Genomic DNA, 57,671 nt, shown 5'->3' on the forward strand with positions numbered 1-57,671 from the left:
TCCGAGGCGGCGCTCCAGACGCCGCCGAGCACGAGCTCGCCGGCCCGGTCCGGCACCAGCAGCAGCGCCCCGCCCCAGAGCAGCGCGGCGACGGCCTGCCCGCCGCCCAGCACGAGGCAGAACGCGCCGACGCGGTGCGGGGCCTGCCGCAGCACCCGGGCCGCCTCCGCGACCGTGACCAGGGACAGCCCCATCAGCACGGCCAGGAACGGGCCGAGCAGGAGCTCGGCGCCCCGGATCACCCCCACCGCGCCGACCCCGACGATCACGCCGAGCCCGTACGCCCGCAGCTGGCTCGCGCCGCTGTTGCTGACGTTCTCGACCAGGTACCGGTAGCCGAGGTCGCGGTGCTCGCGCACCCACGCGCGCGCTCCGGTCAGCCGGGGCCGGATGCCGGACTGGAGCCAGCCGTACACCGCGGCCACCGCGGCGGACCCGCCCCAGGCCAGCACGAAGGCGGCCACGCTGCCCACGCGGGCCGCCAGCACCAGGGCCGGGACGAGCGCGACGCCCCACACGAGGTCGTTGACGAACGCCTTCCGCCCGGCGCCGGCGGCGAAGAACGCGAACCGCCACGCGTCCTGGAGCAGCAGTCCCGGCAGGACGACACCGAGGCAGACGAACGCGGGCCCCACACGGCCGCCGAGGGCGAGCCCCGCCAGCACGGACGCCGCGCCGAGGACGGTGCCGACGCCGAGCGCGGCACCCGACGACCGGGCCACCGCCCCGCGCCAGGACGCGTCCGGCACGCCGCTGAAACGCACCACGAGCGGGTCGGTGGCCAGTCCGCGGGAGACGTTGAGCACCACGCCGTAGGTCACCCAGGCGAGGCTGAACACGCCGAACGCGGTGACCCCCAGCGAGCGGGCCACGTAGACGCCCACCGCGAAGTTGCTGATGCTGGAGGCCGCCTGGTCGGCCAGCCCCCAGGACAGCCGCCCGACGACGGCCCGCCCGGCGGTGGCCGCCCTCGTCCTCGTCCTCTCCCCCTCGGTGGTCATCGGCGTCATGCCTTGATCAGCCCGGCACCGCGCAGGGCGTCGGCCGCGGCGGCGACGGTGTCGAACGGCAGCCCGGACCGTTCGGCGACGTCCAGCAGACCGTGCTCGCCGTCGGAGAGGCTGAGCACCCAGAGCATGGCCATCTGGGCCTCCTTGGTGTCGCTGCGGCCGCCGAGCGCGTCGTACAGTCCGCGCCGGCCCAACTGCGGCTCGCCGTAGGGGCTGAGGTTGAGGTAGCGCCGGTTGCGGTCCAGTACGGCGAACGCCTCGCGGCAGACCGCGAGGGTGTCCGCCATCGCCTCCGGGGAGACGAGGTCCAGGTCGTCCGCCGAGGTGTGGTACTCGGGATAGCCGGCGTACGGCGTCCGGCTGAGCGAGCCCACGCCGAGGTCGAACCCGGGCGAGCAGTACTGCCGCTCGTCGTAGCCGTACGGAGTGAACTCCCTGATCTCGTGCGGGCGGCCGGAGGCGGCCAGCACGTACCGCAGCACCCGGTCGATCTCCGCGTCACCGCGCCTGCTCCGCTTGTACGTCAGCTGCCCCGGGTCGCCGGCGCAGGCCAGCACCAGACCGTGCTTGACCCGCTCCACCCGTTCCCTGTTGCGGGCCAGCCAGGTGATCGCCCCGATGGTGCCGGGCGCGAAGACGAACCGGTAGGTGTAGTACGGCGTCCGCTCCGCCAGCGCCCGGGCCAGGAAGACCGCCACCGCGATGCCGGCCAGGTTGTCGTTGGCCAGCGACGGGTGGCAGACGTGACAGGAGACGATCACCTCGTCGGGGACCTGCCCGGGGACCACGTGCTCGGCGTAGGTGAGGTGGCCGTCCGCGAGCGTGGAGTCGATGCGCACCTCGTACTCGCCGTCCGGCATCGCGTCCAGGGTCTCCTGGGCCAGGCAGAACCCCCACTCCGGCCTGTAGTAACTGGTGCGGTACGGCACCCAGGACGGGTGCTCCGGCAGGGTGTGCAGGTGTCCGCGCAGCTCGGCTAGCGGCATGGTCGCCGACACGGGCACGCTGTAGCCCAGCACGTGCAGGCTGGACGCGGCGAAGTCGACGACCCGCCGGCCGGAGGCGTCGGCGATGTACGCGTCCCGGATGTTCCACTCCTGCGGCACCGTCCAGTCGAGCACCCGCGTCCCGGTCGGCACCTCGTGCACCCGTAGCGGGACGTACTCGCCGACGATCTCCAGGGTGGCGCGCACCCCGTCGCCGGTGATGCTCCGGCACAGCGGGTACAGCCGCTCCACCAGCGCGTACATCTCCTCGCCGGAGCCGGAGCCGGAGCCGGAGCCGGAGCCGGAGCCGGAGCCGGTCGCGGTCACCGGCGCCACCGCAGGGTGTCGTCGACGGCCCCGGCGTCGGACGCCGAGCGCAGCACGGCGAGGCGGGTGAAGCGCCGCTCGAAGTCCTCCCGGGTCAGCCCGTGCTCCCGGTAGGCGTCGGCGAGTTCGAGCGCGCCCCGCTTCACCGTCCACTCGCAGTCGAAGCCGGGTATCGCGGCGCGGAACCGCGAGAAGTCCACCCGGTACGACCGCGGGTCGGCACCGGTCTCCCCGGTGATCACCACCTTCGAGCCGGACACCGCCTCGGCGACCTCCTCGGCGATCTCGGCGACCGTGACGTTGTTGGTCTCGCTGCCGATGTTGAACGCCCGGTCGTGCACCGCCTCGCGCGGCGCCACCAGCGCGGCCGCGAAGGCCCGCGCGATGTCGGCGGCGTGCACCAGCGGACGCCAGGGGGTGCCGTCGGAGAGCACCAGGACCTCGCCGGACAGCAGCGCGTGGCCCACCAGGTTGTTCAGCACGATGTCGGCGCGCAGCCGGGGGGAATACCCGAACGCGGTGGCGTTGCGCATGTACACCGGACTGAAGTCGCCGTCGGACAGGGCGTGCAGGTCGTCCTCCACGCGCACCTTGGACTCGGCGTACGGCGTCACCGGGCGCAGCGGGGCGTCCTCGGTCACCAGCTCGTCGCCGCCGGCGGCCCCGTAGACCGAGCAGGTCGACGCGTACAGGAAGCGCTGGACCCCGGCGTCGCGCGCCAGCCGGGCCAGGCGTACGGACGCGTGGTGGTTGATGTCGTAGGTGAGCTCCGGCGCCAGCGATCCCAGCGGGTCGTTGGAGAGCGCGGCCAGGTGGATCACGGCGTCGGCCCCGGCCACGTGGTCGGCCGTGACGTCGCGCAGGTCCACCCGGTGCCCCGCCGGGTCGGCGGGCGCCGGACCCAGCACGCAGTCGGCGAACAGGCCGGAGTCGAGCCCGACGACCTCGTGCCCCGCGGCGGCGAGGACCGGGGCCATCACGGTGCCCAGGTAGCCCTGGTGTCCGGTCAGCAGTACGCGCACGTTCATTCCCCCAGGTCGAGAGTGAGTTTGGTGACGGCGAACGCCTCGGCGTAGCGCTCGTGGCATTCGATTCCACGGATCCGGGCGAGACCGAGGAACGCCTCCCGGTCGTACCAGGGCCGGTGCCGCTGCGAGGGGTAGTGCTCCTGCAGCAGCCGTACCTTCCGTTCGGCGGTCTCCGGCGACAGCGGCTGGTACGCCACCGGACGGCCGAGGTCGGCGTCCCACTTGACGATCTCGTAGCCGAGCACGAGGTGGTCGCGGAACGCGGTGGGGATCAGCCGCGCCAGGCCACGGTGGTCCTGGTGCGCGTCCTCGGTGCGCGGCGCCAGCACGAGGTCCGGCTCGGTCCGCGTCCGCAGCTCCTCGACCGCGGCCTTGGCCTCCTCCCAGTGCGCGGGCAGCCGGCCGTCCGGCAGCTTGAGCACGGTCAGCCGCAGATCGGCGCCCGGGCAGAAGGCGGCGAGCGCGGCCCGCTCCTCCTGCTCCCGCTCGCCGCCACCGCCGGAGAGCACCAGCGCGTCGACGCGGACACCCGGTCGCGCGCGGCACAGCGTCAGCAGGGTGCCGCCGGCGCCGATGGCGATGTCGTCGCAGTGCGCGCCCACCGCGACGATCCGGTCCGGGCGCCCGGTGCCGAGCCTGATCACACGCTCACCCCCGCGCCGTCCCGCTCCCACACGGCCCACGGGCGGTCGCCCCGGGCGTAGGCGGCGTCGAGCGCGGCGCGCTCCTTCACGGTGTCGGTCGGCTTCCAGAAGCCGCGGTGCTGGTGCGCCACCAGCCTTCCCCGCTTGGCCAGCTGGGCGCAGCCGTCGGCGACCAGGTCCCCGTTCTCCGGTATGTGGTCGAAGACCTCCTGGCGGAGCACGAAGTAGCCGCCGTTCTCCCACAGCGGCAGTTCGCTCACCGCGGTGATGCCCCCCACCAGGCCGTCCTCGCCCAGGTCCACGCAGTGGAACGAGGACTGCGGCGGCACCACCATCATCGAGGCGCCGGCGTCGCGCCGGGCGAAGTTCTCGATCATCTGCGGCAGCGGGGCGTCGGTGAGCACGTCGGCGTAGTTGGCGAGGAACATCTCGTCGCCGTCCAGGTGGTGCCGCACCCGGCGCAGCCGCTCCCCGATCGGTGACTCGATGCCGGTCTGCGCGAACGTGATCGTCCAGTCCGAGATGTCGGTGGACAGCAGCTCGGTCCGCCCGCCCCGCAGCACGAAGTCGTTGGACGTCGTCTCCTCGTAGTGGAGGAAGAAGTCCTTGATGTGGTGCGCCCCGTACCCGAGGCACAGGATGAACTCCGTGTGCCCGAAGTGCGCGTAGTAGCGCATGACGTGCCAGATCAGCGGCCGGGGACCGACCATCGCCATCGGCTTGGGCACGTCGTCCGCGGCGCCGCTGCGCATCCGCATCCCGTAACCGCCGCAGAACAGTACGACCTTCATCGCTCGACCTCGACAATGCTCAGTTCCGGTATGGGGAAGACCAGCCGGCCGCCCCACTCGTGCACGAACGACAACTGCTCGGTCAGCTCGGCCCGCAGGTTCCACGGGAGGACGAGCACGTAGTCCGGCTTGTCGGCGGCTATCCGCTCGGGCGGCAGGATCGGGATGCGGGTGCCCGGGGTGAACCTGCCGTGCTTGTAGGGGTTGCGGTCGACCGTGTACGGGAGCAGGTCGGGCCGGATGCCGCAGTGGTTGAGCAGGGTGTTGCCCTTGCCCGGGGCGCCGTAGCCGACGACCGTCTCGCCGCGCTCGGCCGCCTCGATCAGGAACCGCAGCAGGTCCCGGCGCACCTTGGCCACCCGGGCGGAGAACTCGGCGTACCCGGACAGCTCCTGCAGCCCGGCGGCCTTCTCCCTGGCCAGCACGTCGGCCACGCGTCCGCTCGGCTCACCGGCCGCCTCGGCCGGCCGGGCCCACAGCCGGACGGAGCCGCCGTGCGTGGGCAGCAGTTCGACGTCCACGAGCGTGAGTCCGCCGCTCGCCAGGGCCCGGATCGCGGAGGCGACCGTGTAGTACTGGAAGTGCTCGTGGTAGATCGTGTCGTACTGGTTCTCCTCGATCAGGGTCAGCAGGTGCTGCACCTCGACGGAGACCCAGCCGTCGTCGGCGACCAGGGCGCGCAGCCCCCGGGTGAACCCGACCACGTCGGGGATGTGCGCGTACACGTTGTTGGCCACGACCAGGTCCGCAGGGCCGTGCTCGGCGCGGACGGCCGCGCCGGTCTCCGGGCTCAGGAACTCCGTGAGCGTGGGCACCCCCGCGTCCCGGGCCGCGGCGCCGACGTTCACCGACGGCTCGATGCCGAGGCAGCGGATGCCCCGGTCCACCACGTGCCGCAGCAGGTACCCGTCGTTGCTCGCCACCTCGACCACGAAGGCGTCGGTGCCGAGACCCAGCCGCGCCGCGGCGTCGGCGACGAACGTGCGCGCGTGCTCCACCCAGGAGGTCGAGTACGAGGAGAAGTACGCGTACTCCTCGAACGTCTCCTCGGGCGTGATCAGCGGCGGGATCTGTGCCAGCCAGCAGTCGGTGCAGACCCGCAGGTGCAGCGGGTAGGCCGGCTCCGGCCGGTCCAGTCGGTCCGCGGCGAGAAAGCTCTCACACGGCGGGGTCGCCCCCAGGTCGACGACGCTCGCCAGCGCCGTCGAGCCGCAGAGTCGGCATCGTGTCATCTGCTGTTCCCATCCCCCCTGCTCGCGCGGACGCCCCGCCGCGAGCCAGTGCTTCCGTTGTCTGACGGCGGCGCGCTGTCCCCGCCGCCGGACCGGCCCGCGATCGCGGACCGGTACTCCTCCAGCAGGCGCCTCAGCCCGACGTCCGGGCTGAAGTCCTGTTCGTAACGGCGCCGGGCCGCCCGGCCCATCTCCCGGTTGCGGACCGGATCGGCCGTGATCCGGCGGATGCCGGACACCAGCGAGGCGGTGTCGCCCGGCCGGTGCAGCAGCCCGGTCACCCCGTCCTCGACGAGTTCGGCGAAGGCGCCGTGACCGGCGGCGACGGCCGGGACCCCCGCCGCCATCGCCTCCGCGACCACCAGGCCGAACGTCTCCATGGCCATCGAGGGGGCCACCATGGCGACCGACCGCGCGACGGCCCGCCGGCACTGGGCCGGGTCGTACAGGCCGGCGTACCGCACGTCGTCCCGGCCGGCCGCCCAGGCGGTCACCTCCCGCTCCAGCGGTCCCGCGCCGGCGAGCACGAGCGGCACGCCCACACCGCCGTCCGCGGCGATCTCGTCCCACGCGGCCATGAGCAGCCGTACGCCCTTGGCCTCCGCGAGCCGGCCGAGGAAGAGCAGGTGCTCGCCGGCGCCCGCCCGCCCGGCGCCCGGGTCGGGCACGAAGTTGTGCTTCACCACCAGCCGCCCGGCCGGCATGCCGGACCGCACCAGGACGGCGCGCTGCGCCGCGGAGATGCAGAAGAACCGCTCCACGCCGGACCACCACCGCCGCCGGTTGACCGACAGGCCGACCGCGAGCGGCACCGTCGCCGGCCGGGAGTTCCGGTAGCAGCCGTGCCGGACGGCGGGCAGCGGCACCGCCGTACCGACGCACTCGGTGCACAGCCGGCCGTCCCGGTGCAGGGTGCCGGGCGGGCAGACCTGGGTGTAGTTGTGCAGCGTGGCGACGACGGGCACGCCGGCGTCGGCGCAGGCGGCCAGGACCGCGGGCGACAGGAGCGGGAAGACGTTGTGGACGTGCACCACGTCCGGCCGTTCGGCGCGGAGCCGGGCGGCGAGCTCCTTGCGGACCGCCGGGTTCCAGGGCACGAGCAGCGGCACCGCGGCCTTGCGCGGCAGGGACATGGCGGCGATGTCGTCGCTGCGCCGCTCGAACACCCCGACCCGGTGGCCGGCCGCGCGCAGCAGCCCCACCTCCTGGTCGACGACCCTGTTCTCCCCGCTCGGCTGCGCCGAGGAATAGCGGTTGTGCACCACGAGGACGTGCATGCGTGAGGTCACCTCCGGTCCCGGGCCCAGCGCGGGACACGTCGTCGGGGAACTGCGGGCGTCGTGAGGGGCGCGGCCGCGGCGGGCGCCGCCAGCAGCGAGGCCGCCAGGGCCAGGTGCAGCAGGTACGGCGAGGCGTCACCCAGCCCGGCCTCGGTGTACGACGAGATCGCCACGTAACTGATCAGGAAGATCGCGCAGGCCCTCGGCAGCGACGGTGGCCGCAGCAGCGCGACACCGCCCAGCACGGCGATGAACGCCGCCACGACGGTGATGCCGGTCAGACCCTGCTCGTGGTAAACGGCCAGCCAGCTGTTGTCGATGGGCAGCCCGTCGAACGACTTGTCGCCCAGGCCCGTGCCGAACAGCTTCTCCGCGGTCGTCCGGGGTGCCGCCAGCAGGGCGTCCCAGACCTTGGCCCGGCCGGTGAGGCTGGTGAAGTTCTCCTCGGTCTGTCCGCGCAGGAACCACGCCCGCAGCGCGGAGGCGAACCCCACCGCGGCCACCGCGGCGACGAGCACCGCCCAGGCGAAGAACCGGCGGGCGGCGGCGCTGGTCAGGACGAGCGAACCGATCGCCAGTGTCAGCCCGACGAGCAGGCCCACCGTGGCCGTCCGGGTGTGGGTCAGCGCGAGCACGGCGAGGGAGGGCACGATGACCACCGCCGCACCGGCCCGGTCGGTCCGGCGGCCCAGGACGAGCAGCACGGTGAGCCCGATGATCACCGCCGAGTACTGGCCGATCTGCGGCGGGGTGAGCGGCCACAACGCGCCGACCAGCCGCCCGCCGTAGAGCTCGGGCATGGCCGTGCCCGGCGAGACGGCCAGGCCGGCCACCGCCGACCCGAGCACCGCGAAGTACATCCGGATGTGGTACCGGACGAACGTCAGGCCGCCGTCCCACCACCGGGTGAGCAGCCACAGCGTGCCGACGAAGACGGCCAGCCGGGCGCAGCGGAACAGCGCGCCGGCCCCGGACTCCGGGTCCGCGCTGGAGATCACGCTCGGCACCAGCAGCAGGGTGAGCAGGAACACGAAGGCGCTGGCCCTGACGCGCAGCGGGCGGTTGAGCACGAGCGCCAGCGCGAACGCGGCGACCAGCGCGCCCATGGTGACCAGCTGGATGAGGGAACGGGGCAGCGGGACGATGGTCTGCGCCCCGGTGGAGCCGAGCGTGTTGAGGCCCAGCAGCGCCCAGACGATCCCGACGGTCCTCGGCGGGCCGGCGGGGAGCGGGCCGGCGCCGGGCCGCGTGCCCGCCGTGTCCGGTGCGCCCGGCGGCCCACCGCGCATCGGGGTCCCGGTCATCTCAATCACCGGCCCGTGGGCGGAAGGTGCTGCCCTCGTCCTGCCGGTACGGCGCGGCCTGCCACTGCCCGGGGTCGATCACCCGGCTCGGGTCGTGGACGACGAAGTTCCACGGCCCGGCGTAGACGTTGTCGTGCCAGCGGTTGTGCTGCTCGAGGGTGATCGCCTCGGCCACCCGGTCGCCCTTGTACGGCGACCAGTCGGGGTAGGTGCCGTAGTTGGCCAGCACCGCCATGCGGTCGCACCGCACCGTGCACCCGACGACGGACTTGTCCAGCACGAAGCGGTTGTCGTGGATGTCCACCCGCTGGGTCCTCCACCGGCAGTCGGCGTGGAGCGGTGCGGTGGCGATCGCCGGCTGTGCGCAGCGGTCGGTGTCCTCCACCAGCAGCGTGCAGTCACCGGAGGAGGTGTTGGCCGGGCTGTTGCAGAACCGGTCGGCGTTCTCCCACAGGGTGATCCCGTTCCAGTTGTTCTCCAGCACGTTCCGGTGGACGTCGATCTTGTCGGTGCGGGCCCGGACCCGTGGTTCGCCGCCGGCCTCCGACAGGTAGACGGTCGCGTACGGGAAGGTGTCGCCGCGCTCGGCGGACCTGCGGCCCTCGACCCAGTTGTTCCGCCGGATCATGTTGTTCCGGATGACCGCGTTGTAGCTGATCTCGTAGATCAGCGCGGCGCCGTCGTTGGCCTCGAGCACGTTGTCCTCGATGCGGAAGTCGTTGTTGTTGGTGTCCGCCCACAACCCGGGTCCGCGGTTGTCGTGCACCCAGTTGCCGCGTACGTCCGCGCCGTCGACGGCCCAGAACTTGGCGCCTCCCGTGCAGCCGCAGCCCGGCTTGCGCCTCTCCCAGTCGTCGCGGTTGTTGTCCGTGATCTCGTTGCCCTCGACCACCAGGCCTTCGATGCCGGTGGACTTGTACGCGTTCAGGCCGTACTGGCCGTTGCCGCGCAGGCAGTTGCCGCGGATCCGCTGGCGGTTGCCGGCCATCATCCCGGCGCCGGAGTTGTACTGGATCCTCGTGTGCTCGATCACCCACCCGTCGGCCGAGCCGGAGTTGACCACGCCCTCGTCGTGCGGGGCGACGAAGTGCTGCACGGTCAGGTGGCGGACGGTGACGTCGCGGGCATCGCCGCCGAACGCGTACTGGCTGGTCCTCCGGCCGTCGAGCACCGCGCCCGGCGCGCCGAGGTAGCGGTTGCCCTCCTTGGGGACGACCTGGGCGTAGCGTTCCGGCGCGAGCCGGTGCGTGCCCGGCCGGAGCCAGAACGTGGTGTGCGCGGGGCTGCTCTCGGTCTTCGCGGCCAGGTCGCCGACGACCGAGGGGTCGACCGTCACCGCGCCCGCCGGCGCCTTCGCCGGACCGGCCGCGGGCTTCGCGCACACCCGGGCCCCGGCCGTGGCCGGCGCACCGGACGCGGACGGCGCACCGGTCGGCTCGGGGCGGGCGTCGTCCGGCGCGCCCGTGCAGCCGGCCGCCGCCGGCAGGACCAGCGCCAGCGACGCGGCCGGTAACGCCCAGTGCCGCCACTTGATCCCCACGCGCCCCCCTAGCCGCGGAATCCGAGGACGGTGGTGAACTTCTCCGCGCCGCCGCTGGAGCCGGTGCCCACCAGCGTGGTGGCGGGTTCCCTGCGCCCGAAGCCGGCGGAGTACCAGCCCAGCGGCGGGTCGCTCTCGCCCCGGTGCGCCCGCCAGGACAGCTGCCCGGGCAGGTCGAGCACCGCGGAGCGGTCCTCGCCGTCCCGGGTCCAGATGAGCCGTGCCCGGTTCCCCGTCAGGTCCGCGGTGACCGCCGGGCCGAGGTGGAACGCCAGGCGCACGGCCCGGCGCGGGCCGCGCACCTCGTCGACCACCCTCAACTCCCGCGTCACGGAGATCAGTTCCACCCGGCGGCGGTGCACGGTGGGCCGGTAACCGTCGTGCTCGGCGCACCAGCGGGACACCTCCCCGCCGGACGTGTCCACGGCCAGGACGCGGCTGCGGGCGTGCCGGGTCCACAGGAACGGGCCGCCGGAGACGGACTGGTCGCCGCCGTCCAGCTGCAGGGTGTTGTGGCCGAGGGTCGACCGGAAGTACCGCCGCCACTCGGGCTGCCCGTGGTAGCAGTACGTCCCCGGGTCGGCGAGCACGTCGACCCCGTCGTGCCGGACCTCCACGGACAGCGCGTCCGCGTGGGCGTGCGCGGCGATGGACAGGAATCCGTGCGGGCCGCCGTCGCAGCGGCACCAGATCTCCCCCGGACCGCGCAGGATGGTGAGCCCCGCGTCGGCGAAGTGGGCCGGCCGGCTCGCCGGACGGGTCACGGACGGTCCGGCGGGCTCGACGAGCGCGGCCAGCAGCGGGGTGCGCACATCGGTGCCGGTCACCTCCGGCCACCAGGCGAGCCGGCCGAACACGGGGTCCCCGGTGGCCAGCAGCGAGGCCCAGCGGTCGGTGCCGGCGCCGTCCACGACCAGACCGTGCCCGTCGTCCGCGTCCCCCTGGCGCGGCGGCCGCAGCCGGCCGTCCACGACGGCCGCGAGCGCGTCGGTCATCCGCAGCAGCACCAGCCGGACGGTCGCGGGGACCGGCACACCGGCGGCGTCCGCCTCGGCCAGCGCGGCCAGACCGAGCTCCAGCACCAGGCCGTGGTACTCGGTGGCCAGCTCGCGGTTGAGGCCGGAGCCGAAGGTGTTGGCCCGCAGCTGCCGCTCCAGCGACCGCAGCGCGTCGGTCCGCCAGCGCTCCGATTCGGGGAACCACCCGAACGCGCAGGCCGCGGCGAACTGCCCGGCGGCCTCGGCGATGACGTGGTTGTTCGCCGAGGACCCCCGGCTGGGGAAGGCGGCCAGCCAGCGCTGGTGGTGCCAGATCTGGCGCACCGCCACCGGGTCGCCCTCGAACAGGGCGGCCGCGCCCGGCCAGCCGTCGAGCAGCCGGCGGATCCACACCCAGGACAGCAGCCGGATCCCCAGCTCGATGCCGCTGGTCCAGTGCACCCCGCGCAGCGGCGCGTTGGCCGCCCACCACGACCGCAGATGCGCCGCCACCCGCTCGGCGTACCGCTCGTCCCCGGTGACCGCGTAGGCGGCGGCGAGTACGGTGAGGTACTGGTGCCGGGACGGCTCCCAGATCTGCTTGATGTCCCCGACCGCGTCCTCGTCCCGGTACGGCACGTCGAACGCGTAGCCCTCCGGGGCCCGGCGCCCGGTCTTCGGGTCGTACCACCAGTCCGGGTCGGCCAGGTCGTCGCGGACCACCCCGAAGTACTCGGCGCGCCCGGCCATCAGCCGGTCCGCCTCGGCGACGAGACGTTTCGCGGCGTCCGGCGGTATCGCGGCGATCGTTCCCGCGGGCAGGACCGCGGTGAACCGGGCGCCGGTCACGGTCGGGCAGTCCGGCGGCGCCGACCGCCACCGCCGTCTGCGCACCGCGTCGCCCGCCCGGCCGCCGACCTCCCGCGGCCCCATCCGGGACAGCCGCCGCAGGTACCAGCCCGCGCCCATGCTCATCGCGCCCCCGCCAGCGTCACCGGCGCGCCCGCGGCCAGGGAGGCCTGCACGGCGAGGGTGGCCGCCGTGGTGGCGGCCAGCGACTGAAGCGGCACCGGCATCGGCCCGCCGGTCCGCACGGCCTTGACGAACGCGGCCAGTTCGGCGTTCTGGCCCTTGTCCCGGGCCTTGGGCAGCCGCGAACTGACCCACCGCTTGCGGCCGACCCCTCTGTCCACGAACACCGACGCCCGGACGAAGTCGTCGAGCCGCAGCACCCTGCCGTCCGCGAGGAGGTCCAGCGTCTCCTTGGGGAACCCGGACGATCCGGTGGTGACGTAGCTGATCGTGGCGGTGGACCCGTCCGGGTAGCGCAGGACGACCTGGAGGTCCTCGTTGCCGGACGGGGCGACCGCGTACACCGAGACCGGGTCGGCCTCCAGCAGCCAGCTCGCCGTGTCGACGAAGTGCCCGCCCTCACCGGCGAACCGCGAACCCTCGGTGCCCTGCCGGAGGTACCAGCTGCCCTGGTCGAGGCGGCCCGCGTTGACGAGGTAGCGCAGGCTCGCCGGACCGCTCCGGGCACCGAACCGCTTCCTGGCCTCCTGCAGCAGCGGCGCGAACCGGCGGTTGAAGCCCACCTGCAGCCGGTCGTTGCCGGACTCCTCCACCGCCGCGAGCACCCCGGCCAGTTCGTCCCCCGTGAGCGCCAGCGGCTTCTCCACGAACACCGCCTTGCCGGCCAGCAGCGCCTTCCGGGTCAGTTCGGCGTGCGAGCTGTGCCGGGTGACCACGAACACCGCGTCGATCGACTCGTCGCCGAGCACGGCGTCGAGATCGGTGGTCGCCCCGGCGAAGCCGAACTTCCGCTGGGCGTTGGCCGCGGACAGCGCCGTCGTGGTGACGACCGTCGACAGCTCGACGCCGTCGCGCCGCGCCAGGTGCGGCAGCAGCATCGACGACGCGTAGTTGCCCGCGCCGACGAACGCCAGGCGCACCGGCGTCCCGGCGGCCCTCGCCGGACTCCGCTTCACGTGCACGGCGGGCACGGCCACCACCGGGGCCTCCGCCTCGCCCTCCTGCCCGGGGTACCGGAACAGCACGGCCACGGCCTTCAGTTCGCCGTCCTGCAGGCTCCGGTACGTCTCGACGGCGTCGTCGAAGTCGGCGACGCGGGAGACCAGGGGCTCCACGTCGACGCTGCCGCGGGCCATGAGGTCGAGGAAGCACGCCAGGTTGCGGCGCTCGGTCCAGCGCACGTAGCCGATCGGGTAGTCCCGCCCCTCGAGCTCGTACTCCGGGTCGTAGCGCCCGGGACCGTACGAACGGGAGAACCGGACGTCGAGCTCCTTCTCGTAGTACGCGTTCCACGGCAGGTCCAGGCGGCACTTGCCGATGTCGACGACCCGGCCGCGGTCCCGGCTCAGCCTGGCGGCCAGCTCGACGGGCTGGTTGCTGCCGCCGCCGGCGGCCAGGTACACCTGGTCCACGCCGTGCCCGCCGGTGAGCTCGGCGACGGCGCTCTCCACGGCCGCGGACGCGGGATCGCCGCAGGCCGCCGCGCCCAGACGCGCGGCGAGCTCGCAGCGCACCGGGTCGGGGTCGGCCCCGACGACGCGGACCCCGGAGGCGGTGAGCAGCTGCACCACCAGCTGCCCGATCAGCCCGAGGCCGACGACCAGCGCCACCTCGCCGAGCTGCGGCTCGCCCTGGCGGACGCCCTGCAGCGCGATCGACCCGACGGTGCCGAAGGCGGCGTGCCGCGGCGCGAGGCCGTCCGGCACCGGGACGTAGAGGTTCTTCGGCACCCAGTTCAGCTCGGCGTGCAGCGCGTGCTCGTTGCCGGCGCAGGCCACCAGGTCGCCGGCCTTCACGTCGTCGATCCCGGCGCCGACCTGCTCGACCACCCCGCACAGCGAGTAGCCCAGCGGCGTGTAGGAGTCCAGCTTGCCCATCACCTTGCGGTAGGTGGCGGGCACCCCGTTGACGGCCACGCTCTGCACCACCTTGGCCACCTGGTCCGGCCGGGAACGGGCCTTGCCCAGCATCGACATGCCGGCCTCGGACACCTTCATGAGCTCGGTCCCGGTGGAGATCAGCGAGTAGGCGGTGCGGACCAGCACACCGCCCGGCTTGCACCCCGGCACCGGCACGTCGAGCACCGCCAGCTCGCCGCTCTTGTAGTTCTGTACGACCTGCTTCACGCGAACTCCCCTGATTCCTAAGCCGTCAACCGAGTGCTCTGGCCGGACCCGGAGGTCGCGTCGCGATACCAGTACTCGAGGGTCAGCACATGCCACAGATGCTTGGAGAAGTCCCGGTGCCCGGCGGCGTCCTCGGCGACCATCCGCGCCAGCGCGTCGCGGCGCAGGAACCCGGAACCGACGAGCAGACCGTCGTGCACCACCTCGCGCACCAGCGGTGCCAGGTCCCGGCTCATCCAGGCGCGCAGCGGGGCGCTGAACAGCCCCTTGGGCCGGTACACGATCTCCCGGGGCAGGACCGAGACGGCCGCCTCCTTGAGGACGGCCTTGCCCTGCCGTCCGACGATCTTGCGGTCACCGGGGAAGGCGAACGCCGCCTTCACCACCTCGACGTCCACGTACGGCACCCGCACCTCGGTCGACGCGGCCATGCTCGAGCGGTCCGTGTAGGCAAGGTTCAGGCCCGGCAGGAACATCCGGGCGTCGCCCAGGCACATGCGGTTGACGAAGTCGTCGAGGTCGTTGTCCTGATAGGTGTCCGCGTGCTCGGTCAGCACGTCGTCGACCGCCCCGGCCAGGTCCGGGTCGACCAGGGCGAGCAGCTCGTCCCGGTCGTACATGGTGTAGCTGCGCCGGAACGCGGTCTCCTCCGGCAGGTCGGCGAAGGAGAGGAACCGCTTCGCGAAGCGCACCGACCGGTACCCCCGGCGGGACGTGGCGACCGGCAGCCGGTCCACGACCCCCGACACTCCGCGCCGCAGGGGACGCGGGACGCGCTGGTAGCGCAGCGCGAGCAGGTTGGCCAGGTGCTTGCGGTACCCGGCGAACAGCTCGTCGGCGCCCATCCCCGAGAGCATCACCTTGACCCCGGCCTCCCGCGCGGCCGAGCAGATCAGGAACGTGTTGATCGCGGCGGGGTCGCCGATCGGCTCGTCCAGGTGGTACGTCATCCGCGGCAGCAGGTCGAGCACGTCCGGGGCGATCTCGATCTCGTGGAGGTCGACGCCGAACCGCCCGGCCACCTGCCGGGCGTACCGCAGGTCGTCCGGCATCGCCTCGAACCTGGCGTCCTCGGCGCGGAACCCGATCGTGTAGGCGGAGATCCCGGGCCGGTCGCGGGCCGCCAGCGCGGTCAGATAGCTGGAGTCGAGACCGCCGGAGAGGAAGGTCGCCACGGGCACGTCGGAGAGCAGGTGCCGTCGGGTCGACTCCTCGACGACGGCGGCCAGGTCCGGCCGCTCACCCACCCGGGCCCGCTCCCGGCCCTCGGCGGCGACGTCCCGCAGGTTCCAGAACCGGCCGCGCTCCACCCGGCCGTCGGGCCGGCACCGCAGCCAGCTCCCCGGCGGCAGCTTCTCCGCCTCGCGGAACGCGCACCGCGAGTCCGGCACCCAGTAGTACAGCAGCGAGGCCACCAGCGCCGCACGGTCCACCTCCAGCGACCCGCCGGTCGCGGCGGCGAGCGCCTTCAGCTCGGAGGCGAACACCAGGCCCCCGCCGCGCCGGAGCAGGAACAGCGGCTTGATGCCGAGCTGGTCGCGGGCGAGCACCAGCTCGCCGGTCCGCTCGTCGAAGACCCCGAACGCGAACATGCCGCGCAGCCGGGGCAGGCAGTCCGTGCCCCAGCGCCGCCAGGCCTCGAGCAGCACCTCGGTGTCGGAGGTGCCGCGGAAGCGCACCCCGGCGGCGGCCAGCTCCGCGCGCAGCTCGGGCGCGTTGTACAGCTCGCCGTTGTACGTCAGGACGAGGCCGTCCGAGACCATCGGCTGGGCGCCGGTGCCGGACAGGTCGATGACGGCCAGCCGGCGGTGCCCCAGGTGCACCTCGCCGTCACCGGCGGGATGGCTGTACCGGCCCGCCCCGTCCGGTCCGCGGTGGGCGAGGGTGTCGGTGAGCCGGTCGGTCACGGCCTTCCCGTCCGGCCACCGGTACGTGCCTGCGATGCCACACATGTCCTACCGCGCCTCCTGGTCGCTGTCCGGGACCCGGGCCGCCGGCGTCGGCAGCCGCTCCGTCCGTGGCCGGCCCTCTCCCACGGCCCGGACGGCATGGGAGGGACCCCCGCCGTTCCGCCGGGCCGGCCGCTCGCCGCGGCCGCGCTGCACGGTGTACGCCCCGTCCCACAGCGTGCCGTCGGTCCGGTCCCGCGGGTCGGGGTCGATCAGCACCACGCCGGTCACCGCGATGTGCTGGTCCGCGAGCTGCCGCGCCACGGTGTGCAGCCATGCGGCGCTGCCGTGCCCGGCCCGCACGACGAGCACGGTCCGGGTGCCGAGGTACTGGAGGTCGGTCCACGCCGTGCCGGGCGCCACCGAGCCGACGCCGAGCCGGCGCTCCTGCGGCGGCACGGCCGCGGCACGCTCTCCGCCGACCACGGCCGGGTCGCCCGGCTGCGGGCGGCGGCCGGAGAGCTGCGGTCCGGGCAGACCGTCGACGACGGTCACCGGCCCGTCCGCCGCCAGTTCCCGGGCGACGTCCAGGGCGATCACGCTCGCGTCGCGCGCACAGCCCAGCTCCAGCAGCGACACCGGTTCCGCGGAGCCGCGCACGGTGCGGGCCAGGGACACGGTGAGCCGTGTCCGTGCCGCCCGGATCCGCCGGCGCCGCCACATCCCGGCCGGCCGGCGGCGCGCGCGGGGCAGCTCCGCGATCACCGAGGCGCCGAGGTTCGCCGCGATCTCCCGCCGCAGCACGGGGCGGTCCGCCACCACCGCGCCGACCGCGGCCACCGCGAGCCCGAGGGCGAGCCCGAGGACGAGCCCGATCGCGGCGTCGGTGGCGGCGGTCCTGGGCAGGGAGTGCCGCACCGCGCGCGGTGCGTCCACGATCTGCGTGCCGGCGACGAGCCGGGGCGTGCCCATGCGCGCCTCCGCGGCCCGCTGGTCGAAGTCGGCGATCCGCGAGGTGAGTTCGGCCCGGCGGGCGAAGAGCGACTCGAGGTCCGCCGACGCCGTCGGGTCGGTCTCCGGCGGCCCGTCCCCGATCGCCTCGTTGACCTCGGCGAGCTCCTTCCGCATGCGGTCACGCTGGTCGAGCAGGCTCTTGGCCTCGGCGTTCGCGGCTTCCCGTATCCGCCGTACGTGGTCCGCGACGAACGCGTCGGCCAGCGCCCCGGCGCGGGCCACCGCCTCCGCCTCGCTGTCGCCCGTCACGTCGATCTGCAGCAGGTTGTTGGTCAGGCCGGTGCCCCGGTAGTCCCGCATGAAGTCCTCCGGGCTCTCCTGGGAGCCGAGGGACCGCAGGGCCGCGCCGGCGATCCGCGTGGTCCCCAGCAGCGCGACGTCGGTGCGGATCAGCGTTCCGGTGTCGTTCGGCTGGTCCTCCTGATGCGCGACCAGCACCTTGGTCACCGCGCTCGGCGGCGGCGGCAGCAGGACCGCCACCGCCGCGCCGGCCAGCAGCCCCAGCAGCGCCAGGGAGCACCAGAGGCGGCGGCGCCTGCGCACCGCGACCACCAGCGCCTGCAGATCCAGCAGCGGAGCGGCGGCCGACGGCTCCGAAGTCCTGTTCGTCGTCACACCGAACCTCCCGTCGCGGGACCGTGGACCGCGAGCGCCGAAGCGGCCTCGTCGTCGGGGGGAGGGGCGGCGGACCGTACCGGACGGGCCAGGACCGTGCCGGCGACGACGACGCCGACGACCTCGTGCCCCGCGTCCGCACACGCCTCCGCGACGCCGGCGAGCTCCCCCGCGGTCCAGCTGCCCGAGCTGAGCACGACCAGGGCGCCGGACTCGTCGGCGTGGTCCGGCACCATCGGCCGGGAGACCGAGATCCCCACCGTCCGCAGCAGCGGATCACCCCCGGCCTCGGCGACGAGCCGCCCGGCGGCCCGGTGGGCGATCTCGTCGCCGTCCGGGACGACGACCAGCAGCCGCCGGGGGGCCGGCAGCCGGTCCCGGAGGCGGGCGCACACCCGCCGGTAGCGGATCCGTCGGCTGGCCTCGTCGCCGGACGCCTGCGGGGCCGGCAGGTCCCACCGGACGTCGGCGCCCAGCAGCCGGCGGATCCGGGCCCACGGGCCGCTGCCTCCCGGCCGGCGGGCGGGCCGTTCACCGGGTACGTCGACGGCACCCAGCAGCGCCGAGCCCAGCGCCGCGGCGATCTCCGGTTCGGTGCGCAGCCGGCGGCTCATCCGTGCGGCGGCGAGATGGCCGATGACCGCGAGCAGGAAGGACAGCAGCGCCCCGGCGACGACGAGCTGCGTCCTCGTCGGCGGTGTCTCACCGGCCGGCCGGGCCGCCGGCCCCATGACGACCATGCCGGCCCGGTCGGTCGCCGGATCGGCCTCGTCCAGCTTCTTCATGGCCTCCAGCAGCGCGGTCCGCAGCTTCTCGAGCTCGGTGCGGGCCTGCACGCTCTCGACGGTCCGCCCCGGATCGGCCGCCTCGGCCAGGTCGGTGATGCGGCGGTTGGTCTCCTCCACCTTCTTCCGCAGCGCCTCCGGCCCGGCCGCCGATTCGGGGTCGTCGCCGGTGAGCCGCGCGGCGAAGGCGACGAACTGCCCGGCCACCTCGTCGGAGAGCCGCTGCGCCCGCTCCGGGGTGTCGGCCGTGCCCGAGAGCTTGATGATGTTCCCGTCGGCGACCTCGGCGCTCACCCGGTCCCGCAGCTCTCCGCCGCCCGCCCCGCTCCGGCCGAGCGCGGCGGCCGTGCGGTCGATCACCACCGAACTGGTCGCGATCTCCGCCTGGGTCAGCAGCTCGCGCTCCTCCCACGCCCCCGGCAGCAGTACCGACGCCGACGTCGTGTACCGCGGCGGGAACAGCAGCGAGGCGCCGTAGCCGACGAGCGCGCCCACCACGGCGAGGACGGTGAGGAGCCGCCAACGCCGACGGATAATCCGCCCGATCGTGACCAGGCGTATCGTGTCATCGCTCAACGGCGCGGCCTTCTCCCTGCCCGGTACGGGGCACCCGCCGACACCGGAGCGCGGTCACGGCAGGCGGCGGCGTAGGCGGCGAGCAGCGACGCCTGCGAGTTCCGCCAGGAGAGCGGCCCGTTGATCCGCTCCTGGCCGGTCTTGCCCATCCGCGCCCGCTTCTCCGGATCGTCCAGCAGCAGCGCGATGAGCCGGGCGAACTCGCCCTCGTCGTCGTCGGGCGCGTAGACGGCGGCGTCACCGGCGGAGACCCGTGCCTCCTTCAGCTCGAACGAGACGACCGGCCGGCCCATCACCATGTACTCCAGGACCTTGTTCATGGTCGACACGTCGTTGAGCGGATTGCGCGGGTCGGGGGAGAGGCACACGTCCGCGGTGGACAGGTAGCGCACCAGGTCGGCGTCCGGGACGCGTCCGGTGAACTGCACCTGTTCCGAGAGCCCGAGCCGCCGGGACAGCTCCACCATCGCGTCGAAGGTGTCGCCGCCGCCGACGAACACCGCGTGCCAGTCGGTCCGCCCGACCTCGTCGCGCAGCTTCGCGAGGGCCCGCAGGGCGTAGTCGACGCCGTCCTGCGGTCCCATGACGCCGAGGTAGCACAGCAGATGGGGCTTGCCGCGCTTGAGCTCCGGCTCCGGCGGCACGGGGTGGAACCGCGCGGTGTCGGGCGCGCTGCGCACCACGAAGACGTCCTCCGGCCGCTTCCCGCCCCGGCGCACCGCGACGTCCCGGTAGCTCTCGTTGGTGGCGAGCACGATGTCCGCGGCCCGGTAGGTCCGCCGTTCCAGCGCGCACACGGCGCGGTGCAGCAGGTCCTCGCCGCGGCCGAACCGGGAGAGGTACAGCTCGGGCACCAGGTCGTGCTGGTCGAAGACGAACCGCGCGCCGTGCCGCTTCAGCCACAGGGCCGGCAGGAACAGCAGGTCGGGCGGGTTGCAGGCGTGCACCACGTCCACCGGGCCGACCCTCCGGGCCAGCCGGAACGTGTGCCACAGCGCCGATCCGTACTCCCGCAGATAGCCGGCCGGCCCTCCGGTCGCCGCGCGCAACGGGTAGCGGTGGATCCGCACCCCGTCGATCTCGGCCTCCGGTTCCGTGTCCCGCTTGCTCCCCTGCGGGCAGATGACGTGCACCTCCCAGCCCGCGTCGCGCAGCGTCGTGCACTCCTGCCACACCCGCCGGTCGAACGGCACCGACAGGTTCTCCACCAGGATCAGCGCGCGCCGGCCCGGCCCGTCACCACTGGCTGTGTCATCGAAAGGCGTGTCACCAGGCAAGGCCCACGTACCCCGGTTCGGCCCGGCGCGCCTCGGCGTCGGGAAGGCGGACGAGATCGATGATCACCGGGCCGCCGCCATGGGGCAGCGCCGACAGCACGGCCGGGTCCCTGGTCCCGACCAGGCACACCTCGGCGTGCTCGAGCACCTCCTCGACGGAGTCCGCGAGCAGCTGCGCGAGGTGCGGCAGCCGGGTCTCGATGTACTCGCGGTTCGCGCCGATCAGCCGGGAGAGGCTCACGTTGGCGTCGTGGATCCTCAGGTCGTACCCCTTCCCGAAGAGCCTCTCGGCCAGCTCGACGAGCGGGCTCTCGCGGAGGTCGTCGGTGCCGGGTTTGAAGGACAGCCCGAACATCCCCACCCGGCGCCTGCCGGTGCGCTCGACCAGCTCCACCGCGCGCTGCAGGTGGTCGGCGTTGGAGGGCAGCACGTGGGAGAGGATGGGCACCGAAACGTCGGCGCGCCGCGCCGCGTGGACCAGGCTGCGCAGGTCCTTGGGCAGGCAGGAGCCGCCGAAGGCGAAGCCGGGCCGCAGGTAGGCGGGGCTGATGTTCAGCTTGCGGTCGGCCAGGAACACGTCCATCACCTGGTGCGAGTCCACCCCGAGGGCCTGGCAGACCGCGCCCAGCTCGTTCGCGAAGCCGATCTTGAGGCCGTGGAACGCGTTGTCCGCGTACTTGATCGCCTCGGCGGTCGGGACCGGCACCCGGAACACCTCGCCGGGCAGGCCGTCGTACAGCGCCGCCACCACGTCGCCGCTGGCCGCGTCGAGTTCGCCGATGACGGTCTTGGGCGGGTCGAAGAAGTCCCGCACGCTGGTGCCCTCGCGCAGGAACTCCGGGTTGACCGCGACCCCGAGGTCCACCCCGGCGGTGCCGCCGACGTACTTCTCCAGGATCGGCACCAGCAGGTTCAGGCAGGTGCCCGGGAGCATGGTGCTGCGGAACACGACCGTGTGCCGCCCGCCCCGCTCGGCCAGCGCGGCGCCGATCTCCTCGGTGACCCGCTCCAGGTACGTGGTGCACAGGCTGCCGTTGGGCTCCGACGGCGTGCCCACGCAGACCAGCGACACCTCGCTGTCCGTGATCGCCTCGCGGACGTCGCCGGTGGCGCGTAACGCCCCGGTCCGCACGACCTCGGCGGTGAGCTCGCCGATCCGCTCCTCGACCACCGGGGCCCTGCCGTCGTTGACCAGGTCGACCTTCACCTGGTTCACGTCCACCCCGATGACCTCGTGACCCATGCTGGCCAGGCACGCGGCCGACACACAGCCCACGTAGCCGAGCCCGAAAACGCTGACTCTCATGTCCCGTTCCTCCCCCCAGGCAGGCCCCGTCGGCCTGCGGTCCGCGCGGCCGGACGACGGTTCCCGCGCATCAGTAGGCGCCCTGCCCGTGGAGCACCGCACGCAGCGTCTTCCACAGGATCACCGTGTCCAGGGCGAGCGACCAGTCCTCCACGTACCGCAGGTCCAGCCGGACCGTTTCCTCCCACGACAGGTCGCTGCGTCCGCTGATCTGCCACAGGCCGGTGAGTCCGGGCTTGACCAGCAGCCGCCGCCGGATGTCGGGGCCGTACGCGGCCGACTCCTCCGGCAGCGGAGGCCGCGGACCGACGAGCGACATCGATCCGGTGAGCACATTGAAGAGCTGCGGGAGCTCGTCGACCGAGTACCGGCGCAGCACCGCTCCCACCCGGGTGACCCGCGGATCCCGGCGGAGCTTGAACAGCAGGCCGGCGCCCTCGTTGCGGTCGGCCAGCTCGGCGCGTGCCCGGTCGGCCCCGACGACCATGGTGCGGAACTTGAGCATGGTGAACTCGCGGCCGTCCTTGCCGACCCTGCGCTGGCGGTAGAACGCCCCGCCCCGGCTGTCCGCCACCACGAGCAGCCCGACGAACACCATCAGCGGCGCGAACAGCACCAGCAGGACCGCCGCTCCCAGACGGTCGACGACCCCTTTGACCGCCCGGCGGCCCCCGGTGAAGGCCGGCATGCTGACCCGCAGCAGCGGGATCCCGAGCACCGCGTCGATGTGCAGTCTCGGGCCGGCCACCTCCATCAGCACGGGGGCCACGACCATGTCGGCGTCGCTGCCCTCGAGGTTCCAGGCCAATCGCTGCAGCCGGTCCGGTGACCAGTGCGGGTCCGGTGTGACCGCGACGACACGGTAGCCGTCGCGGCGGACGTGATCGGCGACGTCCGACAGCCGGCCGACGACCGGCACTCCGTCCAGCTGGTCACCGTCGGGACCGAGACCGTCCGTCGTGCACACCGCGTCCACCCGCCAGCCGAGGTGCGGGAACTTGCGGGTCCGGGTGATCAGGTCGCGCACGGTGGCCGGGCTCCCGGCGGCGAGCACCGGTCTCAGGCACCGTCCCTCCTTGCGCTGCCGGTGCAGTCCGAGGCGCAGCACGTACCGCGCGGTCATGGTGACGAGCGCGATCGCGGGGATCGCGACGAAGATCCAGAGCTTGATGTTGCGCGAGGTGAGGGCGATTCCGCCGAGCGCCAGGACGACGGTCGCCGCGAACAGCGAGCGTCCGAGCCGGCGGAACTCCTCGGCGCCCTGGCCGAGCACGGCCGGAGCCCACGACCGGCTCACCGCGAGCGTCCCCAGCACCAGCAGCCAGGTGCCGAAGGCGAGGATTCCCCACTTCTCGTGCCAGTTGGCCGCGTCCCGGGCCCCGAAGAAGTTGCCGATCGCCGCCACCACGAAGGCCGTGGTCACGGTATCGCTGGTGATCACGGTACGGCGGTACCGCTGTTCCCACTCGATCGCGGGTCTGCTGATGGTCCCGTTCGCCGGCCGACCGTGCGCCGACGGAAACGGGCTGAGTAATCCCCCTTGCCGCACAGAACCCCCCAGGTCCCCAGTGGTTCGACGTGTTCCCCTGACACCGTTTCTCCACCCGGGAGGCCCCCGCCCCCCGTGCCGCGCCGTTCCTCCCCCCGGAAGGCCCCCGCCCCCGCGCATGACGTCCCGGCTGTTCCGGAACTACGTGAACGACCCACCCCGGCGACGGCGGACTCGTCTGTCCTGCCGGACTCCCGAGGTGCGCGGGAACCCGTCGGGATCCGGGGTGCTCCCCGCACCCAAAGCCCCCTCGAAATCCGAGAATCGACCACCCCCACGTCCGGCGCCGGGACGTGACCGCTGGCTCTCCGCGGCGCCGGACTCAAAGATCATTGCTGGTCGCCTCATGGCCGAACGGCTGAAGCAAGGTCAATCTAGACCATGGGAGCCGTTATGAAGAGGGGTTGTGTGGAATTTGTGTTCATCCTTGGGGCTGGATCCACCGGCCGGTGACCGCCCACGGGTGCCCTGACGGCGCCGCGCGTTCCGGCGGGCCCTCTGCGGCGCCCGGTTCGGCGACGTCTTTCCGCTGGTCGTGCGCTACGGCGGTGCGTGCCGCGAGGCCGGCCCGGACGCGGATGGAGGGGCCCGGAGCCGTGGCGCCGGGCCCCCGCCGGAGGGCCGTCCGGCACCGGGCCGACGGCAGCACGGCCGGGGGCGGACGGCTACCCCCTTACAAGGCGGCCGTCGCGCATGTCGATCGTCCGGTCCGCGAAGTGGCGTACCAGCGCCCGGTCGTGGCAGATGAACAGGTACGCGAGCCCCAGCTCCTCCTGGAGGCCGGCGAGCAGGTTGAGGACGCCGGCCCGGACGGACGGGTCGAGGGCGGAGACCGGCTCGTCGAGGACGAGGAGCCGGGGCCCGGACACCAGCGCCCGTGCGATGCCCGCGCGCTGGCACTGCCCGCCGGACAGCTCGTGCGGGAAGCGGTCGCCGTGGGCGGGGTCCAGGCCGACCCGGCCGAGGAGTTCGGCGACCCGGGCGGGGCCCTCCGCGTCGCTCCAGCGGCCCTGGACGCGCAGGGGTTCCGCCACCGCGTCCCGGATGCGGTGGCGGGGGCTGAGCGAGCCGTACGGGTCCTGGAAGACCGGCTGCATCCGGGGGCGGAGCGGACGCAGTTCGCGTTCGGTGAGCGCGGTCAGCTCCCGGCCCTCGAAGCGGACCTCGCCGGCGTCCGGGCGGCGCAGCTGGAGCACGGCGGCGACCGTGGAGGACTTGCCGCAGCCCGACGGGCCGTTCAGGGCGAGGGTCTCGCCCGCCTCCAGGGTGAAGGAGACGTGGTCCACGGCGGTGACCGGGCCGTAGCGCACGACGAGGTCGCGGACGTCCAGCAGCGGGTCGTCCGCGGCGCGGCGCGGCGCGGGGATCACGGGGGTGTTCATACGGACCGCTCCAGGAACAGCTCGGTCGCCGGGTGGGGTACGTCCTCCCGGCGGTGGCAGGAGACCTCATGGCCGTCGCCGGCCGCCTGGGGCCGTGGCTCCTCGCGCCGGCAGCGGTCGTCGGCCAGCGGGCAGCGGGGCGCGAAGGCGCAGCCGGGCGGGAGAGGGCCGAAGGCGGGCGGGGCGCCGGGGATGGTGGGCAGACGCCGGCGGGCGTTGCGCCCACCGGGCCCGCCCGGCGGCAGCGACGCCAGCAGCCCCGCCGTGTACGGCGCCGCGGGGCGGTCCAGCACGGGTCGGGCCGGACCCTGTTCGACCTGGCGTCCGGCGTACATCACGAGCACGCGGTCGGCGTGGTCGCGGACCGTCCCCAGGTCGTGCGTGACCAGGACGAGGGCGGCGCCCACCGCCTCGCGCTGCTCGCCGAGAACCCGCAGCACCTGTTCCCGGAGGTCCGGGTCCAGCGCGGTCGTCGGCTCGTCGGCGATCAGCAGGTCCGGCTCGTTGATCGTGGCCATGGCGATGACGGCGCGCTGACGCATCCCGCCGGAGTACTCGTGCGGATACGCCCGCGCCTTGCGTGCGGCGTCCGCGATGCCCACCCGGTCGAGCGCGGCGACCGCCCGCGCACGGGCCTGCGTGCGCGAGACGCGTTCCACCGACCGTACGGCGGCGGCGAGTTGGTCGCCCACGGGATGCACGGGGGAGAGCGCGGAGAGCGCGTCCTGCGGGACGAGGGCCGTGCGGCGGCCGCGCAGGGCGGCGCGGGCCGCGGCCGGGGCGCCCACGAGTTCGTCGTACGCGCCCGGGCTGCGGCGCAGCCGCACGCTCCCCGTCACGCGGGCGCCCCGGGGGGCCGTGCCCAGCAGCGCGCGTGCCGTGAGGGACTTGCCCGCGCCCGACTCGCCGACCACGGCGAGGACCTCCCGGGCGCGGACGTCGAAGGTCAGCCCGCTGACGACCGGGACCCCGTGCAGGGAGACGCCGAGACCGCGTACGGAGAGGAGGGCGTCGGTGTCAGGTGGCGCTGCCGTCAAGGGAGGCCTCCTTCCGGGAGGGACGGGCGGGGGAGCCGGGCGATGCGGCCGTGCGGCCGGGGGCCGTTCGGGAGGCGCGCGGCACGGTGCGTCCCTGGGCGTACGCCGCTCCCGCCACGGCGAGACCGGCCAGCAGGGCGAGGGCGACCGCCGGGGTGAGCGCCGCCCACGGGGCCCGCTCCACGTACGCGCGGGACTCCTCCAGGAGCAGGCCCCACTCGGGGGCGGGCGGCTGCGCGCCGAGTCCCAGGAAGCCCAGGGAGGCGAGGGCGAGGGCGATGCCGGGGAGGCGGAGGACCGCGTGCCGGGCGACGGGGCCGGCCACCGACGGCAGGACGTGGCGGGTCAGGATCCACCACGGGGTGGCGCCGATGGCGCGCTGGGCGGTCAGGAACGCCGACGCGCGCACCTCCTGCACCAGGGCCGCCGCGTGCGCGGCCAGCGGGGGCCAGGAGACCAGCGCGACCGCGAGGGCGGCGCCGCCCGTACCGGGGCCCACGGCCGCCGCGACCAGGACGCCGACGATCACCGGTGGCAGCGCGTTGGCGATGTCGGAGGCCCCGGCGGCCACGTGCGGCAGGAATCCGAGGGCCAGCGCGAGCAGCAGGCTCGCGAGGCACACGGCGAGGGCCGTGCCGACCGTCGTGGTCGCGCCGTGCCCGAGCCGGGCCAGGACGTCCCGGCCGAGTCCGTCGGTGCCGAGCGGATGCGTCCACGACGGGGGCAGCAGCCGGGCCGCCGTGTCCACGGTGTACGGGTCGCGCAGCAGTCCCCAGCCGATGGCGGCCAGCAGGACGGCGCCCAGCGCCGCGGGGACCGCCGGGTGCGCCCGCACCGGGCGCGGCGCGGGCGGCGTCAGGCCCGCGTCGCGCAGCGCCGGGCCGAGCAGGCGGCGCCGTACGAGTGCGGCCAGCGCGCCCGCGGCCAGTCCCAGCACCAGCAGGGCGAGTACGGCACCCTGGAGCAGCGGCAGGTCCTGGGACTTCGCCGCTCCGAGCGCCGTACGGCCGATGCCGGGCACCGCGAACACCGTCTCCACGGCGACCGCCCCGCCGGTCAGGCCGACGGCCACCATGCCGAACTGCGGGACCAGCGGCGGCAGGACGCGCCGCAGCGCGGCCGCCGCGATCCGCGTCCGGCTCACCCCGGCCTCCCGCCACAGCTCCACCCAGCGCTCGTCCAGCACGGTCGGCAGCGCGTCCGCGACCAGGCGGCCGAGGAGTCCGCCCGCCGGGACGCCGAGGGCGACGGCGGGCAGGACCAGGTACTGCGGGCCCTGCCAGCCGGAGGTCGGCAGCACGCCGAGCCACACCCCGCACACCAGCAGCGCCACCGTGGCGAGCAGGAACTCGGGCACCGCGGCGAGCATGGCGCCGAACGCGCCCGCCGACCCCCGGCCGCGCACCAGTACCGGCGCGACCAGCGCGCAGGCGAGCAGGACCGCGACCGCGAGGGCGGCGGCCATGAGGCCCGACGACACCTGGAGACCGGAGAGCACGGACGGCAGCACGTCGGTGCCCGAGACCCACGAGGTGCCGAGGTCGCCGCGGACCAGCCCGGCGAGCCAGTCACCCAGCAGCGACGGGGGGCCCGCGTCCAGGCCGAGGTCACGGCGCACCGCGTCCAGGGCCTCCCGGGTGGGCTCCTGCTCGGCCGACCGCGCCCGCAGCACGGTCAGCGCGGGGTCGCGGCCGGAGAGCCAGGGCAGCAGGCCGACGGCGGCCAGTACGGCGGTGAGGCAGACGAGACGGGTCAGCGTGGCCGCGCCGGCCCGTCCACGGGTGCGGGACCTCACTTGACCTGGGTGTCGATGGTGACGAGTTCCCGCTCGCGCGGGTCGTGGGCCGCGCCCGTGACCCCGGCGGCGTCGCCCTGGACGACCCGCTCGTGCAGCATGGGCACCGCGGCGTCCGTGGCGAGCACGGCGGCCTCGGCCTCGATGACCGCCTTGCGCCGCGCGTCACCGGTGGGCGCCGAGGACGCCTTCCGCAGCGCCTTGTCGACCGCCGGGTCGGCCAGCTGGGAGATGTTGAAGGATCCCTCGGAGGCGAAGTCGCTGTAGAGGTAGGCGGCCGGGTTGCCGGAGTCGAGGACGGTGGCCCGGGACAGGACGAACGCGTCGAACCGGCCGGCCAGCGCGTCGGACTCGATGTTCGCGTACTCGCGGATCTCCAGCTTCACCTCGAAACCGGCCTTCTGCAGCTGCTGTTGCAGGGTGGCGGCGACCTCGGGGAGTTCGGCGCGGTCGGTGAAGGTGCCGATGGTGACGGTCCTCCCGGCCGGGTCGCCGGCCTTCGCCCGGCCCTCGACCGGCTCGCGCAGTCCGGCCGCCCACGGGAGCGCCGGGCCCAGCAGGCCCTCGGCGACGTCGGCGCGTCCCTCGTACACGCCGTCCACGAGGGACTTCGCGTCGATCGCCTCCCGCGCGGCCGCGCGCAGCGAGGCGTCCTTGAAAGCACCCTTCTCCGTGTTCAGGTACAGGGTGTTGGTGCGCGGCATGGGGACCTCGGTGATCAGGTCCTGGTCGAGCACGGCGGCCTGCGAGACGGGGACCGCCTCGACGATGTCGGCCTCGCCGCTGCGCAGGGCGGCGGCCCTGGCGGTGCCGTCGGGCACGAAGCGGACGTCGATGCCGGGGGCCTTGGCCCTGCCGCCCCAGTAGTCGTCGTAGCGGTCGAGGGTCGCCGAGGACGTGCCGTTCACCTCGGTCAGCTCGAAGGGGCCGGTGCCCGCGCCGACCGGGTTCACGGTCTTCCCCTCGTACGCCTTGGCCGCGAGGATCGCGAGCTGCGGGGAGCTGAGGCGCTGCGGGACGAGCGGGTCCTCCTCGGCGGTGGTGACGGTGACCTCGTCCCCGTCGGCCTTCACGGTCATGTCGACGCCGTCGAGGATGCGCGGCTTGGGGGACGCGGTGGCGGCGCGGGTGAGGGAGTCGACCACGGCCTCGGCGGTGAGGTCGGTGCCGTCGTGGAAGGTGACACCGTCCCGGACGGTGAAGGTCCAACTGCGTCCGGACTGCTTCCACCCGGTGGCGAGGGCGGGCTCGGCGTCGCCGTCCGCGTCCAGCTTCACCAGGGTCTCGGCGGTCGACCAGCGGGACAGCTTGAACGCGTCGTCGGAGAGCGGGGAGAGCCCCGAGCGCGGCGGCTGCATCATCGCGACGCGTATGCGACGGCTCTCGCCCTCGGAGGAGCCGTCGGCGTCCGACGCCGCGGAGAAGCAGCCGGTGAGCAGGAGGGAGGCGGTGGTGACCGCGGTGAGGGGGACGAAACGGGCGGGGAGGCGCACGGGGACACTCCGGGGCAGTGCTCGGTCAAGATCGGGTGTGCGATGACCGTAGCATGATGACAATCATTTTCATAAGTGTGGTTTCGCTGCTCCTCGCTTCCGCTCCGTCCGGTGGGACGGCCCCCTCGTGAGCCGGCGCGTGGCCGGTCGGCGAGCCTGCCACCGGCGCCCGCGAGTGCGCGCCCGGGCCGGTGCCGCCGGACCTGCGGGCCGCCGGTGACGCGGCAGCCCCTTTGCGGGGACGCTCCGAGAACAACGGACACAGCACCTTCACACCTGCGCGCCGTCACCGGACCGGGCGGGGGCACCCGCTGACGGATCGCCTGCCGTGAAGGGGGACCGGTGATCCTGATCGCGTGCCTGCTGCTGCCGATCATGGCGGCACTGCTGTACACCATGAGCCGCATCGAGGAATGGCTCGTCCGCACCGCACGGCCACCCCGCCACGCCCGTCGTCGGCACCTGCACCTGATCCCCGGCGGCAGGCAGGGACACGGCGCGCGCCGCACACACGGCCGGCGTCACAGACGGCTCGACGCGGCCTGAGCACGAACCCGGCCACGGGTCCGGCCGGACCGCCGCCGGCCCTCACCCCGACCGACCGGGACACCGGCACCCCGTCCGGACCGCCGCCGGAGGACGGCTTCAGCGGCCGCGACAGGACGCCTTCGGGTTGCGGGCCTCGCCCCCGGGTCCCGGGCACGGGTCGTGCGACCGGTGCCGGCGCGGTCGATGCGGAAGGCCGCGCCACGGAAGAGGAGACCCGGGAGGGATGCACCAACCACCCCGGCGGCGCGCCCGACCGCACACCCCCACCCCCTCCCGGGCGCGGGACGCCGTCCAGGGGCATGGTCCGGTGAGGCTTAGGGACGGGTGTACCTGGAAACGACTACTCCCGAACGATCGTCGCGACGGCGGTCGGCCGACACGGGGAGGGGGCTCACGTGGATGCGCCCTTGTATCTGAGGCCGAGGGTGGATCCGCGGCTCGCCTCACTGCTGGCGGACCGGCCCTTCCTGCACGCGCTCGTCGACGCGCTCGGGTCCCCGCTCAACGTGCTGCTCCCCGAGACCGTCGCCCGGAACGCCGCCCGCTTCCGTGCCGTCTACCGCCGCCACCGTCTGAGCGGGCGCGTGTACTTCGCGCACAAGGCGAACCGGTCCGGTGCCCTGGTGCGGCGGCTGGCGGCCGAGGACCCGGCCGCCGTCGGTGTCGACGTCGCCTCCCTGGAGGAACTGAGACACGCGCTGGGCTGCGGATTCACCGGGGACCGCATCATGGCCACCGGCCCCAAGGACGCCGAATTCCTCTGGCTGGCGGCGCGCGTGGGGGCGACGGTGAACCTGGACTCGGCCGGAGAGCTGGAACGCCTCTCCGGCTTGGTGCGCACGCACGGTCTCGGCCGGGTCGCCGTACTGGTGCGCCTGTCCGGATTCGAGTCCGCCGCCGGCCACGGGGGAGCGGGCACCCGGCTGCTCTCCCGGCGCAGCCGCTTCGGCACCCCGGTGCGGGACGCGGAGGCGCTGCTGTCGGCGCTCGAACGCCACGCGGACGCCGTGGAGTTCACCGGCGCCGCCTACCACCTGGACACCACCGGCGTGGAGGAGAAGGCACGGGCGCTGGAGCAGTGCGTGCTGTTCATGGACGAGTGCCGGGCACGGGGACTGGCGCCGCGCGCCCTCGACATCGGGGGCGGATTCGGCGTCGGTTACGTCGCCGAGGCGGAGGAGTGGGAGCGGTGGACCACCGCGCTGAGCGAGGCGGTGCTCGGTGTCCGCCCGCCACTGACCTGGCGCGGCCACGGCTACGGGCTGCGCAACGAGGGCGGCACGGTCCGCGGGGCGGCCGCGCTGTACCCCGCGCACCGTCCCACCGCCGGCCCCGGCTACCTCGACGAGCTGCTCTCCCTGCCCGCACCGGCGTCGGGCCGGCCGCCGGCCACCCTCCTCCTGGAACACCTCCACGACCTGCACATCGAGCCCGGCCGCTCCCTGGTCGACCAGTGCGGGCTGTCACTGGCGCGGGTGCTGGACGTACGGCCCGCGGACACGGACTCCGGGCACCACGTGGTGCGCCTCGGCATGAACGCGGGAGACATGAGCTTCGAGGAGCACGGAGTCCTCGTGGACCCCGTCCTGCTGCCGCGTGGCGAAGCGGCGGCGGGTGAGGAGGAACCCTTCGGCGTCTACCTCACCGGCAACCTGTGCCTGGAAGGCGATCTCATCACCCGGCGCCTGGTCTTCCTGCCCCGGCTGCCGCGCGCGGGGGATCTGCTGGCCTTCGCCAACACCGCCGGATACGCCATGGACTTCCACGCCCACCACGCGCAGCGGCAGCCCGCCGCGCGGACGGTCGCGGTGGAGCGGCGGGGCGACTCCTGGCGCTGGTGCCTGGACGAGGAGTACTGGCCGATCACACCCTTGGGGGGAACACCCGGATGAGGTACGACAGCATCACGGAGGCCATCGGCAACACACCTCTGGTGCGCATCGACCCCGGCGTGCACGAGCTGCGCAACATCGACCTCTACGCCAAGCTGGAGATGCTCAACCCGTTCGGGTCCGTCAAGGACCGGCCCGCCTGGCACATGGCCCGGCCCCACCTGGAGGCCGCGGCCGACGGCGACGGGACGGTCGTCGAACTCTCCAGCGGCAACACGGCCAAGGCCCTCGCCCTGCTGGCCGGCCTGCACGGACTGAGGTTCAAGAGCGTCACCAACCGCATGCGCGTACCCGAGATCAAGGAGCTCCTGCTGCTCCTCGGCGCGGAGATCGAGGAACTGCCCGGACGCAGCGAGTGCCTCGACCCGACCGACACCGACGACCCGCTGACTCACTTCCACCGGGCGCTCTCCGACCCGGGGAGCACCTACCTGCACACCGACCAGTACTTCAACCCGCGCAACGTCGAGGCCCACGCGGCGGGTACCGGGCCCGAGATAGTCAAGGACCTCGACGGGCGCGCGCCGGACTGGTTCGTCGCCTGTGTCGGCACGGCCGGTTCGTCGACCGGCGTCGCCAGGGTGCTGCGCGAGCACGACCCGCAAGTGCGGGTCCTCGGCCTGGTCGCCCACAAGTCGGACTTCATCCCCGGCATCCGCACCATCGACGAGGTCCACCAGGTCGGCCTGTTCGACCCGGCGACGTACGACACCATCGAGTCGGTGACCTCCGGCGAGGCCATCGACGGGATGCTCACCCTCATCCGGCGCTGCGGACTGCTGTCGGGACCGACCGGAGGCGCCGCCTACCAAGGAGCGGTCCGGCACCTGCGGCACGCCGACGCCGAGCTGGACGGGACGGGGGAGCGCCGGACGGCGGTCTTCATCGTGTGCGACCGGGCCGAGAGCTACCTGAGCTATGTGCGTCAGCGACGCCCGGAGCTCTTCGGCCGGGCGGACCGGGGGCGGTCCGTGTCGGCCGTCACCGACGCCGAGGCACGCGCGGAGGCCCGCGTCATCGGGGTCGACGACGCCCGGCGCTGGACCGTCGAGGGTGATCCCCGGCCGCTCGTCGTCGACCTGCGCAGCCCGCACGCCTACGCCGCCCTGCACATCGAGGGCTCGGTCAACATGGTCGACGAGCTGTTCGAGGAACTGCTCCGCGGCGGGCTCCCCTTCAGCAAGCGGACGCCGGTCCTGCTGGCCTGTCCCGTCGGCGAGAAGTCGCTGCGCTACGCCGCCGCGCTGACCCGGATGGGCCATCCGGACGTCCGCAGCCTGGCCGGCGGGATCGTCGCCTGGCGGGACGCGGGCGCACCGCTGGTGCGCGAGTGAGCGCGGGGCGCCCGCTCGCCGGGGTGGAGCCGGACGACCCGATCCGGCAGCGGGAGCTGAGGGAGCAGTTCCCCATCGTCACCGCCCATCCGGAGCTGGCGTACCTCGACAGCGCGGCGACGTCCCAGAAGCCGCGCGCCGTACTGGAGGCCGTCCAGACCTATCTCACGACGTCGAACGCCAACGCGGGACGCGGCACCTATCCCTGGGCCAACCGGACCACGGAGCTGGTGGAGTCGACCCGGGAACGGGTCAAGGAGTTCCTCCACGACCCCGAACCGGACCGCTCCGGCGTCCACTTCACCAGCGGCACCACCGAGGGCCTGCGCACCGTCGCCCGCGACTGGCTCGTCCCGTACCTCACCGACGGCGACGAGATCCTCGTGCCGTACGCCGACCATCGGGCCAACCTGGACCCCTGGCTCGAGGCCCGGCGGCTGCTGGCCGAACGCGGCGTCGGCGTCCGTGTGCGCGCCCTGCCGTACCAGACGGTCTCCGGCGACTACGACCACCGGGCCCTGGGCGAGGCCGTGGGCCCGCGGACCCGCTTCGTGGCCGTCACCCACGTCCACCACGTCTACGGCGGCGACATGAACGTGCACCGCGTCCGCGCGGCGGTCGGCCCGGACGTGCCGATCTGCCTGGACGCGGCGCAGAGCGTCGGCCACCTGCCCGTCCGTCTCGACGATCCGTCGCTGGACGTGGACTTCGTGGTCTTCTCCGGGCACAAGGCGATGGCCCTGCCCGGCTCGGGGGCGGTCTGGGCACGCAACGCGCGAGGGCCCGTGTTCCGGCCGGACGGCTGGCAGGGCACGCCCAACACGGCGGGCATCGTGTCCCTGCGGGCCGCGCTCGACTGGCTCGACGCCGCCGGGGTCGAACGGATCGCGCGCTGGACGACCGCGCTCACCACCCGGCTGACCGACCGGCTCGGGCGCCTCGGCCCGTACGAGGTCCTCGGCTGCCCGGCGAGCCTGGCCGCCGGCTCCGCACTCCCCGCGGCCCAGCGCCGCCACGGCATCGTCACCTTCCGGCACCGCGACATCCCCTCCGACGACCTGGGGTTCATCCTCTTCAGCCACGGCTTCATGGTGCGCGCCGACAGCCTCTGCCAGGCCGGCGCCGACGAGCGGGACGGGTCGGTGCGGGTGAGCCTGCACGTGTACAACACGGCGGAGGAGATCGACCGTCTGCTGACCGTCCTCGCGTCGTTGACGTGAATGGCAACTGATAACCGTTTCCACCTGTAGATTCGTCCGTGCCCACGGACGGACGAGGAACGGATGAGGTGGCGCGAGCGATGGGCGTGAGCATGGAGACGGCCAGGATGTGGGTGGAACGCTGGGAACGGCAGCAGGAGCGGTACGCGGTGGACCGCGAGGAGCGGTTCTCCGTGATCGCGGACGTCGTCGAGCACACCACCGACGGCCGTGCCCGCCCCCATCTGCTCGACCTGGGGTGCGGCCCCGGCTCCCTGGCCGCCAGGCTCGCCGCCCGCTTCCCGGACGCCGAGATCGTCGCCGCCGACATGGACCCCCTGCTGCTGGAACTGGGGCGGACGCACCACGCCGACGCCGCCCGCTACGTCGACACCGTCATCGGCGAGGAGGGCTGGACCCGGGCCCTCGGACTGGAACGTCCCCTGGACGCCGCCGTCTCGACGACCGCGCTGCACTACCTGCCCGAGCCGGCGCTGCTGCGCACCTACCGCTCCCTGGCGTCCCTGCTGCGCCCCGGCGGTGTCCTCGTGAACGGGGACCACTTCCCGCCGGACGCGCCGGCGTGCTCGGCCCTCACCGCCCATGTGGGCCGTCGCAGGTCGGAGCGTACGGGCAGCCGCCCACGGGAGGACTGGCGGTCCTGGTGGGACGGCGCGGCCCGGGACCCCGAACTGGCCGACCTGCTCGACGAGCGCGGGCGGCGCCGGGCGGCCCGCACCGGGGGCGGGGGCGACGCGAGGGTGACGGCGCACCGGCACGCCGAACTGCTGCGCCGGGCGGGCTTCGCCCATGTCGTACCGGTCTGGCAGTTCGGTGACAGCGCCGTACTGGTGGCGGTCATGGGCGGCACGCCCGGAGTCCGCGCTCCCGCCGGGACATGAGCCCGCAGGGGAGGCGTCCGCTTCGGAGGGCCGGACCCGTCAGGGTGCCGTCCCGGTCGTCACCGGCCGTCCCCCGGGCGCCACGCGCCCGGCCACCGGCCGTCCACGGCCGCCCGCAAGGAGCCCTGCGGCGATCCGGGGAGAGGTCCCGCACGGCCCTCCCGACCGCCGGACGGACGGACGGTGTTCCGGGTGCTCCTCGTCCTTCCTCCGCGTGCGTGGCCGCGCGCGTCACCCTATGTTGATTCGGTAGCGCCGCAGCGGCCGTCGGACGGGCGGCCGCCCATCCGGTCCGCATCGGGAGTACGCCATGACGTCCGTCACCGGGCACCGCGCCCACGAAGGCCACGACCACCGGCACGAGGAGGGCTGCGGGCACGTCGCGGTCCCGCACGGGGACCACGTCGACTACGTGCACGACGGACACATCCACCGCGCGCACGACGGGCACATCGACGAGTGCGCGACCGCCGGTCACACGCGGCACGAGGGTCACGAGCACCAGCACGGAAGCGGCTGTGGCCATGTCGCCGTGCCGCACGGCGACCATGTCGACTACGTGCACGAAGGGCATCGGCACGCCGCCCACGAAGGGCACTGGGACGACCACTGAATCACACGCGGCCGCCCGTGCCCGGTGGCCGCCTGCACCGTGTCGCGCACCCTCACGGACGCCGGTCCGATCCGGCCCACCGGGATCGCGGCCCCCGCTGCGGGACCGGGCGCCACGACGACCACCGTCACTTCGTGCGCCGCGCCCGTGGTGCCACCCGCGACGCGCGACGAAAGGCCCGTGCGCTGCCGTCCGGCCGTGCGGAAGACCGTACGAGCGGCTGATCCCCGGACACGAGTACCTGCGCCGTCGCGGATCGGTGCCCGCATCATCCCGATAAGATCCGTTTTATGATCGGCTCAGGAAGGCTCCGGCGCCGCCATCGTCCGAACGGTGGCCGGCGGGAAGCCGTGCTGTTGTCACCTGTGATCGTCACCGTCCTCATCGCCGGCCTGGCGTTCTCCACTCCGAGGGAGATCGCCTTCAGCCGCCTGCTGCCCGCGGCACCCGCCCTCGCCGCCGCGCTGTGGCCCGTGCTCCCGACGGTCCTGCTGGGGACGTTCTGCCTGCTGATCATGATCGGCCTCAGCTTCGTCTACTCCGATCTGGGGACGCCGTACACGGCCGCCGCGATCATCGCCGTCACCTTGACGGCCGCGTACGCCAGCCATCTGCGACTCCAGCGGGAGGAGACGCTTTTCCAGGTCCGGCTCGTCGCCGACGCGGCTCAGAAGGTGCTGCTGCGGCCGCTGCCGCACCGGGTCCAGGATGTCGAGATCGAGTCGCTGTACCTGGCGGCCCAGGAGCAGGCCCGGATCGGAGGCGACTTCTACGAGGCCGCCGACACGCCGTACGGGGTCCGGCTGCTCATCGGCGACGTGCGGGGCAAGGGCCTGTCGGCGGTGGGGGTCGCCTCCGCGGTGATCAACTGCTTCCGGGAGAACGCGTACGACCAGCCCGACCTCAGGGCCCTCATCCGCCGGCTCCAGACCACCATGTCCCGCTACAGCGCCGCGGTCCCCGCCGATGATCAGACGGAGCACTTCGCCACCGCCCTGATCGCCGAGATCCCGCACGGCGGCGGGCACGTCAGGATCCTCAACTGCGGGCACCCGCCCCCGGTGTTCGTGCGCGGCGGGGAGGTCCACGTTCTCGAGCCCACCCTCGCCTCGACCCCCCTCAATCTCTCGGCGCTCCTGGGAGACCACTACTACGTGGACACCGTCGCCTTCGTCCCGGGTGACCAACTGCTGCTCTACACCGACGGCGTGACGGAGACCCGCGACCGGGCCGGCGAGTTCTTCCCGCTGGCGGACTGGGCGCGGCGGCACCACCAGGCGCCGCCCCGTGAGCTGCTGGACCGGCTGCACGCGGACCTGCTCCACTACGCGGGCGGAAGGCTCGAGGACGACATCGCGGCCCTCGCCGTGCGTCGTCGGCGTGCCGAAGCGGTGGCCCGGTCTTCGGGGTGACGCGGGGGCCCGCGTCACCCGCGGTGTCGGTGTGCAGTCATGGAGTCAGGGGCGGACGGGCGAGGCCGTCGTCATCAGGTCACCCGCGAGGACCGAGTGGTCCGCAGCCCGGGTCAGGGCGAAGCCGCACCGGCTCGTCCCCGACGAACCGGGCGCGCGGGAACCCGGACCGGTCGCGGTGCGCGATCGACTCGGTGACCACGCGGGCCCTGAACCGGTCCGTCACGTCAGCAGGAGTTCGCCGGTGACGGGGACCTCGGGAGTGCCCGCGTTGGTGACGACGGCAAGGCGGGGGCCTTCAGGGCCCGGATGCCACTGGCCGCCGGACAGGCGAAGGAGTGCGACGTTGGGGGTCGGGCCCTGCTTCCAGTCGAGGGTTCCCGCGATCGTGGAGAAGGTGGTGCCCTTGATGGCGCGGGCGACGGCCTCGCGGTCGGTGGGGTCATCGGCCGTGCTGAGGGCGCGGTGGGCGGTTTCCACGAGGGCGTGGGCCAGGCCCAGTGGCTGCAGCCAGGATTCGCCGGTGTCCTGCTGATAGGCGTGGGCGAGGTCGGCGCAGGTGGCGCCGTCCAGGCTCGAGCGGTAGGGGTGGCCGGGGCTCCAGTAGACCAGGGTGGCCACGCGTGCGTCGGCGAGTTCGGCGTGGATGCCCGGCACGGAGGTGGTGTGGGTGTGGGGGTAGGTCAACCACCGCGAGCAGGTGATCAGCCGGGGCCGTCCTCCGGCCTGGCGGGCCTGCTGGTGGAAGAGGGCCAGGTCGGCGGCGGTGGCGGCGCTGGTGACGATGTCGGCGCCGTACTCCTTCATCCGGCCGACCTGCTGTCGGAAGTCCGTGGCCGGTTCCCGGTAGGGACCGAGGTCTACCAGGGTGTGCCCGCGCGCGGACGTCACCGGGGCGAAACCGTACTGCTCATGGCGCAGCAGGCTGCCTTGCAGGTCGTCGTTCCACAGGCAGCCGACGGTGTGTCCGGCGCCGGCCTGTTCCCACATGTGGGTGAAGACGGTGGCGATGTCGTCCAGGCCCCATGCGAAGTGGTAGGTCCACTGGAAGGAGTGTCCGGGGCCGGCACCGCGCGAGTGCACGTACGCCTGCCACGGGAAGGTGGTCGACAGGCAAGGCACCCCCAGCTCCTCGCAGGTGTCGGCGACGGCCGGCAGCACCTGGGTCCCGGCCATGGTCAGGACGATGTGTGCCCGGTCGGTGGTCGTCAGGTCGTGGACGGCCCGCCGAGCCGCTGCCGGGTCGGAGCGGCTGTCTCGCACGACGGCCGACACGTCGTAGCAGCGGCTGCCGTTACGGACGTGCCGCAGCTGCGGTGCCAACGCCTCCAGGACGTACGTCAGCGGCCTGCCCAGCGGCGCCAGACGTCCCGTCAGCGGCGCCACCACACCGATCGTCAACCGGGACGAGGTCGTGTTCACCCGTACTGCCTGCTTTCTCGTCATTCGCCGGGAAGGGGCCGGGGAACCCTGGTGGTGGACCACGCCACGGTTCCCCGGCCCCGCCGGTGGTGTTCTGCCGGACCGTCCCGTCAGTGGCCGGAGCGGTCCACGGTGACGCATGTGGTCCGGCTCATCACCGAGACCGTCTCGTTGCCGCAGTTGTTGCTGTGTCCCGAGGCGTTGCGGGCGAACACCAGGTTGGACAGGACCCCGCCGCTGGGGCCCGCCTGGTCGCCGCCACCGCCCTTACCGGTGTCCTCGCTCACGCAGGTACGGTCCTTGAGAAGCGCCACCTTGCCCGTGCCGCAGAGATTGGCATGGCCGGAGGAGTTCCTGCCGGACAGGTTGGACAGCACCCCACCCGGCCCCGCGTCGCTGTCACCGGCATACGCCGTGGCCATCCCCGCAGGCGCCGCCAGCATCATTCCCACCACCGAAGCGACCACCGTCATACGCCGCACGCCGTTCATCCGCTGTCCGATCCCTTCCCCTGTGCCATCCCGGCCGTGCCGACCGGTTCACCAGTCACAACGACGCCGTGGCTGATCAGTACGGGCGCCGCCACGGTGAATAATCGGTAGGGCAGTTGATCGGCTACTCCAATCGTGTTTCACCGCCGGTCCGTTGACAGCGGGAGGGACGGGGAGCACGACGCGCGGCCGTCTCGCCGTCCGCAGCGCCCTGACCACCGCCGCCACCGGACCGCCGCCTGCCGGTCCACCACGTGCCTGGCGAAGCGAGGCAGCCGGAGCCGCAGCAGTTCTTCGTCCACGTGCCCGATCGCAGGGAGGTGTGAGCGGTGTGGCGATCAGGAGACCGTGGCGGCCGGTGGGGTCCATCGGCGGGTGCGGGGTACCGCGCCGGAGACGCCGTAGTCCTTCTTGAGCTGTTCGGGGATGGCGTAGTGCATGACGCGTCCGCGGGTGAGGGAGGACAGCTCGAAGACGGTGGTGAGGTGGCCGAGGCGGTCCAGGGCCCAGGCCCCGAGGGGGGAGCGGTCCTCGATCGTCTCCAGGACGCCGAGAAGACGGGGCACGGCTTTGACGACGGTGTCCCACGGGGTGTGCGGCACGTCGAGCCAGTCGGCGCAGGTGTCGCCGACGAGGTGACGGATGAGGGCGGAGACGATCGGGTCGAAGAAGGTACCGGGAACGACCTCCTCATAGAGGTCGATGAGCTGCCGGGTCAGGTGCGCGCCCTCCTCGGACGGCCCCATGTGCCGGATCATGTACAGGTCGAGGAACCGGCGGGCCTCGTCGAGGGTTTCGGGGACGGCGTCCTGGTCGACGCCGAGCACGGCGCCGACCACCCGCCAGGCGTAGTAGTAGGCTTCCGCGCCCTCCTGTGACATGTGGATGCCGAGGCGGTGCAGGCTGTCCAGGACGAGCAGGGAGAAGAACATCTGCCCGCCGATCATGTCCTCCTGGCAGATCGGTACCCCTGACGCGGCGACGTCCCAGCGGTTCTCGCGCTCGAGGTGGTGGCGGATGGAGGCGTGCAGCAGGCGGACCTTCTGCGCGGCCGGGATGAAGCGGCTGCCGGCCTCGAAGGCGTCGGGCTGCATCAGGTAGACGGTGAACTGGCCTGTCTCCGCCATCCGTTTGGAGGGGTACTTCAGCCCGTGGGTGGCCGACAGCAGTTTCGCCACGTGCGGGACGACGTAACAGGCGGGCATGGAGGCGAAGGACAGCGCGGTGGAGATGTGCACGTTGTTGTCGATGAAGAACAGCCGGGCCTTCTCCATCTCGCTCCAGTCCACCCAGGACGGGGGGACACGGGTGGCCTCGAGGTACTCGCGGGCCACGTCCGGCAGCCCTTCCGGGAGGGGAGCGCCGGCGGTGGAGACGTAGCGCATCAGGGTGTTGAACGCGCCCACCTGGCCGCGTTCGAACAGCGCGGCGACGGTGGCGTCGGCGAGTTCGTCACCGGCCTGCCGCAGGGCGTCCATCGAGGCCTCGGTGCAGGTCATGGCGGGGCTCCTGTTCTTCCACGGGATCGTCCACGGGCGGCCGGAGAGGGCCAGGTACGGGGGATCAAGAGAGGCGGTCCGCCGCCGACCGTGCCAGCGCGGTCAGGGCGGCGTCGGCGTGCGCGGGTGCATCCAGCTCGTGGAGGGCGCCGAGCGCCTCCTCGACCCGTGCACTGATCATGTCCTCGACGCGGTCGGGTGTCTTCAGCCGGCGCATCACCTCACGGACCGCGTCCAGAGCATCCCCGTCCGGGCGGCGACGGCCCAGCAGGGCGTGCAGTCTTTCACGGTCTTCGTCGCCGGCGAGGCGCCAGGTCTCCGCCAGCAGCGCGGTGGGACGGCGGCCGCGTACGTCGTCGGCGTTTGCCTTGCCGGTGCGTTCCGGGTCTCCGAACAGGCCGAGCAGGTCGTCTCGCAGCTGGAACGCCTCGCCCAGCGGCAGCCCGTACGCGGAGTACCCCTCGCGCAGCCGCACGCCGGCCCCGGCCAGAGCGCCGCCGATCAGCAGGGGACGCTCGACGGTGTACTTGGCGGTCTTGTAGCGGACTACCTTCAGCGACGCCTCGGTGTCCAGGTCGGTTCCGGTACGCAGGATCTCCAGGCACTCGCCCGCGACCAGTTCGCGGGCCATCACCGACCACAGCGGACGGGCCCGGGCGAGGTACGCGGCGGGCAGCCCGCTGGTGGCGAACAACTGCCCGGCCAGCGCCATCAGCAGATCACCCACCAGCATCGCCAGCGACCTCGCGGCCGCCTCGGCTCGCGGACGGCGTCGCAGGGCGCCGCGCAGAGCGACATGGGCCGTGGGACGCCCGTGCCGCAGCGGACTGTCGTCGATGAGGTCGTCGTGCACGACCGCGGCGGCGTGCACCAGCTCCATGGACGCCGCCGCCCGCACCAGCGCATCGCTGTCCGGCTGTCCCACCGCGCGCCAGCCCCAGTAGCAGAACGCCGCCCGTAGCCGTTTGCCGTCCGTGACCGCGGTCTCCAACTGCTCGGCCACCGGGCCCAGAAGCGGATCGATCGCGGCGAACCGATCGGCCTCCTGGGCGACGAACCGGCGCACCACCTCGTCGACGCGGATCTTGAACGCGGCCGGCTCCCACCGGTCAGTCCCCATCAGCAGCTTTCCGAGCCAAGGCATGCCGGGCCAGGACCTCGAGGTGGGCCGGCGGGACGGTCGCGTACCGGTCCAGCACCAGGCGCCCACGCGCCGCGAGGTCGTTCTCGGCCTGTGCCGCCAGCTCCGCGGCGTCCGAGCGGCGCAGCAGTCCCCGCACCGCCCCCGCGGCCGACCCCAGCGTGCTCATCGCCAGATCCGCCAGCCCGGCCGCCACAAGCACCGCCTGCTCGTCCAGGCCCCCGCGCCGTCCCGCTTCTCGCGTCATGTTCTTCCCCACCCGCAGCACATCCGGGCGGCGCCTGTCACGCGCCGTCCGCTCGAGCATCCCGTCACTTCGAGCACGAGCACGGAAGAACTCCCGATCGAGCGATCACGCCGATCGGATGTACGAATCGATGCTGCTGCAATCCCGCGCTCCGCGCCATTCGGACTTCGATGACGCGGACTTGCCGATCGTCAGCCTTCAGCGGCCACCGGGACGCCATGAGTCCGAGCAGCCCCGGATCGGGCAGGAAGGCACCGAACACGGCCGCTGGTGAACCCTGGACGGGCGACGACCGGTGCCATGACCGCCGGCGCGCGTCATCGAATCGCGCCGGCGGGCAGTCCGACGAAGACGACCCGTCCCGCCATCCCCGCGCGCGGCCCGCTTCTTCGGCGGGAAGACGCCCGCGTCCGCGGCGGAGTCCGGCTGAACGCGGCTTGCCGCAGCGGAGGATGACGCAACCGTGCCCGCCGTGTCACCGCCGGCCGTGCAGCACCTCGTCAAGCACCCTGAAGGCCGCGGGGTCTTCGCTGTGGCGCCCGGCCGGGGAGCCGCATGGAAGGATGTCGCCCGTGACCGGATCGTCTTCCTCGCCTGTTGCCGAGGGCGCGCCTCGAAACCACGGCCTGGGTCCGCGTGTCGCTGCCGTGCTCGTGTTCGGGTCCTCGGCCGCGGTCCTGGTGGTCGAGATCGTCGCCCTGCGGCTGCTGGCTCCTTACCTCGGTCTCACCCTCGAGACCAGCACCATGGTGATCGGCATCGCCCTCACGGCGATCGCTCTGGGCTCGTGGCTGGGTGGGCGCATAGCCGACCAGGTCGATCCGCGTCGGCTCCTGGGCCCTTCGCTGGGAGTGTCGGGAGCGGTCGTGGCGCTCACCCCCGCCGTGCTGCGCAGCGCGGCGGAGTGGGCCCCCGCGCTGCTCCTGTCGACCGCGTCGCTGACCATCCTCGTGCCGGGCGCCCTGCTGTCCGCGGTGACGCCCATGGTGACCAAGCTGCGCCTCACCAGCCTCGCCGAAACCGGAACGGTCGTCGGCCGGCTGTCCGGCGTCGGGACCGTCGGTGCCATCTTCGGTACCGTCCTGACCGGTTTCGTCCTCGTGTCGAGGCTGCCGGTCAGCGACATCCTGATCGGCCTGGGAACACTGCTGGTGGTCGGCTCGGCGCTGGTCGGATGGCGGATGCGCGGGTGGAGCGGCACCCCTGCCCTGACGCTGGCGGTCGTTGCCGGCGGCCTCGCCACCATGGTCGCGCCGGGCGGCTGCGACGCCGAGACCAGGTACCACTGTGCACGGATCGTCACCGACCCCGACCGGGACGGCGGCCGCACACTCGTCCTGGACGGCGTGCGGCATTCCTACGTCGACATCGACGACCCGACGTTCCTGAAGTTCGCGTACGTGCGTGTCATCGCGTCGGTGGTCGACGCCGCCTTTCCCGAAGGCGAGCCGCTCGCTGCCCACCACCTGGGCGGCGGCGGGCTCACCCTGCCCCGTTACCTCGCGGCCACGCGTCCCGGAACGCGCAGCCTCGTGTCGGAGATCGACAGTGGGGTCGTGCGCCTCGACCGCGACCAGCTCGGTCCGAGGCCGGAACACGGTATCGACGTACGCGCCGAGGACGGCCGTCTGGCCCTGCGGCGACTCGGCACCGGCAGCCGCGACCTCGTCGTCGGCGACGCCTTCGGCGGCGTCAGCGTCCCGTGGCACCTCACCACGGTGGAAGCGATGACCGATGTGCGCAGAGTGCTCGACGAGGACGGCCTGTACGTCGCCAACCTCATCGATCACGGTGATCTGGCCTTCGCACGTGCCGAAGCGGCCACGCTGCGCGAGACGTTCGAGCACGTTGCCCTTCTCGGCGACCCCGGTGACATCGGCCTCGACCCGACCGCCGCCCCCGAGGGGGGCAATCTGGTGATGGTCGCCTCCGACCGGACGGTCGACCTGCGCGCGATGCGGGAAGCACTGGACGCCCGGGAGACCGGCTGGAAGATCGCCACCGGCGACGACCTCACGTCCTGGATCGGCGACGCCCCCCTGCTCACCGACGATTACGCGCCCGTCGACCAGCTCCTCCAGCCCTACAGCTCGCAGAACAGCCGATGACGAGCCCCACGGCGTCACTGGTCCGTCTCCCGCCAAAGTGCCGATCCTCACCGCGAGATGAGCACCTGGGACCTCTGCTATGGTGCGCCGATGTCATCGATCAAGCAGTTCCAAGTCACCTTCGACTGCGCAGAACCTGAGCGCGTCGCTCGTTTCTGGTGCGAGGTTCTGGGATACGTCGCACCTCCCCCGCCGGAGGGGTTCGCCACGTGGGACGACTTCCATCGTTCGCGGCCGGCTGAGGATCGAGGCTCATGGTTCGCGTGCAGTGACCCCTCAGGTGTGGGACCGCGACTGTTCTTCCAGCGGGTTCCCGAAGGGAAGGTCGTCAAGAACCGGGTGCACCTTGACGTGCGGGCCGGCACCGGGCTCGTGGGCGAAGAGCGTCTCGCCGCACTGGAGGCCGAATGCGCACGACTGGTCGCGCTCGGCGCGGTACACGTGCGAACGCTGTACGCCGATGACGACAACGAGTCCTGCATCCTGATGCAGGACATCGAGGGCAACGAGTTCTGCCTCGACTGAGCGTCCTTCGCGACGGCGCGGCCGGAGCCGTCTGCTCCGCGGCCGTACCGAGGCGGCCCTCTCCCGGTCCGGTCTTCGACGGCCCGGACGGCACGACCACGCACGGGGACCCCCGCAGCGCGCACCCCGGCGTTCTCAGGGACGACGGGACCGACCGAGCCCTGCGCCTCCTCAGGACCCGGAGGTGAGACCCCGATTTCCCGGCCGTGGTGAGCGGCCGCGGTCCGCACAAGGCGTCGCGGCCGGCCCGGGCGTGCCGTTCGTCGTGGCGTGGACCCGGCGCGTCGACCGGCGTCCGCTGCTGTCCGGGCTCCTGGCGATCCTGGCCCTGGGCAACCTGGTCACCGCCGTCTCACCGAGCTACGCGCTGATCCCGACCACGCGGCTCGTCATGGGCTTCGCCGGCGGTGTGTTCTGGGCCATCGGTGTCAGCATGGCCATGCGCATCGTCCCGGAGCGCCACGCCGACAGGGCGGCCGCGGTCGTCATGTCCGGCATCTCCATCGCCACCGTGGTGGGCATCCCGCTGGGAACCGTCGTGGAGAGCCACACCGACTGGCGAACCACGTTCGTCATCTGGGCCGGCACGAGCGCCCTGGTCCTCCTCGCGGTCGCCGCCGTCGTCCCCTCACCGCCGTCGCGGAACACGGTCCCGGTCCGGGAGGTCTTCACCCTGCCCCTCAAGAACGCGCGGGCCGGGCGGGGGAGAACGACAGGACGGCCCGGCGCACGACACGACGCGGCTCTTCGTCGATCACCGCGAACTCCTGTTCTCCGTCGTCTACAACATTGCTCGGCAGCGTCGCCGACACCGAGGACGTGCTCCAGGAGACCTGGCTGTCCTGGTCCGGCAGGAACCGTCGGGCGTCGCTGGCGGAGATCGGCAACCCGCGCGCCTACCTCGTGCGCATCGCCGTGAACCACGCACTCGCCCGGCAGACCGCCGTCGCCTCCCGACGGGAGACGTACATCGGTACCTGGCCGCTCGAACCCCTGGTCGCCGATGCCGCCACCGGCCTCGCCCCGGACACCGCCGACCACGCGGTACGTACGGACTCGGTCTCCATGGCGATGCTGGTGGTCCTGGAGACCCTCACACCGCTGGAACGGGCGGTGTTCGTCCTCCACGAGGTGTTCGGCTACCCCCGCACCGAAATCGCCGGCATGCTCGGCCGCGGCCCTGCCTCCGTACGTCAGCTCGCCCACCGGGCCCGCGCCCACGGGCACGCCCGCCGCCCCCGCTACCGCGCCCACCCCCGCGTCCGGCGGGAGGCGACCGAGCGGTTCGTCGCAGCCGCCCTCGGCGGCGACATCCCCGCGCTCATGGAGATCCTCGCCCCGGACGTTGACGGTCTGGATCGACGGCGGAGGCGCACGGCAGGCGGCCGGACTGCGTCCGGTCCACGGCCGGGAGAAGGCCGCCCGCATGCCGGCCGGCTACGCCACCCGGCGCACCGAGAGCCTGGACATCCGCTACCGTCGCGTCAACGGCGACGACGCGGCGGTGCTGTTCACGGGTGACTCCCCGTACGCCGTGATGGTCATGGACCTCACCCCGGACGGCGACCAGGTCTCCGGCGTCTACGCCGTCACCGACCCCGCCAAGCTCACCCACGTGCGACCGGACGACGAGCGGAACCCGCCGGGACGGGACACGGCCCCGGGCCGCCCCGAGAACTGCCGGCCGCCCGCCCCCGGAGAACACGCATGACCACGGCCGAGCACCCGGTTCGACGGTCCTGCCGGTGGGGGCGGCGGAACCGCAGGCTCCCGTGGGTAGGCTGCGCCAGTGCGCACAGTCGAGCTTTTGTTGGACGAGACGGCGGACCTCGCGGTCCGGGAGGCCTGGCGGCGGCTCGCGGACGCGGGGCTGCCCAGTCAGGCGCGTCATCGCTCACCGACCAACAGCCCGCACCTGACCCTGGCCGCCTGCCCGGAGCTGACCGCTCCGATCCGCTGGGAGCTCGCCGAGGTGGCCGCCACCCTGCCGCTGCCGGTGCGGGTCACCGGCGTGGTCCGCTTCGAGCGGCCGACCTCGGTGCTGGCCTGGGCGCTGCGTCTCGACTCCGCGCTGGCGACCCTGCACGGCCGGGTGTGGGACGCGGTGGCCTCGGACAGTCCGCCCGAGACCCTCAACCCTCTCCACGCTCCCGCGCGCTGGAGCCCGCACATCACCCTCGGCCGCTCCCGGCGGGCCGGCGCCTTCGTCGGCCCGCGGGTCTTCGAGCTGCTGCCGGAGCCGCCGTCGTCGGTCCGGCTCACCACCCTGCGCAGCTACGACACGGAGACGGGCACCCTGGAGGTGCTGGAACCCCGCCCCTGACAGGACTTCGTCGGGGCTGTCTCGAACATGGTGTTCCGTACGCCCCGGTGAGCGTTTCCAGGGCCGGATGCCCGCGTCGGCGGTCATGGGCAGGAGACCGGAGGCGCGGGCGCGTCGACGGTCCGGCCCGCCACCCGGCGGGAGCCGCCGGTGCCGCGTGAGGCGGTGTCTGTGTGAAACACCCTCGCGGGAGCCGGTCGAGAACGCCGGCCCTGTGCAGTTCCCCGTGTCCCTGACGGAGCGCTGCCCCTTGCCGGCGTTCCCGGCTGTCAGTCGAAGATGTCCAGGATGTCCGGCCAGGAGCCTGCGTCACCGGTGGAGCGGGACCGCATCGGGATCGGATTCGGGTAGGTCTCCGCTGCGGCTCTCGCACGGACGATGTCGGGCCCGCCGCACGCCGCGACCGCGAAGGCGCCGAAGACCCCGGCGAACGCGGCCGGGTCGCGGAACTCCACGCCGAACGCCCGGCCGTCCCGCAGCGGCACCCACACCACCCGGTCGAGCCGTGGCCATTCCAGCACCGGCTGGCTGTCGGCGGTTGACCGCCCCTCCAGCCACAGCCGCGCCACGTGCAGCAGGTTCACCTCCTCCATCGGCAGCCGCTCACGCCGCACCCGAAGTTCACGCTCCGTCAGCTCGACGCGCTGGTTCTTCTTCGGGTACCAGACGACACCGATCCCGAACGGCACCCACAGCACGATCCCGATCATCGGCCAGACCAGAGCGTCGCCCCAGGACCGGAGCAGCCCGCCGTCCAGCAGGTACAGGACCCCGAAGACCAGAACCCACTTCGCCGTCATCCGCCAGAATCCGCTGCCCTGCCGGTACAGGACGCGGCGCTTCCCCGTGATCGCCATGCCCGTACGCTATCCGCCGCCCCGCGGCTCACCGTAGGCGCCCTTCACCGCTCGCCGACAGGCATCGTCCCGGTCCGCGGGCGTGCTGACGTCACCTGCCACGGCGGGCTGTCGTCCGACGAGCCCGTGCATCCCCTCGTACCGGTCCGGGGCGTTCTTCCCGAACGTGCGGTGCGGAGGCGTCACCACCCGCCCGCCGCTCCGGGCGCCCCGTCCCCGGTGGCCGGTCGGCCTCGGCGAGGACCTTCACGGCCGGACCGTCGGTCGGGAGTTCGACCGGTCCCGCAGGGGCGGGGCATGACGCCACTCCTTGCCGGCAGTGCCTTCGACTCGCTCCGCCTCGACGCCGTGCCCGACCAGGAGGCGCTGCGCCGGGTCCACGAACTCCCCAAGGAGACGGCGTCGCGCAAGCAGATGACCGAACTCACCGAGCAGGCCCGGCGGTCGATCGGCTGCTCGTCACTGGTCCTGGTCGCCGGCGCGGACGCCGAGGGCAACTGCGACGTTTCCCCGCGCGGCGGCCCCGCCGGGTTCGCCACCGTCCTGGACCCACGGACGGTGGCGATACCGGACGCGACCGGCAACAAGCGCCTGGACACCCTGCAGAACGTCATCGCCACCGGACGGGCCGGGCTGCTGTTCGTCGTCCCGGGGCGCACCACGACGCTCAGGGTGAACGGCCGGGCCCGCGTCTCCACCCGCCCGGAGCTGCTGTCGCGGCTGACCGCCGTGGGCAAGCCGCCGGCCGGTGCGCTGGTGCCGGGGATCGAGGAGGTCCACCCGCACTGCCCCAAGCCGCTCCTGCGCGGCGGGGCCTGGAAGCCGGAGCAGTGGCTGCCGGCGGACGCGCAGCCGACCTCGGCCGAGGTGACGCCGGCCCAGCTGCGGATGCCGGAACCGACGATCGCCGACATCGAGCGGGCGGAGGCGGATGCGCTGAAGTACCGGTACGAGTAACGGGCCGACCAGCGATCACGGTCCGCCTCCCGAGAGGCCCGACGGGACCGGTCCTTCTCACGTTCACGGTCGGCAGCGCCGCCCGGACCGGTCCTCGGCCAACGCTCCCACGACCACGGACCCGGCTCGCCGACTCGGCAACGGCTCACACGGTGCGCATCCGGGCCGCCCGCCCAGGTGAAATCCACCTGGCCCGGTCCCTCACCCATGACGTCGTCTCGTTCGGAGCGCTACGGGGCATGGGAACTGTTCCGGCGGTGGTCCCACCCGCTCCGTCGCGGCCGCGGGGCGGCGGTCGGCGCCGGCCGCATGGCCGCACATCGCGAACACGGCCCGCGCACCGAGGCGCCGGGCGTGCGCGGGCCGTTCAGGAGCCGGAGGCGCGGTGGCGTCCGGAGTCGCCCCGCTCCGGTGTCCGCGTCCGTGCCCCGGGGGAGCGGACGTCGGCCAGGGTGGTGGCCAGGGCCTGCCAGATGTGGGCCGCCAGGTCGAGGTTCCCGGACTCCGCCGCCTGCCGCCCGAGCCGTTGCAGGGCGGCGACGCCCTCGTCGGCGCGGCCCGCCAGGATCATCAGCCGGCCGTCGAGGACCGACAGCCGTACCCGGTCACGGTAGGAGAGGCGCAGGTCCTCCTCGGCGCGCAGGGTCCGGCTGAGGGCCCGGGCGTCGTCCAGCCGGCCCTGATGGAAGGCGAGGTGGGCCTGGAGCGCCCGCAGCTCCTGGAGCTGCAGAGGGGTGCCGATCAGGTGGAGGACGGAGGCGGCCTCGCCCAGCCAGCGCTCGGCGGCGGCCACGCCGGGCGGTGACATCTGCAGCGCGGCGGCGGTGGCGGCGGCCCGTAGCCGGGTCCACAGGGTCAGGTCGTCCTTGCCCTTCAGCAGGCCCAGGGCGGTGTCCAGCCTGGCCCGGGCGGTCGCGTCGTCGCCCTGGCGGTTGCTGACCACTGCGGCCGTCCACAACGCTTCGGCCGCCTGGGCGGATGTGGCCACGGGCAGCAGATCCCGCTCCAGTTCGGCGACGTGCCGGCCGGCCGTCTCCAGCCTGCCGAGTTCCGTCTCGATGCTGATCAGCACCATCAGGGCGGCCAGGGTGTCGGACACGCCCAGTTCCGCGGCGCGGGCCACGGACAGCGCCTCCACGGCCGCCGGTTCGGCCGTGCGCATGTCGCCCAGGGCGCGTGTGCAACGGGCGTACCGGACGCGCGACCGGGCCCGGAGTTCCGGTGCCTCCAACAGATCGCTAAGCTCGATGAGTTCCAGCAGCCGCGTGCGCTCCAGCTCGTAGTCGCCGTCGTGGCCGGCGGCGCGGCTCAGCAGCCACAGGGCCTGCCAGCGGGCGGCGGGATCCTCGCCCGCGTCCTCCTCGACCGCGCGGCTGAGAGCCGCCGTGTCGTCCGTTCCGGGCGGCGCCGAGGCCACGGCGGCCAGTACCCCGGTCAGGGACCTGCCGTCCGCAGGACCGGTCAGGGCGGACGTGTCGACGCCGAGCCGGTGGGCGAGGTAGGACACGGCGCGCTCGGTGGGAGGCCGGTCACCGGACTCCAGACGTGACAGGTATCCCGTCGACATGCCCTCGCCGACGAGGCCGGCCTGGCTCAGGCCCCGTGCCAGCCGAAGCCTCTTCAACCGACGGCCGAAATACGGCTGTTCGAGCATCTCTCCCCTCTTGTTCCATGACGCGGCCAACAGGTGTCGTGGTCCCCGCCTGCCCGGTCGGGCGCGCGGGTTGTCAACACTCTATGAAGCCCGGCAAGGGGCTACAAGCCGTTAAGTGCAGGTCAACCGGCCCTTGCGGAGGCGGTACCCGACGCTGCGGGAAGTGTTTGGATCGGGCTTCACGCTGCCCGAAAGAGGCCCGATCGCAAGGGAGTTGCCAGGTCGCCGAGGCCATCTGGCAAACTCTTGCCACACGGGTTGCCGACCCTTAGTCTCGAGAGCGCCCCCTTGATGTGATCCCGTCTTCGTCATGTGGAGGTTTTCGTGCTGCGCAGCTCCCGACCGCGCCCCTCACGAAGGCCGGACGTACGGCCCGCCGGTCCGTCCGGTGGCCTTCCGCCAGGATCGGACACCGAGATCGAGTGGCCATGACAACGTTATCCACGGCAGTCGGGTGCCGGCCGCCCCGGCGCCGCCTCCTCTGCTCACCCTGACCGACCCGGGAACCCGGCGCCCCGCCGCCGGCCGCCCCGGGGCGACGCGGACACCGGCGCCGGCCACCGACGAGGTGGCACGCGCCGTTACCGGACGCTCGTCGACACCCAGGCACGGCGCACCGGTCCGCTCCGCGTCCGCTCACCCTTCCCAGCCCCCACGCGCAGGAAGAAGGACGGTACGTCCGTGGCGACCACGAGTTTCCCCGACGCCTCGCCCCGCAAGAACAGGAGAGCCGCCGCTGCGGCCGCCCCCGCTCGCCGCGCCCCGACCGGAAACGGCGCGCCGGGAGGTGCCGCCCCGGCGGACGCCTGCAGAGCCCACGTGTCCCCCGGGGACCTGGTCGTCACGGCCGCGGACCCCGGATTCGCCCGCCAATTCGGACTGAGCGTCGAAGAAATACGCGGGCACGGCCTGCTCGACCTTCTCCGCTCATCCGTTCCCGCACGGCTGCGGGAACGGTTCACCGCGCTTTCCTCGGGAAGCAGTCGGCGATTCGAGGAAAAGGTGACGGGCCGGGACGGCACCGGCCGGAATTTCCAGGCGGAAATCACCGCGGTCGCCGTCAGGAAACCTTCGGGGGACATGGTCGGCGTCGTCGTCTTCCTGCGCCGGTCCGAAGGCGAGACTTCCGGCGGGCCTGTACTCAGCGCCCTCGACGCGCAGGTCCTGGAAGGTGTGGCGAGTGGCGAGTCCACGGTGCAGTTGGCCTCCCGTCTCTATCTGAGCCGTCAGGGAATCGAGTACCGCGTCGGGCAGATGCTGCGGCGCTTCGACGTGTCCAACCGCCCCGCCCTGGTGGCGCGGGCGCACGCGCTCGGGATGTTCGCCACAGGCCAGTGGCCCCCGCGCGTCCTCCCGGAACGCGTGCGGTAGCGCGGAAGGGGGCTCGTCGAGCCCCATGCGGCGGCTGTGGCGGTGACGCACCGCCACAGCCGCCTTCGTGCGGGCCCGGCCCCGGGGCGCCGGTTCCGGCGTCACGCCGCCGAGGGCTGCCACGCCTCCTGGAACCGACGGCGGGCCCGGAAGAGACGGGAGCGGACGGTACCCACGGGCAGGGCGAGCACCTCGGCCATCTCCTCCTCGTTGAGCCCGTAGGCACGCAGGGTGAGGACCTGCCGGTGCGCCCGGGACAGACGCTCCAGCACGTCACTGATGTGCACCGCGTCCAGGGGGTTCGTCTCCTGCCGCGACTCCACCTCGGAACAGCAGCGTTCCTCGCCGTAGCGCTTGGCGGTGCGGACGGCCTCGCGGACCGTCACCGAGCGCACCCAGCCGTAGAACGCCGCCGGTTCGCGCAGGGAACCCAGGCCGCGGTAGACGGCGAGCAGCGCCTCCTGCGTGGCGTCGGCACCGTCGTCATGGGTGATGGACCTGCAGATACGCGCGACATAGGGCGTGATGCCGGTCAGCAGGCGGTTCATCGCGTGCTCGTCACCCGCCTGGGCTCGGGGGAGCAGCGTCAGGGGGGAGGGGGGTTCGCTGACGGTGGTCATGTCGGGCAGCGCTTCCTTACGGCAGCCGGGCGGGCGGGGACGGGGGTGGCGGAGGGGCCGTGGTCAGCCGGTGGCGGCGCGGGCGCCCCCGGGCTCCGCCGCGGTCGCGAAGCCGAGGAGCCCGGCGCGCACGTCGTCGCGGAACGCCCGCATGAAGGACGGGCTGTAACAGGCCGTGGAGTGCGGGAACTCGATGGAGAGCCGGCCTTCGAAGGAGACGACGCACGCCATGACGGGGCTGCGCCCCGCCTGCGGGAAGTAGTGCTCGCGGGCCGGCACCAGACGCACGTCCACCGCCCGCAGCCCGCTCGGCAGCCGCGGGCCGGGAACGACGCCCATGTTGGTGGCGATCACCGTGGCCAACTGCAGAGCGGGGTTACCGGGGATCTCCGGCGTGATGCGCATCTCGTGGAAGTGGTCACCGCGGGAGAGGAAGTCGCTCAGGCGGGCGTGCACGGCACGCGCCAGCTCCAGCGGCTCGCAGGCCTCGGACACCTCCAGGGTCTGCAGGTGGGTGGTGACCGCGGGCACCGGGGCGGAGGCGGGCAGCGGCGGGGACAGCCGGGAGCGCAGGTCGACGGGGGAGAGACAGCCGAGGGTGCGGGATCCGCCGCCGTCCAGGCGTCGCCGGGCCGTGGCCAGCAGCGCCGCGGCGATCAGGGCGTGCACGGAGACGCCCGAGCCGCGCGCCGTCCGGCGCAGCCGCGAGGTGAGGTCCGTGTCCAGGGTCAGCCTGCGGACCTCGATGTGCCCGTCCGCGTCGGCCCCTCCGCCGGTGACGGCGTCGTACGGCACCAGCTCGACCGGGTGCCGCCGGGTCTGCTCGAGACGGCCGTCGAGGTACTTCGCCGTGTCGGCGGCGTCGGCCGGAGGCAGCAGCTGGCTGACGGGCTCGGGCCAGCGCGGGAGGCCCGCCTCAGCGGCCTCGGCGGTGGACTCCCCGTCGACCAACGCCCGGTAGCGGTCCCACAGCGCGTTGTGCAGCGCGATGCTGCTGTGGCCGTCGATGACGGTGTGGTCCACCACCAGCACGAACAGGTGGCTCTCGCCGTCCGGCGCGCTGACCAGGACGGCACGGCTCAGCGGGCCCCCGAGCGGGAGGGGCCTGTTCAACTCCGCCGCGTGGGCCTCCGTCCCGTCGCCGGTCCGAGTGACCAGCCGGGGCCGCTCGTCCTCACCGAGCAGGCGCAGGACGTGGCCCGCTCCGTCCCGCTCGATACGGGAGCGCAGCGGCGGGTTGGCCTCCGTCATGGCGTCGAAGGCGGCCGACAGCGCCGCCACGTCCACGGGCCCGCGCAGGGCGCAGGACAGAACGGCCCTGCTTCTCTGACCCACGTAGAGCGTCTCGACCGGACACAGCGCACGGTGCATGCCGTCAGCCTTCTTTCCGTCGTTCATTTCGGGTCCACGGCCCGGAACCGGTTCGCCACCGCGACTGTCCGCGGGGATGCCAGGGGCATTTCGAGAGTGCACGGCGGAACGCTGCGGAATCCAGCCGGGAACCCGACGCGAGGGGAAGTCACGTGATTTCCCTAAAAGTTGAACCGGTGCGCGCAATCCCCGGCTCCGCATTCTTCAGGGAAATCCCTGAACCGGCGTCCGGGGAACCCGGTTCCCCTTGACCCGGCCGGTTCCGGTGCACCACCGTGCTGTGCCGTGAAACCGGGGCGGGTGACGTGATCCCCCGCCCTCGGCGTGCGGCCTCCTTTCCGCCCTGCGGGCCGGCCCGGCGCGTACCCACACGCGAGGGCGGCGCGGAGCGGTGACCGCACCCGTTCGATCCGGCCGGGCCTTCGCCGTCCGGGACATTACGGCTTGCCACGTGAGGGTTGTGCTATGTCACTCCAGGAGGACGAACGTCGACCGCTGTCCGGAGCCCAGGAGGGCCTCTGGTACGCCGGGCGGCTCGCACCGGACAGCGCCGCGTACAACACCGCGGAGGCGGTGGAGATCCACGGCCCCCTCGACACCACCCTGTTCGAGACCGCGCTGCGGCGCACCGTCGGCGAGGCCGACACCTTCGCCCTGCGGTTCGCCGACACCGACGACGGACCGCGCTGCCACCTCGCCCCGGACGCGGACGACTGGACCCTGCACCGGGTCGACGTCAGCGGCGCCGACGATCCCGAAGCCGCCGCGTGGGCCCACGTCCGCACCGATCTCGCGGCCCCCGTGGACCTGGACAAGGGCCCGCTGTTCGCCCACACCCTGCTGACCCTGGCCCCCGACCGGTTCCTCTGGCTGCTGAGGGCCCACCACCTCCTGCTCGACGGCTACAGCTACAAGCTCCTCGGACGGCGCCTGGCCGAGACGTACAACGCCCTGGCCGAGGGGCGCGAGCCGGACCCCTGCGGCTTCGCGCCGGTGAGCCGGCTCCAGGCGGAGGAGGCGGCCTACCGCGCCTCCGAGCGGTACGCCCGCGACCGCGACCACTGGGCGCGGCGCCTGGCCGGCCTGCCGGAACCCGCCCGGCTCACCTCCCGTACGGCCGCCCCCGCCGCGCCCTTCCTGCGCCGCACTGCCGAACTGACGCCCGCCGAGACCGACGCCCTCGACGCCGCCGCGGCCCGCCTCGGCGTCCGGCGCACCGACCTGCTGACCGCCGCCACCGCCGCCTACCTGCACCGCATGACCGGCGCCGGGGACCTGGTGCTGGGCCTGGCCACCATGAGCCGCCTCGGCGGCGCCGCCCTGCGCACCCCCGGCACCGCCTCCGACGTCCTCCCGCTGCGGGTGGCCGCCGCCCCCGACACGCCCGTCGCGGAACTGGCCCGGACCGTCGCCGGCGAACTGGAGGCCCTGCGCCGCCACCAGCGCTACCGGGGCGAGTTCCTCCGCCGCGACCTGGGCCTGCTGGGCACCGGGCGCCGGCTGTACGGGCCGGTCCTCAACATCGTCCCGTTCGACGAGTCCCCGGTCTTCGGCGGACACCCCACCACCTGGCACCACCTGTCCGGCGGAGCCGTCGACGACCTCCAGATCTCGGTGCGCCCCGGCGCCCGCCCCGGCGGACTGTGGCTGGCCCTCGACGCCAACCCTGCCCTGTACGAGGAGGACGAACTCGCCCTGCACCGCGACCGGTTCCGCACGCTGCTGCGCCGGCTGGCCGAGGCGGAGCCGACGACGCCGCTGGGCGACCTGGACATCCTGCTGCCGGGCGAACACCCCCGCGACACACCCGTGCACACGTATCCGGTCGAGCGGACCCTCACGGAGCTGTTCGAGGAGCGGGCGGCGGCCGGGCCCGAGCGGACCGCCGTCACCTGCGGGGACGAACGGCTCACGTACGCCGCGCTCAACGCCGAGGCCAACCGCCTGGCCCGGCTGCTGACCGAACACGGCGCCGCCCCGGGCCGGGTGGTGGCGCTGGCCCTGGAACGCGGCGTGCGGCTGCTGCCCGCCCTGCTGGCCGTGCTCAAGACCGGCGCCGCCTACCTGCCCCTGGACCCCGGTCACCCGGCCGAGCGGCTGCGGCTGGTCGTCGAGGACACGGACCCCGTCGTCCTCGTCACCGAGCGCGCCCACGCCCACCTCGCCCCGGACACCCTCCCCGCCGTCCTGCTGGACGACCCGGAGGTCGCGGCGGACCTCGCCCGCCGCCCCGCCGCCGACCTGAGCGACACCGACCGGAACGGGCCGGTGAGCCCGTCCGACATCGCGTACATCATCCACACCTCGGGCTCCACCGGCCGCCCCAAGGGCGTGCCCGTCCCGCACGCGAACGTCGTGCGCCTCCTCGCCGCCGCGGCCGGGCACTTCGACTTCCGCGCCGACGACGTGTGGACGCTGTTCCACTCCTACGCCTTCGACTTCTCCGTCTGGGAGATCTGGGGCGCCCTGCTGCACGGCGGCCGGGTCGTCGTCGTGCCGCACGCCGTCAGCCGCTCGCCGCGCGAGTTCCTGGAACTGCTGCACCGCGAGGGCGTGACCGTCCTCAACCAGACGCCGTCCGCCTTCGAACAGCTGATCGACGCCGACCTGGAACGGGCCGGGGACACCGGGGCGTTGCGCTACGTCGTCCTCGGCGGCGAGGCCCTGCGCCCCGCGCGGCTGCGCCCCTGGGCCGACCGGCACGGCCTGGACCGCCCGGCGCTGGTGAACATGTACGGCATCACCGAGACCACCGTGCACGTCACCCACCACCGCCTCACCCGCGCCGACCTGGACGACCCGCGCCGCGGCAGCGTCATCGGCACCCCGCTCGCCGACCTCCGCGTCCACCTGCTGGACGCCGCGGGGCGCCCGGTGCCGCCCGGCGCGACCGGCGAGATGTACGTCTCCGGCGCCGGCGTCGCCACCGGATACCTGAACCGGCCCGAACTGACCGCCGAGCGCTTCCTCGACGACCCCTACGGCCTGCCCGGCACCCGCATGTACCGTTCGGGCGACCTGGCCCGGCGCCGCCCCGACGGCACGCTCGACTACGTCGGCCGCGCCGACGCCCAGGTGCAGCTGCGCGGCTTCCGCGTCGAACCCGGCGAGATCGAGGCCGTCCTCGCCGCCCATCCGGGCGTCGCCCGCGCCGCCGTCGTGCCCCGCCGCGCCGACAACGGCACTGTGCACCTCGTCGCCTACACCGTCCCCGCGGGCGACGACCCCGTGGACCCCGCCGAACTGCGCGCCCACGCCGCCGCCCACCTGCCCGAACACATGGTCCCGGCCGCCTGCGTCCCGGTGGACACGCTGCCGCTGACCGCGAACGGCAAACTCGACGTCCAGGCCCTGCCCGCCCCCGACTTCACCGCCGCCGCGTCCGGCACCCGCCCCACGACACCGCAACAGGCCGTGGTGTGCGCCCTGTTCGAGGACGTACTGAAACTGCCCCGGGACACCGTGGGCACCGACGTGAACTTCTTCGACCTCGGCGGCGACTCCCTCCTCGCCACCCGCCTGCTGGCCCGCCTGCGGCACGAGACCGGCGCCGAGATCCCCATCACCGCCCTGTTCGAGACCCCGACCCCGGCCGCCCTCGCCCGACGGCTCGACGTACGGGCGGACGACGCCCCGCCCCGGCCGGCCCTCGCAGGCGCCGTACGCCCGCAGCGGGTGCCGCTGTCCTTCGCCCAGGAACGCATGTGGTTCCTGAACCGGCTCGACGAGGGAGCGGCCACCTACCACATCCCGCTCCTCGTCCCGGTCGACGCCGGCCTCGACACCGAGGCGCTCCGGTCGGCCCTCGGCGACCTGGCCGACCGCCACGAGATCCTGCGGACCGTGATCACCGAGCACGACGGCGTCCCCCACCAGTGCATCCTGCCGCCGGGGGAGCTGCGCCCGGTCCTGCGGCGCGTCGACTGCCCCGCCGCGGAGACCGCCGCCCACGTCACCGCCGCGCTGCGGCACCGCTTCGACCTCACCGCCGAAAGCCCCCTCGCCGTCTGGCTGCTGGGCACCGGCAGCGAGCGGGCGCTGCTGTTCGTCCTGCACCACAGCGCGGCCGACGGCTGGTCGCTCGGCCCCTTCGCCGCCGACCTGAGCACCGCCTACGCGGCCCGCCGGGCCGGGCGGGCGCCCGCGTGGACCCCGCTGCCGGTGCAGTACGCCGACTACGCGCTGTGGC

43 protein-coding genes and 2 pseudogenes (2 of these 45 cut by a window edge) are annotated in these 57,671 nt (G+C 73.5%); 15 read left to right on the forward strand and 30 right to left on the reverse strand.

What is annotated here, in order from left to right:
- The 21 genes from AB0A94_RS15365 to AB0A94_RS15465 all read right to left on the reverse strand — a co-directional run.
- A protein-coding gene (locus AB0A94_RS15365; RefSeq protein ID WP_361744636.1) for a hypothetical protein crosses the window boundary here: on the reverse strand, positions 1-1,001 show its 5' portion. 289 nt of this gene lie to the left of the window's left edge; only the first 1,001 of its 1,290 coding nucleotides appear in the window; its start codon is at positions 999-1,001; its stop codon lies off the left edge, out of view.
- A gap of 5 nt (positions 1,002-1,006) precedes the next feature.
- The gene (locus tag AB0A94_RS15370; protein WP_361744638.1) at positions 1,007-2,260 is read right to left on the reverse strand and encodes a DUF4910 domain-containing protein; all 1,254 of its coding nucleotides are present in this window, start codon (positions 2,258-2,260) and stop codon (positions 1,007-1,009) included.
- 59 nt (positions 2,261-2,319) lie between these two features.
- Positions 2,320-3,345 (reverse strand): SDR family oxidoreductase, encoded by a 1,026-nt coding sequence (locus AB0A94_RS15375; protein WP_361744412.1) that lies wholly within the window; start codon positions 3,343-3,345, stop codon positions 2,320-2,322.
- Between the two features lie 2 nt (positions 3,346-3,347).
- Complete coding sequence (locus AB0A94_RS15380) at positions 3,348-3,995, reverse strand: PIG-L family deacetylase (protein ID WP_361744415.1); 648 nt, start codon at positions 3,993-3,995, stop codon at positions 3,348-3,350.
- Entirely contained in the window at positions 3,992-4,786 is a 795-nt protein-coding gene (locus AB0A94_RS15385; RefSeq protein ID WP_361744418.1) for a glucose-1-phosphate cytidylyltransferase, read from the reverse strand. Before AB0A94_RS15385 ends, AB0A94_RS15380 begins: the two co-directional genes overlap by 4 nt.
- Entirely contained in the window at positions 4,783-6,018 is a 1,236-nt protein-coding gene (locus tag AB0A94_RS15390) for a class I SAM-dependent methyltransferase (protein WP_361744420.1), read from the reverse strand. Before AB0A94_RS15390 ends, AB0A94_RS15385 begins: the two co-directional genes overlap by 4 nt.
- Positions 6,015-7,295: a glycosyltransferase gene (locus tag AB0A94_RS15395; protein WP_361744423.1), complete on the reverse strand. Its 1,281-nt coding sequence runs from the start codon at positions 7,293-7,295 to the stop codon at positions 6,015-6,017. The genes AB0A94_RS15390 and AB0A94_RS15395 overlap by 4 nt, the downstream gene beginning before the upstream one ends.
- 8 nt (positions 7,296-7,303) lie before the next feature.
- Entirely contained in the window at positions 7,304-8,602 is a 1,299-nt protein-coding gene (locus AB0A94_RS15400; protein ID WP_361744426.1) for an O-antigen ligase domain-containing protein, read from the reverse strand.
- A 1-nt stretch (position 8,603) separates the two neighbouring features.
- Positions 8,604-10,142, reverse strand: coding sequence for a right-handed parallel beta-helix repeat-containing protein (locus tag AB0A94_RS15405; RefSeq protein WP_361744429.1), 1,539 nt, complete (start codon positions 10,140-10,142; stop codon positions 8,604-8,606).
- Positions 10,143-10,150: 8 nt separating this feature from the next.
- On the reverse strand, positions 10,151-12,094 hold the full coding sequence (locus tag AB0A94_RS15410) for an alginate lyase family protein (RefSeq protein WP_361744432.1): 1,944 nt from the start codon (positions 12,092-12,094) through the stop codon (positions 10,151-10,153).
- The gene (locus AB0A94_RS15415; protein ID WP_361744435.1) at positions 12,091-14,277 is read right to left on the reverse strand and encodes a bi-domain-containing oxidoreductase; all 2,187 of its coding nucleotides are present in this window, start codon (positions 14,275-14,277) and stop codon (positions 12,091-12,093) included. The genes AB0A94_RS15410 and AB0A94_RS15415 overlap by 4 nt, the downstream gene beginning before the upstream one ends.
- A gap of 17 nt (positions 14,278-14,294) precedes the next feature.
- Positions 14,295-16,229, reverse strand: coding sequence for an asparagine synthase (glutamine-hydrolyzing) (gene asnB / locus AB0A94_RS15420; protein ID WP_361744438.1), 1,935 nt, complete (start codon positions 16,227-16,229; stop codon positions 14,295-14,297).
- 3 nt (positions 16,230-16,232) lie between these two features.
- Positions 16,233-17,795, reverse strand: a complete 1,563-nt coding sequence (locus AB0A94_RS15425) for a Wzz/FepE/Etk N-terminal domain-containing protein (RefSeq protein WP_361744441.1) — start codon at positions 17,793-17,795, stop codon at positions 16,233-16,235.
- Complete coding sequence (locus tag AB0A94_RS15430) at positions 17,792-19,156, reverse strand: Wzz/FepE/Etk N-terminal domain-containing protein (protein ID WP_361744444.1); 1,365 nt, start codon at positions 19,154-19,156, stop codon at positions 17,792-17,794. The genes AB0A94_RS15425 and AB0A94_RS15430 overlap by 4 nt, the downstream gene beginning before the upstream one ends.
- Positions 19,153-20,433, reverse strand: coding sequence for a glycosyltransferase family 4 protein (locus tag AB0A94_RS15435; protein WP_361744447.1), 1,281 nt, complete (start codon positions 20,431-20,433; stop codon positions 19,153-19,155). The genes AB0A94_RS15430 and AB0A94_RS15435 overlap by 4 nt, the downstream gene beginning before the upstream one ends.
- Positions 20,423-21,739 (reverse strand): nucleotide sugar dehydrogenase, encoded by a 1,317-nt coding sequence (locus AB0A94_RS15440; protein WP_361744450.1) that lies wholly within the window; start codon positions 21,737-21,739, stop codon positions 20,423-20,425. The genes AB0A94_RS15435 and AB0A94_RS15440 overlap by 11 nt, the downstream gene beginning before the upstream one ends.
- A 70-nt stretch (positions 21,740-21,809) precedes the next feature.
- The gene (locus AB0A94_RS15445; RefSeq protein WP_361744453.1) at positions 21,810-23,288 is read right to left on the reverse strand and encodes a sugar transferase; all 1,479 of its coding nucleotides are present in this window, start codon (positions 23,286-23,288) and stop codon (positions 21,810-21,812) included.
- Between the two features lie 665 nt (positions 23,289-23,953).
- Positions 23,954-24,670 (reverse strand): dipeptide/oligopeptide/nickel ABC transporter ATP-binding protein, encoded by a 717-nt coding sequence (locus AB0A94_RS15450; protein ID WP_361744456.1) that lies wholly within the window; start codon positions 24,668-24,670, stop codon positions 23,954-23,956.
- Positions 24,667-25,707 carry an ABC transporter ATP-binding protein gene (locus tag AB0A94_RS15455; RefSeq protein WP_361744459.1) on the reverse strand — a complete coding sequence of 347 codons (1,041 nt, stop codon included), beginning with the start codon at positions 25,705-25,707 and terminating at the stop codon, positions 24,667-24,669. The genes AB0A94_RS15450 and AB0A94_RS15455 overlap by 4 nt, the downstream gene beginning before the upstream one ends.
- Entirely contained in the window at positions 25,688-27,502 is a 1,815-nt protein-coding gene (locus tag AB0A94_RS15460; protein ID WP_361744462.1) for an ABC transporter permease subunit, read from the reverse strand. Before AB0A94_RS15460 ends, AB0A94_RS15455 begins: the two co-directional genes overlap by 20 nt.
- Positions 27,499-28,995 (reverse strand): ABC transporter substrate-binding protein, encoded by a 1,497-nt coding sequence (locus AB0A94_RS15465; protein ID WP_361744465.1) that lies wholly within the window; start codon positions 28,993-28,995, stop codon positions 27,499-27,501. Before AB0A94_RS15465 ends, AB0A94_RS15460 begins: the two co-directional genes overlap by 4 nt.
- A 342-nt stretch (positions 28,996-29,337) precedes the next feature.
- Here AB0A94_RS15465 and AB0A94_RS15470 point away from each other — a divergent pair, with 342 nt between their 5' ends.
- The 7 genes from AB0A94_RS15470 to AB0A94_RS15500 all read left to right on the forward strand — a co-directional run bounded on the left by AB0A94_RS15470 (position 29,338) and on the right by AB0A94_RS15500 (position 36,896).
- Positions 29,338-29,541, forward strand: coding sequence for a hypothetical protein (locus AB0A94_RS15470; RefSeq protein WP_361744468.1), 204 nt, complete (start codon positions 29,338-29,340; stop codon positions 29,539-29,541).
- Between the two features lie 398 nt (positions 29,542-29,939).
- A complete protein-coding gene (locus AB0A94_RS15475; RefSeq protein ID WP_361744470.1) occupies positions 29,940-31,436 on the forward strand; it encodes a Y4yA family PLP-dependent enzyme in 1,497 nt (498 codons plus the stop codon).
- On the forward strand, positions 31,433-32,770 hold the full coding sequence (locus AB0A94_RS15480) for a pyridoxal-phosphate dependent enzyme (RefSeq protein WP_361744472.1): 1,338 nt from the start codon (positions 31,433-31,435) through the stop codon (positions 32,768-32,770). The genes AB0A94_RS15475 and AB0A94_RS15480 overlap by 4 nt, the downstream gene beginning before the upstream one ends.
- A gap of 23 nt (positions 32,771-32,793) precedes the next feature.
- Positions 32,794-33,990 (forward strand): aminotransferase class V-fold PLP-dependent enzyme, encoded by a 1,197-nt coding sequence (locus AB0A94_RS15485; RefSeq protein ID WP_361744640.1) that lies wholly within the window; start codon positions 32,794-32,796, stop codon positions 33,988-33,990.
- Positions 33,991-34,070: 80 nt separating this feature from the next.
- Complete coding sequence (locus AB0A94_RS15490) at positions 34,071-34,871, forward strand: class I SAM-dependent methyltransferase (protein WP_361744474.1); 801 nt, start codon at positions 34,071-34,073, stop codon at positions 34,869-34,871.
- A gap of 310 nt (positions 34,872-35,181) precedes the next feature.
- Positions 35,182-35,484, forward strand: a complete 303-nt coding sequence (locus tag AB0A94_RS15495; protein WP_361744476.1) for a hypothetical protein — start codon at positions 35,182-35,184, stop codon at positions 35,482-35,484.
- A gap of 290 nt (positions 35,485-35,774) precedes the next feature.
- On the forward strand, positions 35,775-36,896 hold the full coding sequence (locus tag AB0A94_RS15500) for a PP2C family protein-serine/threonine phosphatase (RefSeq protein WP_361744478.1): 1,122 nt from the start codon (positions 35,775-35,777) through the stop codon (positions 36,894-36,896).
- 222 nt (positions 36,897-37,118) lie between these two features.
- Here AB0A94_RS15500 and AB0A94_RS15505 read toward each other — a convergent pair whose 3' ends face one another.
- The 5 genes from AB0A94_RS15505 to AB0A94_RS15525 all read right to left on the reverse strand — a co-directional run bounded on the left by AB0A94_RS15505 (position 37,119) and on the right by AB0A94_RS15525 (position 41,696).
- A complete protein-coding gene (locus tag AB0A94_RS15505; RefSeq protein WP_361744480.1) occupies positions 37,119-38,318 on the reverse strand; it encodes an ABC transporter substrate-binding protein in 1,200 nt (399 codons plus the stop codon).
- A 110-nt stretch (positions 38,319-38,428) separates the two neighbouring features.
- Complete coding sequence (locus AB0A94_RS15510) at positions 38,429-38,809, reverse strand: hypothetical protein (RefSeq protein WP_361744482.1); 381 nt, start codon at positions 38,807-38,809, stop codon at positions 38,429-38,431.
- A 338-nt stretch (positions 38,810-39,147) separates the two neighbouring features.
- Entirely contained in the window at positions 39,148-40,308 is a 1,161-nt protein-coding gene (locus tag AB0A94_RS15515) for an oxygenase MpaB family protein (protein ID WP_361744484.1), read from the reverse strand.
- A gap of 64 nt (positions 40,309-40,372) precedes the next feature.
- A complete protein-coding gene (locus AB0A94_RS15520) occupies positions 40,373-41,428 on the reverse strand; it encodes a polyprenyl synthetase family protein (protein WP_361744486.1) in 1,056 nt (351 codons plus the stop codon).
- Positions 41,418-41,696: a polyprenyl synthetase gene (locus AB0A94_RS15525; protein WP_361744488.1), complete on the reverse strand. Its 279-nt coding sequence runs from the start codon at positions 41,694-41,696 to the stop codon at positions 41,418-41,420. The genes AB0A94_RS15520 and AB0A94_RS15525 overlap by 11 nt, the downstream gene beginning before the upstream one ends.
- 572 nt (positions 41,697-42,268) lie before the next feature.
- Here AB0A94_RS15525 and AB0A94_RS15530 point away from each other — a divergent pair.
- From AB0A94_RS15530 to AB0A94_RS15550, 5 genes and pseudogenes are all read left to right on the forward strand, one after another.
- The gene (locus AB0A94_RS15530; protein WP_361744490.1) at positions 42,269-43,804 is read left to right on the forward strand and encodes a fused MFS/spermidine synthase; all 1,536 of its coding nucleotides are present in this window, start codon (positions 42,269-42,271) and stop codon (positions 43,802-43,804) included.
- Between the two features lie 90 nt (positions 43,805-43,894).
- Positions 43,895-44,329 carry a VOC family protein gene (locus tag AB0A94_RS15535; RefSeq protein ID WP_361744492.1) on the forward strand — a complete coding sequence of 145 codons (435 nt, stop codon included), beginning with the start codon at positions 43,895-43,897 and terminating at the stop codon, positions 44,327-44,329.
- Between the two features lie 265 nt (positions 44,330-44,594).
- Positions 44,595-44,939: pseudogene (locus AB0A94_RS15540) on the forward strand (MFS transporter); the annotation flags it as partial.
- Between the two features lie 157 nt (positions 44,940-45,096).
- Positions 45,097-46,040: pseudogene (locus AB0A94_RS15545) on the forward strand (sigma factor-like helix-turn-helix DNA-binding protein).
- A gap of 78 nt (positions 46,041-46,118) precedes the next feature.
- Entirely contained in the window at positions 46,119-46,652 is a 534-nt protein-coding gene (locus AB0A94_RS15550) for a 2'-5' RNA ligase family protein (RefSeq protein ID WP_361744494.1), read from the forward strand.
- Between the two features lie 269 nt (positions 46,653-46,921).
- Here AB0A94_RS15550 and AB0A94_RS15555 read toward each other — a convergent pair whose 3' ends face one another.
- A complete protein-coding gene (locus tag AB0A94_RS15555; protein WP_361744496.1) occupies positions 46,922-47,509 on the reverse strand; it encodes a hypothetical protein in 588 nt (195 codons plus the stop codon).
- 297 nt (positions 47,510-47,806) lie between these two features.
- Here AB0A94_RS15555 and AB0A94_RS15560 point away from each other — a divergent pair, with 297 nt between their 5' ends.
- Entirely contained in the window at positions 47,807-48,466 is a 660-nt protein-coding gene (locus AB0A94_RS15560) for an MSMEG_1061 family FMN-dependent PPOX-type flavoprotein (protein WP_361744498.1), read from the forward strand.
- A 367-nt stretch (positions 48,467-48,833) separates the two neighbouring features.
- Here AB0A94_RS15560 and AB0A94_RS15565 read toward each other — a convergent pair whose 3' ends face one another.
- Complete coding sequence (locus tag AB0A94_RS15565) at positions 48,834-50,120, reverse strand: helix-turn-helix domain-containing protein (RefSeq protein ID WP_361744500.1); 1,287 nt, start codon at positions 50,118-50,120, stop codon at positions 48,834-48,836.
- A gap of 819 nt (positions 50,121-50,939) precedes the next feature.
- Here AB0A94_RS15565 and AB0A94_RS15570 point away from each other — a divergent pair.
- Positions 50,940-51,491 (forward strand): PAS domain-containing protein, encoded by a 552-nt coding sequence (locus AB0A94_RS15570; protein ID WP_361744502.1) that lies wholly within the window; start codon positions 50,940-50,942, stop codon positions 51,489-51,491.
- Positions 51,492-51,592: 101 nt separating this feature from the next.
- On the opposite strand, the gene AB0A94_RS15575 is transcribed toward AB0A94_RS15570, so the two are convergent.
- Together AB0A94_RS15575 and AB0A94_RS15580 are read right to left on the reverse strand one after the other, a co-directional pair.
- Positions 51,593-52,111, reverse strand: coding sequence for a sigma-70 family RNA polymerase sigma factor (locus AB0A94_RS15575; RefSeq protein WP_361744503.1), 519 nt, complete (start codon positions 52,109-52,111; stop codon positions 51,593-51,595).
- Between the two features lie 63 nt (positions 52,112-52,174).
- Positions 52,175-53,482 carry a condensation domain-containing protein gene (locus tag AB0A94_RS15580; RefSeq protein WP_361744505.1) on the reverse strand — a complete coding sequence of 436 codons (1,308 nt, stop codon included), beginning with the start codon at positions 53,480-53,482 and terminating at the stop codon, positions 52,175-52,177.
- 465 nt (positions 53,483-53,947) lie between these two features.
- Here AB0A94_RS15580 and AB0A94_RS15585 point away from each other — a divergent pair, with 465 nt between their 5' ends.
- Positions 53,948-57,671, forward strand: the start of a protein-coding gene (locus AB0A94_RS15585; RefSeq protein WP_361744506.1) for an amino acid adenylation domain-containing protein. 4,925 nt of this gene lie beyond the right edge of the window; 3,724 of the gene's 8,649 nt are visible here — the first part of the coding sequence; its start codon is at positions 53,948-53,950; its stop codon lies off the right edge, out of view.

It is taken from the genome of Streptomyces sp. NPDC044984, from assembly GCF_040646935.1.
Classification (GTDB): Bacteria; Actinomycetota; Actinomycetes; order Streptomycetales; family Streptomycetaceae; genus Streptomyces.

Bases quoted from the DNA above. Each gene is read 5' to 3' on its own strand.
- AB0A94_RS15580 (WP_361744505.1), bottom strand. From the start codon at position 53,482: ATGCACCGTGCGCTGTGTCCGGTCGAGACGCTCTACGTGGGTCAGAGA.
- AB0A94_RS15560 (WP_361744498.1), top strand. From the start codon at position 47,807: ATGACGCCACTCCTTGCCGGCAGTGCCTTCGACTCGCTCCGCCTCGAC.
- AB0A94_RS15510 (WP_361744482.1), bottom strand. From the start codon at position 38,809: ATGAACGGCGTGCGGCGTATGACGGTGGTCGCTTCGGTGGTGGGAATG.
- AB0A94_RS15450 (WP_361744456.1), bottom strand. From the start codon at position 24,670: ATGAACACCCCCGTGATCCCCGCGCCGCGCCGCGCCGCGGACGACCCG.
- AB0A94_RS15515 (WP_361744484.1), bottom strand. From the start codon at position 40,308: ATGACCTGCACCGAGGCCTCGATGGACGCCCTGCGGCAGGCCGGTGAC.
- AB0A94_RS15555 (WP_361744496.1), bottom strand. From the start codon at position 47,509: ATGGCGATCACGGGGAAGCGCCGCGTCCTGTACCGGCAGGGCAGCGGA.
- AB0A94_RS15395 (WP_361744423.1), bottom strand. From the start codon at position 7,295: ATGCACGTCCTCGTGGTGCACAACCGCTATTCCTCGGCGCAGCCGAGC.
- AB0A94_RS15390 (WP_361744420.1), bottom strand. From the start codon at position 6,018: ATGACACGATGCCGACTCTGCGGCTCGACGGCGCTGGCGAGCGTCGTC.
- AB0A94_RS15565 (WP_361744500.1), bottom strand. From the start codon at position 50,120: ATGCTCGAACAGCCGTATTTCGGCCGTCGGTTGAAGAGGCTTCGGCTG.
- AB0A94_RS15575 (WP_361744503.1), bottom strand. From the start codon at position 52,111: ATGACCACCGTCAGCGAACCCCCCTCCCCCCTGACGCTGCTCCCCCGA.
- AB0A94_RS15525 (WP_361744488.1), bottom strand. From the start codon at position 41,696: ATGACGCGAGAAGCGGGACGGCGCGGGGGCCTGGACGAGCAGGCGGTG.
- AB0A94_RS15535 (WP_361744492.1), top strand. From the start codon at position 43,895: ATGTCATCGATCAAGCAGTTCCAAGTCACCTTCGACTGCGCAGAACCT.
- AB0A94_RS15480 (WP_361744472.1), top strand. From the start codon at position 31,433: ATGAGGTACGACAGCATCACGGAGGCCATCGGCAACACACCTCTGGTG.
- AB0A94_RS15490 (WP_361744474.1), top strand. From the start codon at position 34,071: ATGGGCGTGAGCATGGAGACGGCCAGGATGTGGGTGGAACGCTGGGAA.
- AB0A94_RS15440 (WP_361744450.1), bottom strand. From the start codon at position 21,739: ATGAGAGTCAGCGTTTTCGGGCTCGGCTACGTGGGCTGTGTGTCGGCC.
- AB0A94_RS15370 (WP_361744638.1), bottom strand. From the start codon at position 2,260: ATGTACGCGCTGGTGGAGCGGCTGTACCCGCTGTGCCGGAGCATCACC.
- AB0A94_RS15500 (WP_361744478.1), top strand. From the start codon at position 35,775: ATGATCGGCTCAGGAAGGCTCCGGCGCCGCCATCGTCCGAACGGTGGC.
- AB0A94_RS15385 (WP_361744418.1), bottom strand. From the start codon at position 4,786: ATGAAGGTCGTACTGTTCTGCGGCGGTTACGGGATGCGGATGCGCAGC.
- AB0A94_RS15520 (WP_361744486.1), bottom strand. From the start codon at position 41,428: ATGGGGACTGACCGGTGGGAGCCGGCCGCGTTCAAGATCCGCGTCGAC.
- AB0A94_RS15400 (WP_361744426.1), bottom strand. From the start codon at position 8,602: ATGACCGGGACCCCGATGCGCGGTGGGCCGCCGGGCGCACCGGACACG.
- asnB (WP_361744438.1), bottom strand. From the start codon at position 16,229: ATGTGTGGCATCGCAGGCACGTACCGGTGGCCGGACGGGAAGGCCGTG.
- AB0A94_RS15410 (WP_361744432.1), bottom strand. From the start codon at position 12,094: ATGAGCATGGGCGCGGGCTGGTACCTGCGGCGGCTGTCCCGGATGGGG.
- AB0A94_RS15495 (WP_361744476.1), top strand. From the start codon at position 35,182: ATGACGTCCGTCACCGGGCACCGCGCCCACGAAGGCCACGACCACCGG.